General features: G+C 69.9%; 51 protein-coding genes and 1 tRNA gene (1 of these 52 only partly in view). 19 read left to right on the forward strand and 33 right to left on the reverse strand.

Features of this window, described 5'->3' with window-relative positions; all coding sequences use genetic code 11:
* Positions 1-459 precede the first annotated feature (459 nt).
* Positions 460-4,047: a transcription-repair coupling factor gene (gene mfd / locus DEU35_RS05880; RefSeq protein WP_181904585.1), complete on the reverse strand. Its 3,588-nt coding sequence runs from the start codon at positions 4,045-4,047 to the stop codon at positions 460-462.
* Positions 4,048-4,128: 81 nt separating this feature from the next.
* Between mfd and DEU35_RS05885 the strand changes: the two genes are divergently transcribed.
* Positions 4,129-4,614: a hypothetical protein gene (locus DEU35_RS05885; protein WP_103206399.1), complete on the forward strand. Its 486-nt coding sequence runs from the start codon at positions 4,129-4,131 to the stop codon at positions 4,612-4,614.
* 65 nt (positions 4,615-4,679) lie between these two features.
* Here DEU35_RS05885 and pth read toward each other — a convergent pair whose 3' ends face one another.
* Both pth and DEU35_RS05895 read right to left on the reverse strand, forming a co-directional pair.
* A complete protein-coding gene (pth, locus tag DEU35_RS05890) occupies positions 4,680-5,264 on the reverse strand; it encodes an aminoacyl-tRNA hydrolase (protein WP_103206398.1) in 585 nt (194 codons plus the stop codon).
* A gap of 129 nt (positions 5,265-5,393) precedes the next feature.
* Positions 5,394-6,032 (reverse strand): 50S ribosomal protein L25/general stress protein Ctc, encoded by a 639-nt coding sequence (locus DEU35_RS05895; protein ID WP_103206397.1) that lies wholly within the window; start codon positions 6,030-6,032, stop codon positions 5,394-5,396.
* 296 nt (positions 6,033-6,328) lie between these two features.
* Between DEU35_RS05895 and DEU35_RS17410 the strand changes: the two genes are divergently transcribed.
* Positions 6,329-6,454: a hypothetical protein gene (locus DEU35_RS17410; protein WP_258873361.1), complete on the forward strand. Its 126-nt coding sequence runs from the start codon at positions 6,329-6,331 to the stop codon at positions 6,452-6,454.
* A gap of 128 nt (positions 6,455-6,582) precedes the next feature.
* Here DEU35_RS17410 and DEU35_RS05900 read toward each other — a convergent pair whose 3' ends face one another.
* The 6 genes from DEU35_RS05900 to DEU35_RS05925 form a co-directional block, all read right to left on the reverse strand.
* A complete protein-coding gene (locus tag DEU35_RS05900) occupies positions 6,583-7,620 on the reverse strand; it encodes a zinc-binding dehydrogenase (RefSeq protein ID WP_116238925.1) in 1,038 nt (345 codons plus the stop codon).
* 8 nt (positions 7,621-7,628) lie between these two features.
* Positions 7,629-8,366 (reverse strand): fumarylacetoacetate hydrolase family protein, encoded by a 738-nt coding sequence (locus DEU35_RS05905; RefSeq protein ID WP_181904586.1) that lies wholly within the window; start codon positions 8,364-8,366, stop codon positions 7,629-7,631.
* A complete protein-coding gene (locus tag DEU35_RS05910) occupies positions 8,366-9,133 on the reverse strand; it encodes an SDR family oxidoreductase (RefSeq protein ID WP_116238927.1) in 768 nt (255 codons plus the stop codon). The genes DEU35_RS05905 and DEU35_RS05910 overlap by 1 nt, the downstream gene beginning before the upstream one ends.
* A complete protein-coding gene (locus DEU35_RS05915) occupies positions 9,130-10,545 on the reverse strand; it encodes an MFS transporter (protein ID WP_116238928.1) in 1,416 nt (471 codons plus the stop codon). Before DEU35_RS05915 ends, DEU35_RS05910 begins: the two co-directional genes overlap by 4 nt.
* Before the next feature lie 154 nt (positions 10,546-10,699).
* Positions 10,700-11,494: an IclR family transcriptional regulator gene (locus DEU35_RS05920; RefSeq protein WP_116238929.1), complete on the reverse strand. Its 795-nt coding sequence runs from the start codon at positions 11,492-11,494 to the stop codon at positions 10,700-10,702.
* Positions 11,495-11,518: 24 nt separating this feature from the next.
* Entirely contained in the window at positions 11,519-12,574 is a 1,056-nt protein-coding gene (locus DEU35_RS05925; RefSeq protein ID WP_116239336.1) for a D-2-hydroxyacid dehydrogenase, read from the reverse strand.
* 114 nt (positions 12,575-12,688) lie between these two features.
* Between DEU35_RS05925 and DEU35_RS05930 the strand changes: the two genes are divergently transcribed.
* A complete protein-coding gene (locus DEU35_RS05930) occupies positions 12,689-13,603 on the forward strand; it encodes an NAD(P)-dependent oxidoreductase (RefSeq protein WP_116238930.1) in 915 nt (304 codons plus the stop codon).
* Between the two features lie 81 nt (positions 13,604-13,684).
* Here the strand turns inward: DEU35_RS05930 and DEU35_RS05935 are convergent, their stop codons facing one another.
* Positions 13,685-14,395, reverse strand: coding sequence for a FadR/GntR family transcriptional regulator (locus DEU35_RS05935; RefSeq protein WP_116238931.1), 711 nt, complete (start codon positions 14,393-14,395; stop codon positions 13,685-13,687).
* A gap of 127 nt (positions 14,396-14,522) precedes the next feature.
* Here DEU35_RS05935 and DEU35_RS05940 point away from each other — a divergent pair, with 127 nt between their 5' ends.
* The 6 genes from DEU35_RS05940 (at position 14,523) to DEU35_RS05965 (ending at position 20,966) form a co-directional block, all read left to right on the forward strand.
* Positions 14,523-15,926: a GntP family permease gene (locus DEU35_RS05940; protein ID WP_116238932.1), complete on the forward strand. Its 1,404-nt coding sequence runs from the start codon at positions 14,523-14,525 to the stop codon at positions 15,924-15,926.
* 20 nt (positions 15,927-15,946) lie between these two features.
* On the forward strand, positions 15,947-16,462 hold the full coding sequence (locus tag DEU35_RS05945; protein WP_181904587.1) for a gluconokinase: 516 nt from the start codon (positions 15,947-15,949) through the stop codon (positions 16,460-16,462).
* 88 nt (positions 16,463-16,550) lie between these two features.
* Positions 16,551-18,146 carry an NADP-dependent phosphogluconate dehydrogenase gene (gene gndA, locus DEU35_RS05950; RefSeq protein ID WP_116238934.1) on the forward strand — a complete coding sequence of 532 codons (1,596 nt, stop codon included), beginning with the start codon at positions 16,551-16,553 and terminating at the stop codon, positions 18,144-18,146.
* Positions 18,147-18,154: 8 nt separating this feature from the next.
* Entirely contained in the window at positions 18,155-18,622 is a 468-nt protein-coding gene (locus tag DEU35_RS05955; RefSeq protein ID WP_103206386.1) for a VanZ family protein, read from the forward strand.
* A 5-nt stretch (positions 18,623-18,627) separates the two neighbouring features.
* The gene (locus DEU35_RS05960; RefSeq protein ID WP_103206474.1) at positions 18,628-19,362 is read left to right on the forward strand and encodes a response regulator transcription factor; all 735 of its coding nucleotides are present in this window, start codon (positions 18,628-18,630) and stop codon (positions 19,360-19,362) included.
* 158 nt (positions 19,363-19,520) lie between these two features.
* On the forward strand, positions 19,521-20,966 hold the full coding sequence (locus DEU35_RS05965; RefSeq protein WP_103206385.1) for a cell wall metabolism sensor histidine kinase WalK: 1,446 nt from the start codon (positions 19,521-19,523) through the stop codon (positions 20,964-20,966).
* Between the two features lie 18 nt (positions 20,967-20,984).
* Here the strand turns inward: DEU35_RS05965 and DEU35_RS05970 are convergent, their stop codons facing one another.
* The 8 genes from DEU35_RS05970 to DEU35_RS06005 all read right to left on the reverse strand — a co-directional run bounded on the left by DEU35_RS05970 (position 20,985) and on the right by DEU35_RS06005 (position 28,404).
* Complete coding sequence (locus DEU35_RS05970; protein WP_147301830.1) at positions 20,985-21,944, reverse strand: S41 family peptidase; 960 nt, start codon at positions 21,942-21,944, stop codon at positions 20,985-20,987.
* Entirely contained in the window at positions 21,941-22,561 is a 621-nt protein-coding gene (locus DEU35_RS05975) for a hypothetical protein (protein WP_116238936.1), read from the reverse strand. The genes DEU35_RS05970 and DEU35_RS05975 overlap by 4 nt, the downstream gene beginning before the upstream one ends.
* Positions 22,562-22,604: 43 nt before the next feature.
* Entirely contained in the window at positions 22,605-24,158 is a 1,554-nt protein-coding gene (locus tag DEU35_RS05980) for an FAD-dependent oxidoreductase (protein ID WP_116238937.1), read from the reverse strand.
* 39 nt (positions 24,159-24,197) lie between these two features.
* Positions 24,198-25,082, reverse strand: a complete 885-nt coding sequence (locus tag DEU35_RS05985; RefSeq protein ID WP_116238938.1) for an FAD:protein FMN transferase — start codon at positions 25,080-25,082, stop codon at positions 24,198-24,200.
* A 5-nt stretch (positions 25,083-25,087) separates the two neighbouring features.
* Complete coding sequence (locus DEU35_RS05990) at positions 25,088-25,573, reverse strand: hypothetical protein (RefSeq protein ID WP_103206380.1); 486 nt, start codon at positions 25,571-25,573, stop codon at positions 25,088-25,090.
* 285 nt (positions 25,574-25,858) lie between these two features.
* Positions 25,859-26,893 carry a ribose-phosphate diphosphokinase gene (locus DEU35_RS05995; protein WP_103206379.1) on the reverse strand — a complete coding sequence of 345 codons (1,035 nt, stop codon included), beginning with the start codon at positions 26,891-26,893 and terminating at the stop codon, positions 25,859-25,861.
* Positions 26,883-28,331 carry a bifunctional UDP-N-acetylglucosamine diphosphorylase/glucosamine-1-phosphate N-acetyltransferase GlmU gene (glmU, locus tag DEU35_RS06000; protein ID WP_116238939.1) on the reverse strand — a complete coding sequence of 483 codons (1,449 nt, stop codon included), beginning with the start codon at positions 28,329-28,331 and terminating at the stop codon, positions 26,883-26,885. The genes DEU35_RS05995 and glmU overlap by 11 nt, the downstream gene beginning before the upstream one ends.
* 1 nt (position 28,332) lies before the next feature.
* Positions 28,333-28,404: transfer RNA gene (locus DEU35_RS06005), tRNA-Gln, on the reverse strand.
* Between the two features lie 146 nt (positions 28,405-28,550).
* Here DEU35_RS06005 and DEU35_RS06010 point away from each other — a divergent pair.
* Together DEU35_RS06010 and DEU35_RS06015 are read left to right on the forward strand one after the other, a co-directional pair.
* Entirely contained in the window at positions 28,551-29,003 is a 453-nt protein-coding gene (locus DEU35_RS06010) for a MarR family winged helix-turn-helix transcriptional regulator (RefSeq protein ID WP_174799651.1), read from the forward strand.
* 8 nt (positions 29,004-29,011) lie between these two features.
* Positions 29,012-29,512, forward strand: coding sequence for a hypothetical protein (locus tag DEU35_RS06015; protein WP_116238940.1), 501 nt, complete (start codon positions 29,012-29,014; stop codon positions 29,510-29,512).
* Between the two features lie 76 nt (positions 29,513-29,588).
* Here DEU35_RS06015 and DEU35_RS06020 read toward each other — a convergent pair whose 3' ends face one another.
* Positions 29,589-30,323: a hypothetical protein gene (locus DEU35_RS06020; protein ID WP_116238941.1), complete on the reverse strand. Its 735-nt coding sequence runs from the start codon at positions 30,321-30,323 to the stop codon at positions 29,589-29,591.
* Positions 30,324-30,477: 154 nt separating this feature from the next.
* Here DEU35_RS06020 and DEU35_RS06025 point away from each other — a divergent pair, with 154 nt between their 5' ends.
* Positions 30,478-32,142 (forward strand): PHP domain-containing protein, encoded by a 1,665-nt coding sequence (locus DEU35_RS06025; protein ID WP_116238942.1) that lies wholly within the window; start codon positions 30,478-30,480, stop codon positions 32,140-32,142.
* A 145-nt stretch (positions 32,143-32,287) separates the two neighbouring features.
* Here the strand turns inward: DEU35_RS06025 and DEU35_RS06030 are convergent, their stop codons facing one another.
* From DEU35_RS06030 to DEU35_RS06060, 7 genes are all read right to left on the reverse strand, one after another.
* A complete protein-coding gene (locus DEU35_RS06030) occupies positions 32,288-34,081 on the reverse strand; it encodes an ABC-F family ATP-binding cassette domain-containing protein (protein WP_116238943.1) in 1,794 nt (597 codons plus the stop codon).
* A gap of 202 nt (positions 34,082-34,283) precedes the next feature.
* Positions 34,284-35,201, reverse strand: coding sequence for an ABC transporter substrate-binding protein (locus DEU35_RS06035; RefSeq protein ID WP_116238944.1), 918 nt, complete (start codon positions 35,199-35,201; stop codon positions 34,284-34,286).
* 40 nt (positions 35,202-35,241) lie between these two features.
* Positions 35,242-36,000, reverse strand: a complete 759-nt coding sequence (locus DEU35_RS06040) for an ABC transporter permease (RefSeq protein WP_103206370.1) — start codon at positions 35,998-36,000, stop codon at positions 35,242-35,244.
* Entirely contained in the window at positions 35,997-36,677 is a 681-nt protein-coding gene (locus DEU35_RS06045; protein ID WP_103206369.1) for an ABC transporter permease, read from the reverse strand. The genes DEU35_RS06040 and DEU35_RS06045 overlap by 4 nt, the downstream gene beginning before the upstream one ends.
* On the reverse strand, positions 36,674-37,498 hold the full coding sequence (locus tag DEU35_RS06050) for an ABC transporter ATP-binding protein (protein ID WP_103206368.1): 825 nt from the start codon (positions 37,496-37,498) through the stop codon (positions 36,674-36,676). The genes DEU35_RS06045 and DEU35_RS06050 overlap by 4 nt, the downstream gene beginning before the upstream one ends.
* A 14-nt stretch (positions 37,499-37,512) precedes the next feature.
* Entirely contained in the window at positions 37,513-37,815 is a 303-nt protein-coding gene (locus DEU35_RS06055; protein ID WP_103206367.1) for a DUF427 domain-containing protein, read from the reverse strand.
* Between the two features lie 134 nt (positions 37,816-37,949).
* Positions 37,950-38,876 (reverse strand): 4-(cytidine 5'-diphospho)-2-C-methyl-D-erythritol kinase, encoded by a 927-nt coding sequence (locus DEU35_RS06060; protein ID WP_116239337.1) that lies wholly within the window; start codon positions 38,874-38,876, stop codon positions 37,950-37,952.
* A gap of 247 nt (positions 38,877-39,123) precedes the next feature.
* On the opposite strand from DEU35_RS06060, the gene DEU35_RS06065 reads away from it, so the two are divergent.
* Positions 39,124-40,704, forward strand: coding sequence for a stealth family protein (locus DEU35_RS06065; RefSeq protein ID WP_116238945.1), 1,581 nt, complete (start codon positions 39,124-39,126; stop codon positions 40,702-40,704).
* Here DEU35_RS06065 and DEU35_RS06070 read toward each other — a convergent pair.
* Together DEU35_RS06070 and rsmA are read right to left on the reverse strand one after the other, a co-directional pair.
* On the reverse strand, positions 40,655-41,590 hold the full coding sequence (locus tag DEU35_RS06070) for a phosphodiesterase (protein ID WP_103206365.1): 936 nt from the start codon (positions 41,588-41,590) through the stop codon (positions 40,655-40,657). The two genes, DEU35_RS06065 and DEU35_RS06070, sit on opposite strands and share 50 nt — an antisense overlap.
* Before the next feature lie 167 nt (positions 41,591-41,757).
* Positions 41,758-42,597: a 16S rRNA (adenine(1518)-N(6)/adenine(1519)-N(6))-dimethyltransferase RsmA gene (gene rsmA / locus DEU35_RS06075; protein WP_103206364.1), complete on the reverse strand. Its 840-nt coding sequence runs from the start codon at positions 42,595-42,597 to the stop codon at positions 41,758-41,760.
* Between the two features lie 67 nt (positions 42,598-42,664).
* On the opposite strand from rsmA, the gene DEU35_RS06080 reads away from it, so the two are divergent.
* Positions 42,665-44,125 carry a sugar porter family MFS transporter gene (locus DEU35_RS06080; RefSeq protein ID WP_116238946.1) on the forward strand — a complete coding sequence of 487 codons (1,461 nt, stop codon included), beginning with the start codon at positions 42,665-42,667 and terminating at the stop codon, positions 44,123-44,125.
* A gap of 154 nt (positions 44,126-44,279) precedes the next feature.
* Here the strand turns inward: DEU35_RS06080 and DEU35_RS06085 are convergent, their stop codons facing one another.
* The 3 genes from DEU35_RS06085 to rsmI all read right to left on the reverse strand — a co-directional run bounded on the left by DEU35_RS06085 (position 44,280) and on the right by rsmI (position 47,717).
* Complete coding sequence (locus DEU35_RS06085; protein ID WP_116239338.1) at positions 44,280-45,170, reverse strand: TatD family hydrolase; 891 nt, start codon at positions 45,168-45,170, stop codon at positions 44,280-44,282.
* A 104-nt stretch (positions 45,171-45,274) separates the two neighbouring features.
* A complete protein-coding gene (gene metG, locus DEU35_RS06090) occupies positions 45,275-46,849 on the reverse strand; it encodes a methionine--tRNA ligase (protein ID WP_116238947.1) in 1,575 nt (524 codons plus the stop codon).
* Positions 46,850-46,898: 49 nt separating this feature from the next.
* Positions 46,899-47,717: a 16S rRNA (cytidine(1402)-2'-O)-methyltransferase gene (gene rsmI / locus DEU35_RS06095; RefSeq protein ID WP_116238948.1), complete on the reverse strand. Its 819-nt coding sequence runs from the start codon at positions 47,715-47,717 to the stop codon at positions 46,899-46,901.
* Between the two features lie 23 nt (positions 47,718-47,740).
* Here rsmI and DEU35_RS06100 point away from each other — a divergent pair, with 23 nt between their 5' ends.
* Both DEU35_RS06100 and DEU35_RS06105 read left to right on the forward strand, forming a co-directional pair.
* Entirely contained in the window at positions 47,741-49,315 is a 1,575-nt protein-coding gene (locus tag DEU35_RS06100; protein WP_116238949.1) for a dolichyl-phosphate-mannose--protein mannosyltransferase, read from the forward strand.
* Positions 49,316-49,589: 274 nt separating this feature from the next.
* Positions 49,590-50,351, forward strand: a complete 762-nt coding sequence (locus DEU35_RS06105; protein ID WP_116238950.1) for an AAA family ATPase — start codon at positions 49,590-49,592, stop codon at positions 50,349-50,351.
* Positions 50,352-50,357: 6 nt separating this feature from the next.
* On the opposite strand, the gene DEU35_RS06110 is transcribed toward DEU35_RS06105, so the two are convergent.
* Positions 50,358-52,175, reverse strand: a complete 1,818-nt coding sequence (locus DEU35_RS06110; RefSeq protein ID WP_116238951.1) for a thioredoxin domain-containing protein — start codon at positions 52,173-52,175, stop codon at positions 50,358-50,360.
* Positions 52,176-52,194: 19 nt separating this feature from the next.
* Entirely contained in the window at positions 52,195-53,031 is an 837-nt protein-coding gene (locus DEU35_RS06115) for an aldo/keto reductase (RefSeq protein WP_103206357.1), read from the reverse strand.
* 105 nt (positions 53,032-53,136) lie between these two features.
* Between DEU35_RS06115 and DEU35_RS06120 the strand changes: the two genes are divergently transcribed.
* The 3 genes from DEU35_RS06120 to DEU35_RS06130 all read left to right on the forward strand — a co-directional run.
* The gene (locus tag DEU35_RS06120; RefSeq protein WP_116238952.1) at positions 53,137-54,390 is read left to right on the forward strand and encodes an LCP family protein; all 1,254 of its coding nucleotides are present in this window, start codon (positions 53,137-53,139) and stop codon (positions 54,388-54,390) included.
* Between the two features lie 59 nt (positions 54,391-54,449).
* A complete protein-coding gene (locus tag DEU35_RS06125; RefSeq protein WP_181904588.1) occupies positions 54,450-55,607 on the forward strand; it encodes a glycoside hydrolase family 3 N-terminal domain-containing protein in 1,158 nt (385 codons plus the stop codon).
* A 140-nt stretch (positions 55,608-55,747) separates the two neighbouring features.
* Positions 55,748-56,589 carry the beginning of a DUF3418 domain-containing protein gene (locus tag DEU35_RS06130; RefSeq protein ID WP_116238953.1) on the forward strand. Its footprint extends 3,418 nt past the window's final position, so 842 of the gene's 4,260 nt are visible here — the first part of the coding sequence; its start codon is at positions 55,748-55,750; its stop codon lies off the right edge, out of view.

A 56,589-nucleotide genomic window follows, 5' to 3' on the forward strand; every position in this document is an offset into this window, starting at 1 on the left:
CCAACAAAAGTCAGACCGACGAGGAATAAATTGGCATTTGACAAGTGCACGCTGTTGAGTTCTCAAGGAACGGACGCACCCACAGAAACGATCTCTCGACCTACCCGTGAGGCAGTTCACTTCAATTGACAGCCGCCAGCAATCGGAACCTCATTGGGATCTCAGAAAGATCAACCTCGGGAACCGGCCGAACGACCGAACCAAAACCTTACACCATTCGGAGGAGGTTTTGGGTGGTCCGCCACTTGAGACGATGCGGGGCCTTCCGGCCTCTCCGCTCTCCCCTGTGGGGCGAACAGGTAAAACACTACGACTGGACACCGGATCGGTCGAATCGTCGCTTCACCCCGGGCGTGTCGCCACACCGTGAAGCCCGGAATCACGCGGATCTACCACGAAGGCCCGACCGACGAGTCGTCGGTCGGGCCTGATCGTCCGCGCTCCGGGAGGGAGCGGTCGTCACGCGTTCGCGGTCTCGGTGTTCTCTGAGACGGGCAACGGCCACAGCGCGTCGAGGAGCTGGCGAACCCACGCGATGAGATTCGCATCGTCCGCATCCTGAGGGAGCGGGACAACCATGGCATCCCCGTTGGCGACGAGCTTCGCCTTCGGGTACAGCCGCTGCAGGCGCACCCGCATAGAGTCCGGGAGGTTCGCCGGGGCGACGCGCAGGTTGGAACCCATCGCGACGACATCGGCCAGACCGGCCTGAGCGGCCCGGCGGCGCAGGCGCGCCACGGCGATGAGTCCCTCGACCTCGGCAGGTGGCTCCCCGTATCGATCACGAAGCTCCTCGACCACGAGGTCGATCGCATCGCTCTTCGCTGTCGCGGATGCCGCGGCCGACAGCTTCTGGTACGCCTCGAGACGCAGACGCTCGCTGTCGATGTAGAACTCCGACAAACGGGCATCGACGGGCAGTTCGAGGCGGAGTTCGGTGGGACCGTCGACGTCTTCGCCTCGGAAGGTGGAAACCGCTTCGCCGATCATGCGCAGATACAGGTCGAACCCGACACCCGCGATGTGTCCGGCCTGCTCGGCGCCGAGGAGGTTTCCGGCGCCGCGGAGTTCGAGGTCTTTCAGCGCCACCTGCATGCCCGAGCCGAGGTCGTTGTTCACGGCGATCGTCTCGAGCCGGTCGGCCGCGGTCTCGGACAGCGGCTTCATCTCGTCGTAGAGGAAGTACGCGTACGCACGGTCACGACCACGACCCACCCGTCCGCGGAGCTGATGCAGCTGCGACAGACCGTACTTGTCGGCACGGTCGATGATGATCGTGTTGGCGTTCGAGATGTCGAGGCCCGTCTCGATGATCGTGGTCGACACCAGCACGTCGGCACGACGTTCCCAGAAGTCGTCGACGACCTGCTCGAGCGCGTGCTCCCCCATCTGTCCGTGAGCGACGACGATGCGCGCCTCGGGCACCAGTTCGGCGAGGTGCGCCGCGACTCGCTGGATCGAGGACACGCGGTTGTGCACGTAGAAAATCTGGCCCTCTCGCAGCAGTTCGCGTCGAATCGCCGCCGCGATCTGCTTGTCGTTGCGGGGCCCGACATACGACAGGATCGGATGCCGGTCCTCCGGCGGGGTCGCGAGAGTCGACATCTCGCGGATCCCGGTGACCGCCATCTCGAGCGTGCGCGGAATGGGCGTGGCGCTCATCGCCAGGATGTCGACGTTGGTTTTGAGCTTCTTCAACTGGTCTTTGTGCTCGACGCCGAACCGCTGCTCCTCATCGATGATCATCAGCCCGAGGTCCTTGAAAAGGACCTTCTCGGTCAGGATGCGATGGGTTCCGATGACCATGTCGACCGTGCCGTCGGTGAGGCCGGCCAGGGTGGCCTTCGCCTCTTTGTCGGTCTGGAAGCGCGACAGCGGCCGGACCGTGACGGGGAAGCCCGCGAAACGTTCGGCGAAGGTCTCGAGGTGTTGCTTGACCAGCAGCGTGGTGGGAACGAGCATCGCGACCTGCTTGCCGTCCTGGATGGCCTTGAACGCCGCCCGCACCGCGACCTCGGTCTTGCCGAACCCGACGTCGCCCGAGAGCAGTCGGTCCATCGGGATCGGCTTCTCCATGTCGGCCTTGATCTCATCGATCGTCTGGAGCTGATCGAGGGTCTCGGCGAAGGGGAAGGCTTCCTCGAGTTCGCGCTGCCACGGGGTGTCGGGGCCGAAGGCGTGGCCCTTCGACGCCATGCGTGCCGAGTACAGCTTGACCAGTTCGACAGCGATGTCGCGAACGGCCTTGCGGGCGCGGCCCTTGGCCGCGGCCCAGTCGCTCCCGCCCATCTTCGACAGCGTGGGCGCCTCGCCGCCGACGTACTTCGACAGCAGGTCGAGCTGATCGGTCGGCACGAAGAGCTTGTCACCCGGATAGCCGCGCTTGGCCGGCGCGTACTCGAGAACGAGGTACTCCTTGGTCGTCTTCACCGCATTGCGGCCACCGCTCGACACCTCACGCTGGGTGAGCTCGAGAAATTTGCCGATGCCGTGGGTCGCGTGCACGACGACGTCGCCGGGCTTGAGCTGCAGCGGATCGACGACGTTGCGGCGACGCGAAGCGAGCTTCTTCACCCCGCGGTTGTCGCCACTGACCGACCGACCGTAGAACTCGGTCTCGGTGATGACGGCGAACTTCGCCTCGGTCAGCTGGAAGCCCCGCTCGAGGGGCGCGCAGACGACATGGGCGACTCCGGCCTCGGGGGCCGCCCTCACATCGTCGACGCGGCGGGCGGCGATCCCGCGCTCGGAAAGGACGTCTCGGGCACGATCCACCATGCCGGGGCCGGATGCCGTGACCACGACCGACCACCCGTCGCGCAGAAGCTCGCCGACGTGAGCAGTCGCACCCTCGACGTTCCCCTGGAACGACGGCACCGGATCGGCCTTGATGCGATGAGCGGAGTCATCGCCGACGACGAGCCCCTCGTCTTCGGCATCCGCCGCTCCGGAGTCGAAGGCGCTCAGCTGCCACCACACCCCGCCGCGACCGCTGGCCTTCTCGTGCAGGTCGTCGAGGGTGACGAAATCGCCGGAGCCGAGATCGACCGGAGTGTCCGCCCCCGCCGTGGCCGCAGACCACGCAGCCTCGAGGAACTCGCGGTTGGTATCGCCGAGCGTCGTGGCGCGCGCGAGCGAGCGCTCCGGATCGACGAGGGCGACGGCGCTTCCGCCGGGGAGGTAGTCCACGAGGGTGATCAAGTCGTCGACGAGCACGGGGATGAGCGACTCCATGCCCTCTGCGGGAATGCCCTCCGCCATCTTCTCGAGCAACTGGCGGAGTCCTGGATAGCCGTCGCGGAGCGCCGCGGCCCGGGCGCGCACCTCGGTCGTGAGGAGCAACTCGCGGCTGGGTACGAGTGTGACGGCGGAGACCTCGCCGGGAAGGGAACGCTGGTCGGCGACCGAGAAGGCTCTGATCTGATCGACCTCGTCGCCGAAGAACTCGACGCGGTATGGGTGGTCTGCCACGGGAGGGAACACATCGAGGATGCCGCCGCGCACCGCGAACTCGCCACGGCGCGACACCATGTCGACGCGGTGATAGGCGAGTTCGACGAGCCGCGAGATGACGGCCTCGAGCTCGAGTCCGCGCCGACCGACGGCGAGCTCGATCGGCACGACATCGCCGAGGCCGGGGGCGAGCGGCTGCAGAGCGCTGCGCACCGATGCGGTCACGACGAGGGGGGTGGTGCCATCCCACGCCGCGATTCGGCGGAGGACATCGAGGCGCCGGCCCACCGTCTCGGGACTCGGACTGAGTCGCTCGTGCGGCAACGTCTCCCACGCGGGGAAATGCAGGACCTGCGCTCCGGGGAGGACCGCGTCCAGCGCCGGGCCGAGAGACTCGGCTCGTCGACCAGTCGGGGCGATGACCAGCACGGCACCGGGATCCCCCGCCGAGCGGCGCCGCTCGATAAGGCCGGCGATGACGGGGGCGTCGAGACCATCGACGAGGGAGAGAGACAGGTCTGAGGAAACCGCCGAAGCGGCTTCACGGTACGACTCAGCCTGCTCGAGGGCGCGAACGATCCCGGGAACTGTCACTCTGACGAGTCTACGCGGGGGCACCGACATCGGGCCGGGGTGGACGACGCGGCGACGCACCGTGTCTCGTAGGCTGACCGCATGACGTCGCCGAGCGCTCCGAACGGTCCGGTCTTCGCCGCCCCCCACGCGGCTCCGCCGGTCGGGACGCTGCTCACTCCCCCGGAGCCGACACGGCGCGGCCGGCCTCTGGGAACGTGGGCGCTCGCGCTCTCGGTGATCGCGACGGTGCTGGCATCCGCTGTCGGAGGATTCGCGGCGTTCCGCTCGGCACGCGGAGCCGCCCCCGGTCTGGCCACCATGTCGTCGAACGGCTTCGACTGGCGCGTCCTGTCGCCCGTCCGCGATCTGGTGCTGCTGGGCGAGGTCGCGTTCTGGTCGGGGACGGTGATCGGTCTCACGGCGATCGTGCTCGGGCTCGTCGCTATCGTGCGACGGTCGGGGCGCGGTGCCGGAATCGCCGGCCTGGTGATCGCGGTGCTCGGACCGGTCATCTTCGGCGGGCTGACGCTTGTCGCCATCGTGGCGGGGCTGGCAGGCGTTTCGTCGGGCGGTTCACCGGTCTGACCCTCGAGCGCATTCCCACTCGTTGCTCCCAGATACCGCGCCGAATCGGCGCTCCGGCTCTCGACTCAGGCGCGTGGGGCGTGGAAGCGCTGTTGCGCGGCGACGAGGCCCTCGTCGATCAGGAGTTCCACGGCATCCGCGGCGTCGGAGACGAGGATCGGCAGCGTCTGCCGCTCCGTGGCGCTGAAGGGGTCGAGCACCCAGTCCGCGGGGTCCTGTCGACCGATCGGTCGGCCGATACCGACCCGCACACGGGGGAAGTCGGGCGTGCCGAGCGCCTTCGCGATGTCGCGGACACCGTTGTGGCCGCCGTGGCCGCCGCCGGTCTTGAGCTTGATGGTGTCGTAGGGGATGTCGAGCTCGTCGTGCACCACGACGATCCGGTCGGGGTCGGTGCCGTAGAACCTCGCGAGGCCGGCAGCGGGGCCGCCGGAGACGTTCATGAAGCTGTTGGGCTTGGCCAGCACGAGCTTCGCCGCTCCCGGCCGCAGCCAGGTCTCGACCACTCGCGCGTTGGCCTTGTGCGCGCGGAACGGCTCGCGGCGGCGAGAGGCGAGCTCGTCGACGACCATCTGGCCGATGTTGTGGCGCGTCGCCTCGTAGCGCGGGCCGGGGTTGCCGAGACCCACGATGAGCCAGGTGTCTGCCATGGCATCCATCCTTCCGGGTCCGGGTGCGGACCGTGCGCGACGACGCGGTACGCCGCGCCGGGAAACGAACGAGGGGACGCGAATCCGCGCCCCCTCGTTGCCATCGGACCGGTGAACGGCCCTCGGGAATTACTTGTCGTCGCCCGCGTCGGCCGTCTCGGCCTCTTCGGACTGCTCTTCGGCGACCTCGGCGTCGGCCTCGGCGATCTCTTCGTCGGCGGCGATCGTGTCGAGCGGGACGGAGACGCCCACGATGAGGGTCTCGGGCTCGGTGACGAGCGTCGCGCCCTGAGGCAGCTTCAGGTCGGCGGCGGTGATCTGGGTGCCGTCCTCGGCGCCCTCGACATCGACCTCGACGTTCTGCGGGATGTGAGTGGCCTCGACCTCGAGCGAGACCGACGTGGCGTCCAGCATGGCGATGGTGCCCGAGAAGGGCTCGCCGGTGATGACGACGGGAACGTCGACCTGGACCTTCTCGCCCTTGTTCACCACGATGAGGTCGATGTGCTCGATGATCTGGCGCACGGGGTCCTTCTGGACGTCCTTGACCAGGACGAGCTGGCTCTTGCCCGCGATGTCGAGGTCGAGCAGCGCGTTGGCGCGACGGATCAGCAGCGCGGTCTGGTGACCGGGCAGTGCGACGTGCTGGGGCTCGGTGCCGTGACCGTAGATGACCGCGGGGATCTTGCCCGCGGCGCGGAGGCGACGGGCGAAGCCCTTGCCGAAGTTCTCGCGCAGTTCTACGACGACCTTGTTGTCTTCCGACATGATGTTCTCCTCGCGGGCTCGTGTCCCGCAGCTTGTGAGCGGACAAGGTCCGCACCTGTGTGGTCTGGATTCGACTCGAACGCGAGCGCGTGAGGAAAGCCGGGAGCCTGCATCACTGCGTCGATCACGGATGCCCTGCGCGCCGTACGGCGGACGAGGCGGCATCCCTCGCCGAAGTTCCCCGGAAGTCTACCAGCGCAGACGGCCGCCGCACGACGTTGCGGTGGGGAGTGGGCAGGACCGCGCGCGCAGCGACGGTAGGATCGAAGGGCTGGACACTCACCCGGAGGATTTTCATGGATAGCGGCTTCTTCTCTCACGTCGTGCTCTGGGTCATCGGCGGCATCGCCGCGTTCGGCCTGCTCGGCACCGTCGGCGCCCTCTTCTCGCTGGGTCGGACGACGAACTACAAGAAGCACTGACGCCCGGAACCGCAGCTTGCTCAGAGCCGCTCCGCGGTCGCCGAGCTGTGCAGACCCTCATGCGGACCGGTTCGTGAGGACGGCCTCGATCGTCGTCACCCCCGCCTCCGGGGAGCGTGACGGGTCGTTCAGTTGCTTCCGCCGAACGAGAGCACGACCTTCGACGATCGCGACGCGTCCGCCGCGGTCGCGAAGGCGTCGAGGGCGTGAGCGACGGGCGCCACGTGCGTCACGATGCCTTCCACGGCGAGTGACCCGTCGGCAAGCGCCGCCAGCACCTCGCCGAACTCGCCGCCGAAGCGGAACGACCCCGTCAGCGTCAGCTCCCGTGTGATCGCCGTCGCGATCGGCGCCGCTACCGCGCCCGCCGCTTGAAGCCCGAGCAGAACGACCGTCCCGCCGCGCCGTGCGGCCGCGACCGCCGCTGCGAGTCCGGGGACGGTGCCGCTCGACTCGATCACGACGTCGGCGTGCAGGGCCTCGATCGCCGCCGCGTCGCGCGCGTCGAGGGTACGCGCCCCGCGAGCCGCTGCCAGACGGCGCGGAAGCTCGTGCAGATCAGTGGCGACGACCTCGCCGGCACCGTGGTGGCGAGCCGCTCCCACGGCGAGCAGGCCGATGGGACCCGACCCGATGACCGCGACGCGTCGGCCCGCGACCGTTCCGGCGCGTTCGACGGCGTGCCACGCGACCGCCGCGGGCTCCGCAAGCACGGCCGTGGCGAGATCGAGCCCCGCCGGCAGAGGGAAGAGCATGCGCGTGGGGAGCGCGACACGCTCGGCGAACCCGCCCTGCGTGTGCGGGAGGTGCATGGCCGAACCCAGGTAGGTCGAGGCCGGCGCGAGGTTCGGGCGCTCCCGCGGCCACGGCGTCGCGCCGTCGTCGCGCGGAGTCAGCGGGTGCACGGCCACCGGCGTGCCCTCGGCGGGCCCGCTTCCGTCGGCGGCGGCGCGCACCACCACCCCCGACAGCTCGTGGCCCAGGACGAGCGGCTCCCGCAGGATCGATGCTCCCGCAGCCCCGTGTCGCCAGTAGTGCAGGTCGGAGCCGCAGACGCCTCCGAATGAGACGGCGACGACGGCCTCATCGGCATCCGGGGTCGGCTCACCGATGTCGTCGATGCGGAGGTCATCGGCGGCGTGGGCCACCACGGCGAGATTGGTCACCGTTCTCCTCAAAAGGTTGCGGTGCGAAGGCGCACATCGGCGACGACGACGTCGACCCGCGCACCCGGGTGGATCGGTGCGGCGGAGAACGGTGCCCCCATCATGATGACGTCGCCCGGGCCGAGGACGTTCCACCCGGCGACGTAGGACAGACAGTCCCTCAGCGAGACCGGCAGACGCGCGGCGGAGGTCTGTCGGACCGGCTCGTCGTCGACGATGAGCGCCAGAGCCAGATCGGCATCGAGCGACAACCCGGTGTCGATCCACGGCCCGAGCGGTGTGTAGCCCGCGCCCGCCTTGGACTCGAAGTTGCGCGGATCGAGGACCGACCGGTCGGGGCTCGACAGGTCGTTGACGGCGGTCATGCCGAGCACGTACTCGTGGGCGTTCGCCGCCGTCAGCCCGGTGGTGTCGCGACCGATGACGACGGCGATCTCGGCTTCGGCGACCGTGGTGCCCGCGTCGCGCCGGAGCGCCACCGACGCGCCCGACCCGGTGACGGTGCGCGGACTCTTCAGCCACGCCTGCACGGGAGCGGCATGATCGGGGCCATTCTGCGCGATGCCGACGACCACGATCGGCTCGCACGGGGCCAACAGACGTCCCGCGACCGGGTCGCCCTCGTCGGCGGGGCGGCGGCCGTCCGCGAACGCCGCGTACGGATCAGTGATCGGGATCCACGACCCGTCGTCGGCGAGACGGACCGTGCGCACCCCGGCGGGGGTCTCGACGCGAGCGATGCGCATCAAACCACCGCCGTCATGCCGCCGTCGACGAAGATCGTCTGGCCGTTGACGAAGTCGCTCGCCGAGCTCGAGAGGAACACCAGCGCCCCCACCAGGTCGCCGGTGTTCCCCCACCGCCCCGCGGGCGTACGCGAGCGCACCCACGCGGAGAACTTCTCGTCGTCGACGAGTGCCCCGGTCAGCTCCGTGGCGAAGTACCCGGGTGCGATGGCGTTGGCCTGGATGCCGTGCGGCGCGAGATCGGCGCACAGGCCCTTCGTGAGCATCGCGATCGCTCCCTTCGTCGCGCCGTACGCCGCGATGGAAGGGCGAGCCAGCTGCGACTGGACGCTGCCGATCTGTACGAGCTTGCCCGATCCGCGCGAGATCATGCCGCCGGCCACACGTCTGGAGACGTAGAACGCGCTCGAGAGGTTCGTGCGCACCAGGTCGTCCCAGTCGGTGTCGGCGAACTCCGCGATCGGCGCGCGCCGCTGGATGCCGGCGTTGTTCACGACGATGTCGGGCACACCGTAGCGATGCTCGATGAGAGAGACGCCCTCGTCGACAGCGCCGGACTCCCCCACATCGAAGGTCACCGCGTGAGCGGCCACCCCGGTCGACGCGGAGATCTCCTCCGCCGCGCGTCCCGTGGTCTCGGCATCCCGTCCGTGCACGAGCGTCGTGGCCCCCGCCTCGGCGAGGCCCTGCGCGAGGGCCCGGCCGATGCCGCGGCTGGAACCGGTGACCAGGGCCAGCCGCCCGGTCAGGTCGAACGCGGCCGTCATCGGATCGTCCGCACGGTGACGGTCGTGGCGTCCACGCCCTCGCCGGCCTCTTCGCGAGACACCTTGATCGCGTCGTCGGTGCGCGTGAGGTCGCGGCGCAGCGTTTCGGGGACGAGGAAGGTGGATGCCGTGGTGATCAGAGCGAGCGTGGCCATGTAGATCGCCAGCAGCAGCCAGTTCGCGCCGCTGACGGCGATGATATAGGCGCCCAGCACACCCGCGAGGCCACCGGCGAGCACCGCCGAGATTTCTCGCGCCATCGCGACGCCGAGGTAACGGTGGCGGTTGCCGAACAGCTCGGGAAGCATCGCGCACTGGGGTCCGAGCATGGAGTTGACGGCGACGCCGATACCGATCGCGATGACGGCGATCGTGACCGGGTAGTTCCCGAGCGACATCAGCCACCAGGCGGGGAACGTGAAGACGAGCATGAACAGCGCCCCGGCGCGATAGACCGTGCGGCGGCCCATCCGGTCGGACAGGGCACCGGTCAGCGGCACCGAGAAGATGCCGATGAGCGAGCCGAGCGTGACTCCCCAGGTGAGCAGACTGCGGTCGGCGTGACCGCCCACCGTGGCGACGAAGAACGTGAGCGCGAGCGTGTTGAACATGTAGGAGCCGCCGTTCTCGGCCATCCGCAGCCCGATGCCGACGATGACGCCCGGGAGGCCGCGGGTGAAGATGTCGCGGATGGGCCGCTCGGCGATCTGCTCGCTCTTCTCGAGCTCGATGAACGTCGGGGTCTCGCGCAGGCGCATGCGGATGAACAGAGCGAGCATGATCAGCACGAACGAGGCGAGGAACGGCACGCGCCAGCCCCAGCTGAGCAGCTGGTCTTCGGGCAGCAGCGAGATGAGGCTGAACACGACGGCCGCGAGCAGCGTTCCGGCCTGGATGCCGATGAAGGGCAGGGCCGAGAAGAATCCGCGGCGCTTGACGGGGGCGTATTCGGCCATGAGGACCGTGGCCCCCGCCTGCTCGGCGCCGGCGCCGAAGCCCTGCAGAAGTCGCATGGCCACGAGCAGGATCGGAGCGAGGATGCCGACGGCCTCGTATGTGGGCAGGAGGCCGATGGCGGTGGACGCCCCGCCCATCAGCACGATCGTGATGACGAGGACCCACTTACGGCCGAGCTTGTCGCCGAGCACGCCGAAGAAGAGTCCGCCGAAGGGACGTGCCAGGAAGCCGACGCCGTAGGTCGCGAAAGCGGCGACCGTCGCCAGGGCCGGGTTGTCTTGCGAGAAGAACAGGACGTTGAAGATCAGCGCCGTCGACAGCCCGTAGAGCGCGAAATCGAAGTACTCGAGCGCGCTGCCGATGCTGGAGGCGAGCGTCGCCCTCCGCAGATTGGCGGCGTACTCGGAGTCGTCCTGCGGCACGGGCGGTGCGGTGGGTGCAGTGGTCACGGCCATCTCCTTTGATCGGCTGGGGTCTCCCGACACCGGGACTGTATCAACCCTCTGAACCGAGTTCAACATGTTGAACACAATTCGTCGAGCCCGTTCTCTCTCCCTCGATCGGGAGGCGCGACGAATACCCCTCCACAGAGGGGCGAGATGAGCGCATTCAGGGGCGCGGTGCCGCGCTGAACGGATTCGTCAGCGCCGACGCGGCCCCGCGCAACGCCTCTCCGACGCGCGTGATGCGTTCGGGTGTGGCATCCAGAACGGGGATGCCGACACCCAGGGCCAGCTGCGGATCGCCCGGCGCCCACCCCTCGAGGGGCACGGCCACCCCGACGATTCCGCGGAACGACTCCTCTTCGTCGATGGCCCATCCGCGCTCGCGAGCGACCGCCAGCTTCACGAGGATGCCCTCGACATCGACCGTGCTGTGCGCCGTCAGCGCGGGCAGCGGGCCTCGACGCGCGAGCAGGTCCCGCACGGTAGCGTCGTCGCGCGTCATGAGCAGCGCGCGCCCCGTCGCCGACAGGGCGGCGGGAAGTCGAGACCCCAAGGGCGTGCCCAGACGCACCGAGCGCGAGCCCTCGTACCGGGCGAGGTAGAGCGAGTCGGCGTCATCGAGCACCGCCACCTGCACGAGCTCGCGCGCCAGCACGGGCGACGACTCGCAGACGGCATAGAACTCGCGCACCTGGTTGAACTGCGCAGCGAAAGCTCCGCCGAGCTCGGCGGTGCGGATGCCGAGGCGATAGCCGAGCGGGACACGTTCGATCATGCGCTCCGCCTCGAGCGAGAGGCACAGGTTGGCGGTCGACGACTTCGCCAGCCCCAGCCCCGATGCCAGCTCGGTCAGGGTGAGCGCACGCTCGGCCTCGGCCAGAAGCCCGAGCAGGCGAATACTGCGCCCCACCGCCGGGGCGGGATCCCGTGCGAGCCGGCCGTCGTCATCGTCGGTCATGCCGGCTCCCCTCGATGGTCTCGATCAGTAGAACTCGACCGTATCGACAATCGCGCGCAACGGTTGTCCATCGATCAGGCGCGTGGCGTTCTCGGCGAAGCGACGGGCGATCCGCTCCTCTTCCCTGCTGCTCAACGCGGCCGTGTGCGGGCTCACGAGAACGCGCGGGTGCCCCCACAGCGGCGAGTCGACGGGCAGCGGCTCGACCTCGAACACGTCGAGCGCCGCGAAACCGACCCGGCCATCGTCGAGGGCCGCGAGCAGAGCGTTCTCGTCGATGACGCTGCCGCGCCCGACGCTGGCGAGGACGACCCCCGGACGGACGGCGGCGAACATGTCCGCGCCGATGAGGTGGTGCGTCTGATCGGTCCCGGGGAGCGTCACGACGATGGCATCCACCTGCCCGACGGCCTCGGCGAGATCTTCGAGCGGCACGAGGCGGTCGACTCCCTCGACGGGCGCGCCCGAGCGGGTCGTGCCCCACACCTCGGCGCCCAGAGCCTGGAAGCGGCGAGCGCATTCGGCACCGATGCCGCCGAGCCCCACGACGAGCACGGTCATCTCGTCGATCTGGCGCATCTCCCAGCGATCGGACCAGACGCGCGCATCCTGGTCTGCCCGCAGGCGCGCGAGGCCCTTGGCCCCCGCGAGCACTCCGAACACCGCGAACTCCGCGAGCGGTCCGCCGTGCACGCCCGCACTCGTGGTGAACACGATGCGCTCGAGGGCCGTGTCGTCGAGCGCCGCGGCCTTCACCTGCCCGCCGCCACCGGCGGCCGTCGTCATGACCCACCGCAGCCCCGGGTTGGCCGTGACCGTGCGCGAGAGCGCGGCCGGCTCGACGTCGGGAATGCCGAAGAGCGCCTCGGCCGAGTCGATCATCGCCTCGAAGGCGCGCTGCTCGGCGTCGGTGCGCACGTGGGCCGGGTCACCCGACCAGTCGGCGGGGCCGCGCATGGGGCGCGTGAGAGCAGCATCGCGCACCAGCTCGAGCCGCGGCTCCAGGCGCTCGATGAGTCGACAGTGCTCCTCCGCCAAAGGAACGGCGACCACCGCGCGTAGGCTCTTGTGCGCCGACATCTTCGTCCATCCCTTCGCCGCGGTCGCGGGCACCGCGAGCCGCTCGATACCTCGGTATACGTTCACCATAGTGAACCCTGTTCAACCTGTTGTCCAGTCGTTAGGATGCCGTCCATGACACCTCTCGACGACGAGACCGCACCCGCCCCCGCTCGACTCGGGGTATGGGGCCTCGGGGCCATGGGAGCACCGATGGCGCACCGTCTGCTCGCCGCCCGCGGTTCCCTGACCGTCCACGCGCGTCGGCGACGCCCGGCGCTCGTCGAGGCCGGCGCGCACTGGGCCGAGAGGGCCCGCGACCTCGCCGCGCACACCGACGCCGTGCTCGTCATGCTTCCCGACCTGCCTCAGCTCGAGGAGCACCTCGACGGGCCCGACGGACTGCTGGCGGGCATCGGCGACCGCGAATTTCTCCTCCTGATCGGCTCGACATCGTCGCCCGTCGGCGTGCGGGAGCTCGCCGAGCGCCTCCCCGACGGCATCCGGGTCGTCGACTGCCCCGTCTCTGGCGGCGAGGACGGCGCGAAAGCCGGGCGACTGTCCATCATGCTCGGCGGCTCCCCCGCCGACACCGACCGGGCAGCCGCGCTGCTCGCCCCGTGCGGAACACCCGTACGACTCGGCCCCCTCGGTGCCGGTCAGGTGGCGAAGGCCTGCAATCAGCTCGTCGTCGCCTCGACGATCCTCGCGCTCGGGGAGGCGACCGAGCTCGCGGCCCGTTCCGGCGTCGACCCCGCGACCCTGTGGGACCTCCTGGGCGGCGGGTACGCCGGTTCGCGCCTGCTCGAGAGCCGCCGCGAGCGCCTCGTCACCGGCGACGACTCCCCCAGCGGCATCGCGGAGTACATGGTGAAAGACCTGCGCTTCGCGGCCGACATCGCGGCATTCACCGACACGCGCCCCGCGCTGCTGCCGGCCTTGCGGGCCGCCTTCGACGAGATCGTCGAGCGGGGCCTGGGAGGCCGCGACATCGCCGTCACCCGGCGCTTCACGGCCGAGCGCAGCGACACTCCCGTCCAAACGGACTGACCCCGGCGAGTGCACGCCCGCCGCGGGTAACGAATCGCCCGCGAGCGACGGGCCCCGGTGGGCTACCGACCCACCGCGACCTCACTCCGCCATGAACGTGGAGGCCATCGCATCCCCCGCCTCGCGGACGATGAGGTGCATCGCCTGCCCGGCTTCGTCGGCACGGCCGGCCGTGACGGCGAACGCCACGTCCTGGTGCCAGCGCACGGCGTGCGGGTTGGCGTCGTGCGGCATGAGCTCGTGCAGGGTGCGCCCCACCAGCACCGACTCGACGACGGCGCCCAGGGCCGCGAACATCGTGTTGCCGGATGCCGCGAGCACGGTGCGGTGGAACCGAACGTCGGCCGCGAGGTACTCGGCGCCGTCGGCGTCGCGTTCGGTGCGCGCCATCTCCATCACCGACGCCACCAACGCCTGACGCTGCGCATCGGTCGCGTGAGTCGCCGCAGCGCGCGCGGCAAGGGGTTCGATCGCACCGCGGAGCTCGCTGAGCTCGCGCAACTGCGCGCGACGGCCGGGACCGGCGAGGCGCCACGCGATGATCTCGGGGGCGTAGACGTTCCACTCCGTCGAGGGGAGCACCTCGACACCCGTCTTGCGACGCACCCGCACGAGCCCGAGCGACTGCAGTACCCGCACGGCCTCGCGGCTCGCTCCGCGCGACGACCCGGGCGAGAGCTCCGCCGTGATCAGGCGTGAGCCGGCGGCCAGCTCGCCGTCGACGATTGCCGACCCCAGGCGGTCGACGAGGGCGTCGTGCAGCGTCGCCACGGTGGGACGGTCCAACGTCATTTCTCGATGATGACAGACGCAATGCGGCCAGACGAACGCTTTCGTCGTGCAGAAATCGGCATCCTGTGGTTTTATGTACGACAAATAACCCACGGCATCGCTGCCGCTCGCCGGATCAAGGACGCTCATGGCCCTCTCCCCCCACCCCTCCACGCTGGCGCTCGCCGCCGCGGAGTCCGCGACCACCGCCCCCGCCGGGCAGTTGATCACCGCCGCCCTCATCGGCATCGCCCTCATCGTGGTGCTCATCACGTGGGGCAAGCTGCACCCCTTCCTCGCCCTGACCATCGGCGGGTTCACGACGGGCGTCATCGCCGGCATGCCCATCGCCACCTCGGTGACGAGCTTCACCGGCGGCTTCGGCTCGACCATGGGCGGCGTCGGCATCCTCATCGCCCTCGGTGCGATCTTCGGCAAGCTGCTCGCCGACTCGGGCGGCGCCGACCGCATCGTCGACACCCTCGTCGCCCGCGCGACCCCGCGCTCACTCCCCTGGGTCATGGGGTTGATCGGAGCGATCATCGGCCTGCCGATGTTCTTCGAGGTCGGTCTCGTACTGCTGGTCCCCGTCATCATCCTCGTGGCCCGCCGCTCGGGCGTCTCGCTGATGAAGATCGCCATCCCGACCCTCGCGGGCCTCTCCGCGATGCACGGCCTCGTACCCCCGCACCCGGGGCCGCTCGCCGCCATCGACGCACTGGATGCCAACCTCGGCCTGACCCTCGCGTTCGGCGTGATCGTCGCGATCCCCGCGGTCATCGTCGCCGGCCCGTTGTTCGCCCCGATCGCCGCCCGCTGGGCCCCTGTCCCCGTGCCCGAGCTGTTCGTCTCGGCCGAGGAGAAGGGCGAGGAGCCCGCTCGCCGCCCGTCGTTCGCGGCGACGCTCGCGAGCATCCTCCTGCCCGTGTTCCTCATGCTGCTGAAGGCCGTTGCCGACATCGTCGCGCCCGGCTCGACCGCCGCGTGGAAGGTGGTCATCGACTTCCTCGGCCTGCCGATCATCGCGCTGCTGCTGGCCGTGCTCGTCGGCTTCGTCGTGCTCGGCCGGGGCGCCGGCTTCGACCGCGCCAAGCTGACGAGCGTCGTCGGCTCCTCGCTCGGTCCCATCGCCGGCATCCTCCTCATCGTCGGCGCGGGCGGCGGGTTCAAGCAGGTGCTGGTCGACACCGGCATCGGCAAAGTGATCGCCGATCTCGTCGCGGGCTCCAGTGTCTCCGTGCTGCTGCTGGCCTGGCTGGTCGCCGTGGTCATCCGCGTCGCGACCGGATCGGCCACCGTCGCCACGATCACCGCCGCCGGCATCCTGCAGCCGCTCACCGAGACCCTCGACGCCCCTATGACAGCGTTGCTGGTGCTCGCGATCGGCGCGGGCTCGGTGTTCCTGAGCCACGTGAACGATGCCGGCTTCTGGCTCATCAAGGAGTACTTCGGCTTGAACATCCCACAGACACTGAAAACATGGAGCGTGCTGGAGTGCGTGATCTCGATCATGGGCCTGGCCGGCGTTCTCGCGATCAGCGTGTTCGTCTGATGGGAGAGGAAGAGAGAATCATGACGCCCCACCCCGTTCTCGTCTTCATGGGCCCCGCGGGCACCGGCAAGTCCACCGTCGCCGGCATGCTCGCCGGTCGCCTCGGCTGGGACTTCCAGGAGGGCGACGACCTGCACCCCGCTGAGAACGTCGCCAAGATGGCATCCGGACATGCCCTGAACGACGACGACCGGTGGCCCTGGCTCGATCGGGTCGCCGGCTGGATCGACGGGCAGATCGCCGCCGGTCGCCCCGGCGTCATCACGTGCTCGGCACTGAAACGCAGCTACCGCGACGTGCTGCGTCGCGACGACGTGACCTTCGTGCTGCTCATGGGCGACCCGAAGCTCGTGCTCGAACGCCTGCTGCGTCGACAGGGCCACTACATGCCGCCGTCGCTGCTGACCTCGCAGTTCGAGACCCTGGAGATCCCGGATGCCGACGAACGCGCGATCCGCGTCGACCTCGACCTCACGCCTCAAGAGCAGGTGCGCGAGGTCATCGACCGCCTCCAGCTCACGCAGATCTCGTCCTGAAACACGTCCGGGCCGAGCCGATACAGTGGCAACGGCGGCCCGCGCGAGTCCGCCCACCCCTTCCTCGCACCTGAACACGGAGCAACGAATGACGTCGACCCCCTCCCCGACCGGACCCTCGAGCGACCAGGATCAGGCCCCGCATCGGGCTGCACAGGTGCACGAGGGTGCGCCCGGCATCGAAGAGGTGGACCGCCCCACCGCCGACGCCGACTCACGCCCCGAGGGCGACGGCGACGGCCGAGCGAACATCGGCGTCGTGGGCCTGGCCGTGATGGGCTCGAACCTCGCCCGCAACCTCGCCAGCCGCGAGGGCAACACGGTCGCGATCTTCAACCGCAGCAAGGACAAGACGGAGCACGTTCTCGAGCAGCACCCCGAGGCGAACTTCGTCGCCTCGTTCTCGTACGAGGACTTCGCCGCGTCGCTGTCGAAGCCGCGCACCGCGATCATCATGGTCAAGGCCGGCCGCCCCACCGACTTCGTCATCGACGAGCTCGTGAAGGTCTTCGAACCGGGCGACATCATCGTCGACGGCGGCAACGCGCTGTTCACCGACACCATCCGCCGCGAGAAGGCCGTGCGCGACACGGGTATCAACTTCGTCGGCATGGGCGTCTCGGGAGGGGAGGAGGGCGCCCTGCGCGGGCCCTCGATCATGCCCGGCGGCTCCGACGAGGCCTGGGCCACGCTCGGCCCGATCCTGAAGTCCATCGCCGCGGTCGCCGAGGGCGAGCCCTGCGTGACGCACGTCGGGCACGACGGTGCCGGTCACTTCGTGAAGATGGTGCACAACGGCATCGAGTACGCCGACATGCAGCTGATCGCCGAGGCCTACGACCTCATCCGCCGCGCCACGGGCAAGAGCCCGGCCGAGATCGCCGACGTGTTCGCCGAGTGGAACCGCGGCGAACTCGAGTCGTACCTCATCGAGATCACCGCCGAAGTGCTGCGCCAGACCGACGCCGACACGGGCAAGCCCCTCGTCGACGTCATTCTCGACCAGGCCGGCGCCAAGGGTACCGGCGCGTGGACCGTGCAGACGGCCCTCGACCTGGGCGTCCCCGTCTCGGGCATCGCCGAGGCCACCTTCGCGCGGTCGCTGTCCAGCCACCCCGAGCAGCGCGAGGTCTCGCGCGAGCTCCCCGGCCCCTCCGGCACCGACGTGCTGTCGGGCGAGGACGCCGACGCGTTCATCGAGCAGGTGCGCCTGGCCCTCTACGCCTCGAAGATCGTCGCGTATTCGCAGGGCTTCGACGAGATCCGCGCCGGCGCCGCCCAGTACGACTGGAGCATCGACCTGGGCGCGGTGTCGAAGATCTGGCGCGGCGGGTGCATCATCCGCGCGCAGTTCCTCAACCGCATCGCCGAGGCCTACGACGCCGAAGCCACCCTCCCCGTGCTGCTGACCGCCCCGTACTTCGTCGAGGCGCTCGGCCGGGCGCAGGACGCATGGCGCCACATCGTCTCGCTGTCGGCGGCGAGCGGCATCCCCGCTCCCGCGTTCAGCTCGTCGCTGGCCTACTACGACGGCCTTCGTGCCGAGCATCTGCCCGCGGCCCTCATCCAGGGCCAGCGCGACTTCTTCGGTGCGCACACCTACCGACGCATCGACAAGGAGGGCACGTTCCACACCCTCTGGTCGGGCGACCGCACCGAGATCGAAGCAGAAGACACCCACTGAGAGTCATCGTGACGAAGCGGCGACGGGCCTGGCTCGTCGCCGCTTCGTGCGTCTACGCATTCGGGGTGTGGTGGATGACGCTGCGTCCCTCGATCTACGACGCCGAGGTCGGCGGCATCCTGAGCCGCCTGCTCGACGTCTTGCATTCCTCGCCCGCGACGGCGTGGATCACCTTCGACGTGATCGAATCGGTCTCCAACGTCGCGATGTTCGTGCCGCTCGGCCTGCTCGTGATCCTCTGGCGCGGGCGGTGGTGGCACGGCATCCTGCTCGGAATCGTCGCGAGCTCGGCGATCGAGCTGACCCAGCTGTTCTTCCTGCCCACGCGCGTCGCGGACGTCCGCGACGTCGTCGCGAACACCGTGGGAGCCGCGATCGGAGTCGGTATAGGGCTCGTTCTCAGCCGTCGGATCTCCGGTTCCCAGGATTCCCATAAGGCTCGCCATAGAAAGCTCATAGATACGAGAGCACAATGAGTTCCATGACCGCGACCGCCGCCGCCCCCACCTTCACCCGCCCCGACGGGAGCGCCCTCCGCGTCCTCGTCGTCGACGACGAGCAGATGCTCACCGATCTGCTGTCCATGGCCCTGCGCATGGAGGGCTGGGACGTCAAGACCGCCGGATCGGGCTTCGACGCCCTGCAGTCCGCGCGCGACTTCGAGCCGGATGCCATGGTGCTCGACATCATGATGCCCGACCTCGACGGCATGGCGGTGCTGCAGCGCCTGCGCCACTCGGGCAACGAGGTGCCGGTGCTCTTCCTCACGGCGAAGGACGCCGTGGCCGATCGCGTCGCAGGCCTCACCGCGGGCGGCGACGACTACGTCACGAAGCCCTTCAGCCTCGAGGAGGTCGTGGCGCGCCTGCGCGGACTGATGCGTCGCGCCGGCACCGCCCTGACGCGCGACTCGGAACCCATCCTGCGCGTCGGCGACCTCTCGCTGAACGAGGACAGCCACGAGGTCATCCGCGGCGGCAAGGAGATCGAGCTGACCGCGACCGAGTTCGAGCTGCTGCGTTTCCTCATGCGCAACCAGCGTCGTGTGGTGTCGAAGGCGCAGATCCTCGACCGCGTCTGGAACTACGACTTCGGGGGCCGCTCGAGCGTCGTCGAGCTGTACATCTCGTACCTGCGCAAGAAGATCGACGCTGGAAACGACCCGCTCATCCACACCGTGCGCGGTGTGGGATACATGATCAAAGCCCCTCAGTGAGTATCCCGCCGAGACCTGCACCCCCCGTTCCTCCCCCATCCGAGGTAGGGCAAACCGACGCCTCCGCCGACGACGACCCCGGCACACCGGAGCCGAAACCGAAGCGGGAGCCCCTGTCGAAGAGGCTCCGTCGACCTTGGACACTGCAAGCACGCCTGATGACGGCCGTCATCGGCATGGTGGCGTTCATCCTGGTGATGATCGGCATCTCGACCAGCGCGATCCTCAGCCAGGTGCTCTACGTGAACCTCGGCGCTCAGGTCGACGAAGCGGCCGCCTCGATCCAGCCGCGGGCGGCGTTCCAGAATTCGGCGGAGCAGGTCTTGGAGTCGGGGTTCTTCGATTCCGGCACGCTCCTCGTCATGAACTCGCGGGGTACCGGGATCACCGGGGCCGTCGTCGGCGACAACGGGGCGCGCGCTCTCACCACCGACGACCTCGGCCGGATCGCCGACAGCCTGCAGGCCGCAGCCGACTCGAACGCTCAGACGGTCGACCTGCCGAACCTCGGCGAGTACCTCGTCCGGACGTTCCAGACGCCCGGGAGCGACAGCATCTTCCTGGTCGGGCTCCCCCTGTCGAGCGTCACCAGCACGATCGGTGCCATCCTCACCACCGTTGCGCTGGTGACCACGGGCGGGCTTCTACTGCTCGCGGTGATCATCGCGATCGTCATCCGTCTCGGGCTCCGTCCCCTGCGAGCCGTCGCCGAGACCGCGACCCGCGTGGCCTCCCTGCGCATGGACCAGGGTGACGTCTCGATCACCGAGCGCGTCCCCTCCGACCAGGTCGACGATCACACCGAGATCGGACAGGTGGGCACCGCGCTCAACACCCTGCTCGACCGCGTCGACGCCTCGCTCAGCGCGCGCCAGCGCAACGAAGAGCTCATGCGCCGGTTCGTGGCCGACGCCAGCCATGAACTGCGAACCCCCTTGGCATCCATTCGCGGGTTCTCGGAACTGTCGCTGCGCGCCATGCGCCAGGCACAGGACGACGAGAGCCGTCAGCGCATCGCCTTGGCCGTCGAGACCACCGAACAGTCGCTCGAACGCATTCAGGCGCAGTCGCTGCGCATGACCACGCTCGTCGAGGACCTGCTGCTCCTCGCTCGCCTCGACGAGGGACAGGAGCTCGTCTACGGCTCGGTCGACCTCACGCGCCTCGCCGTCGAAGCGGTGGGCGATGCACGCCCCGCCGGCCCCGACCATTCGTGGACGATCGACGTCCCCGACACCCCCGTCGAACTCGCCGGAGACGCCTCGCGCCTGCACCAAGTGGTGGCGAACCTGCTCGCCAACGCCCGCACGCACACGCCAGCGGGCAGCGAAGTGAACGTGTCGGTGGCGCACGAGGGCGCCGAGGCCGTGTTGCGCGTGCACGACAACGGCCCCGGCATCGACCCGTCGGTCGCCTCCCAGCTGTTCGAGCGATTCGCCCGCGCCGACCGTTCCCGCGACCGCAAGACCGGCGGCACGGGCCTCGGCCTCTCGATCGCGCGCGCCATCGTCGACGCCCACCGCGGCACGATCACCGTGAAGAGCACCCCCGGCGATACGACGTTCGAGGTGCGGCTCCCCGCGAAGCCCGCCGATCCGGTGTGACGTCCCAAATGCCGGAGGTCAGGAGCAGCGTTCCCTGACCGCCGCGCGCGCAGCCTCGGTGTCGGGGCCGGGGGCGACCTCGACGTCGGGAACGAGGGGGCCGTCGTAGACCCGGCCGGTGCGGTCGACGTCGTAGGTCGTGGTGAGGATGAGGCGCGCGCCGTCACGGAGTTCCCTCGCCTCGTTGCCGGTCGTCAACCCCGCCGTCGGTTTTCCGACTCGGACGGCGTCGGCCTGTCCGGCGAACGCGATCGCCACGATCTCGGCGGCGCTCGCGGTCACCCCCGACGTCAGCAGCGCCACCGGAGCGTCGATGGCGAACCCTCCGGCAGAAGCAGTGTCGTCTCCCCCGGGCGTCGAGACGACGCCACCGTCGTCGACGTGCGCCCACTGCACGACCTCGCCGCGCTTCAGCCCGACGACATCTCCGTCATCGAGCAGCGGCGCCGCCACGGCGAGCATGGGCCAGGCGTTTCCTCCGCCGTTCGCGCGAAGGTCGACGATCCACCCGCAGTCCGTCGAAGCCGCGGCAGCGCGCATTGCCTCACGACCCGAGGATGCGTACCGTTCCACCGCCTCGGGCTCCTCACCCTGGAACCCGGGCAGCGTGAGGACGCTGATTCCGTCGCGCGTCGACACGGTCGGCACGGGGAAGGATGCTCCCGGCGCGTTCTGTTCGGCGATGGAGGAGACGTCCGCGGGCGTCATCAGCCACGAGTGCACCCCGCCCGCCACCGCGGCCAGTTCACTCAGCCCGTGGTAAGTCGCTGCGATCGTCGCCTTCGCCTTCAGCTCGGGCTCGGCCCGAGCCACGGCATCCCGGAATTCGTCCGTGTCGGCGTGGATCCCATCTCTCATCTCGGCGATGGCCGCATCGACATAGGTCGCGACCCCGTCTCCGCCGCCGTCGGCGGAGCATCCGCTGAGGGCGAGCGTCGCGGCGAGGAGGAGGACGCGAGCGGCCCGCCCCCGGTTCAAGGCCACAGGGGACGGACGGATGCCGCGAGGGCGCGAATCCGCCCCGCGTCGAGAACGACCCGGGATTCGGCGACCCCGAACGCCGGCCACTGCACCACGATCTCGAGCGGTCCCTCGGGCGGCAGGCGATGAAGCCAGAGCCCGTCGTGCATCACGTACTCGTCAGCGCCGCCGTTGCCTCCGCCACCGGTCGGACGGACGGTATGGGGCGCCGGTCCTTCGTCTGACGGGTCCTGATCCATCCGCATTCCGAAGGCCTCGTCGACAAGCAGATGCTGACCATCGCCGAGAGCGAGTCCCCACCGCAATCGATCGGGTGACCGCTCCCCCATGTGGAAATGCCCGTTGAAGTCCATCTGGGCGAGCTGCCACTCTCGAGCATCCCGCCCGCCCCGGCGCAGATGCCGGTCGAGGAGGATCTCGATCCCGTCGGAGTACACCCGGGCGCCCATGAGGGCGATCACCACGTCGTCTCCTCGCCCCACGACCTCGGAGGCAGGAAAGAGTACCGGCACCTCGTCGCGAGGAGGCTCGAACGAGGGCTGCCGCTCATGACGCTGATCGAACGGGTTCTCGTGATCGCCGGACGGCTCGACGGGAAAGAAGGAGAACGACATCCCCCCACCCTTCCGGGTCGAACTCCGTCCCGCCACCCTTGATTCAGTACCCGGCGAATGCGTCCGTGGTCAGTGACTTCGCCTTCGCGAGCGCGGGAGCGAGCGCCGCGATGAGCCGCGGCGGACCGGAGACGTACGCGGAGCGCTGGGCGATGTCGGGGACCGTGCGGAAGAGGCCCTCGGCATCCACGCGATCGGGTCCGGCCCATACCCAGCCCGTCGGGAGATCGAGCGGCTCATCGCGCGAGAAGACCACGACGGGGATGCCGCTGGCGGCGATCTCGTCACGGAAGGCCAGCTCCGCGGCCTCTGACACCACGTAGACGAGAACCACGTCGCGGTCCTGCCCTGTCGCGACCAGGTGGCGCAGCTGCGACACGAAGGGCGTCACCCCGATGCCGGCCGCGACCAGGAGCACGGGCGAGGTCGGCCGCGACGGGAGGACGAAGTCGCCCCAGACGCCCGTGACCGCAAGCGTCGAGCCGGGTTCGACCGCGGCCAGCGCCCGCTTATAGGAGGACTGAGAGCCGTCCTTGAAGGCGATACGCACCTCGGGCAGGTCCTCAGGAGCCGAGACGATCGAGAACTCGCGGCGCGTGCCGCGAGCATCGGGGCGGCGGTGCGGCACGTCGAGCTCGAGGTACTGCCCGGGATGGAACGAGAAAGGGCGGGCGGCGTGGAACGAGAGCTCGCGCACCGTGGGCGTCACATCGCGGCGTCGCGCGACCCGCAGACGGACGGCCGCGCGCAGGCAGAACAGGAACGCGAGCAGGTTGCCCACGAGCAGAGCCCGCTCCTGGCCGAGGGTGATCTCGCCCAGCGGCAGCGGCCATCCCGCGAGGACGCCGACGAGGATCGCGACGACGTACTGCTGCACACGGCGCGGAGGCAGGGTCAGCGGCTCCGACAGCATGAAGGCGCCGAGGAAAAGGAACGGCGACGAGAACGCCACCTGCAGCAGCACGCTCGGCACGTCGACCGGAAAGCCCGCGGCCTGGAACTGCACGCTCGTGCGGAAGAACGCGACGGCCATCGCGACCACCCAGAAAACCAGGACGATCGGCAGCTTGTCGGTGCGCAACAACAGCAGAATGCCGAGCACCAGCACCGGACCCGCGAGCCACGGCGAGCCGACCCACCAGGCCGAGGAGCCGAGATCCGGCGCCCAGATGCTCACGATCGTCAGCACCGCCGCCCCCGTGGCCGCGGGGTTGAAGATGTGCCGACCCCGCCACGCGAGCAGATACTTCGACGCGGATGCCACGACCCCGGCGAGAGCGAGACCGGCCAGGCCCACCGGTTCCACCGTGGGACGCAGGACGAACAGCAGGATCCCGGCGGTGATCAGCGAGGACTCCAGGCGGCGCGGCGTCCGGAGCAGGCTCTGCGCCACCAGATCGGTGAGCGCGCACGCGGCGGCGAGCACCACCGCGCTCGAGACGATCGCGAGGGGCTGCGGCACCACCAGTCCCGCGAACGACAGGACGAGCGAGATGACGGCGAGGAGACCGAGCGACGCCATGACGAGCCGGTACATCGAGACGCGTCCGATGAGGCCGAGGACCCGGGTCGAACCGGCGGTGAGCGTGGTGCTCATGAGGGGAACCCTTCAGAGGAGTCGAGGCGGGGGGATGAATCAGGGTGAAGAGAAGATCTCGCCCGAGAAGCCGGGCGACCACTCGACGCGGCCGTCGGTGCGCATGCGCACCCAGTGAGCGTTCCAGGATGCCGCAAGCTCCGGGCCGCCGTCGAAGAACAGCGCCGTAGCGAGAGCGTCGGCGCGCATCGCGGTCTCGGCGAGAGCCCAGGTCGCCGCGTAGGCCCGCACGGGGGCGCCCGTGCGCGCATCGAGCACGTGGTGGAGGCCGTCTCCCCACGCGCGGCGGTTGATCGCCGAGGCGCAGAGCGCTCCGTCGGTCACGGTGACGACGCCGATGGCGAGCGTCGGATCGAAGGGGTGCTCGAGGCCGACGCGAACCGGGGTTCCGCGCGCGGCGAGATCGCCCGACGCGTCGACGACCACGTCGCCGTCGACGAACCGGCGCACGACGTCGAGCACGAGGTCGACCAGTCGCCCCTTGCCGAGGGCCCCGACGTCGATGGTCACGCGCGTCGCGACGCTCACGCGTTCGGCGTCCCAGGTGAGGACGTCGTGCCACGACGGGGCCGGTTGCGGGTCTCCCCCGGGCGCGAGGGTCAACCGCGCGTCGTAGCCGAGACGCGCGAGCGCGTCACCGACCAGAGGGTTCACCGCGCCGGAGGTCGCCGCGTCGAGTTCGCGATACAGCGAAAACATGGCATCCGCGTCGACCGGGACCGGGACGGATGCCGCGCGCCCCTCGGAGAGCGCCGACACGAGCGAATCGTCGCGAAATCGCGACCACTCCCGGTCGAAGCGTTCGACGACGGACGAGACCGCGTCGCGGGCGACCGAGGACAGCGGGTGCGCCGTCTCGATCGCCCACGACGTGCCGATCGCATCGAAGGCCCAGGTCGAGCCCGTCGCGATCGGAGTGCTCATGGCCGTCAGGCCTTGGCCTCGGACTTGATGGTGTCGACAGCCTTGTTGAAGCCGCCGCTCGTGAGCGAGGAGCCTGCGACCTTGCTGACCGAGATCTCGTCGAGCTTCTTGCCCACGACCTCGCTCTGGATGCCGCCGATGAACTCGCCCTGATAGCGCTTGGACTCCGCGGCCTGCGGATCGCCGGTCACCTGGACCGCGGTGACGGTGTCGCCGGCGATCGTGAGGGTGACGTCGATGGTCTCGACGCTCTCGGGGGTGGCGTACTGGCCCGTGGCCTCGTACTCGCCGTCCTTGTAGGAACCCGAGCCGGCGGCGGCACCCGAGGTACTGGTGGGCGCCGAGCTCGCGGCCGGGGCGGCGGTGTCGGCGGGGGCGGCGTCGCTGCTCGTCGCGCCGCCCGCGCACCCGGCGAGGGTGGCGATGCCGGCAACGCCCAGCAGGGCGGTGCCGATGCGGACGGGACGGGGTACGGCTGTGGTGCGGATCATGAGGGTCCTCCTTCGGTCGTGCCTCGCGGCGCGTACGTGCTCACGGTAGGGACACGACCTTGGCCGTCCCCCGGTTCATTCTTTTGTGCCGGCTATGTGTGGCCGGCGATCCGAGGGGGACGACGGTCGGCATCGCCCCGGACCGCCAGGCGGCCTTCGCGGACGATGCGCCCTGCCCGCGGCATCCGGAACCGGCGTGTCCACCCCCGCTGCACGACGGTGCGGACCGAGAACGACTCAGCCACCTCCCGAGAGGAGATGGCTGGGTGTCGAGGAAGGGACCGGTTACGCGTCGCCGCCGAACATGCTCGTGACCGAGCCGTCCTCGAAGACCTCACGGATCGCGCGGGCCAGGAGCGGCGCGATCGGCAGCACGGTGAGACGCTCAAACCGGCGGTCGGCCCCGATCGGGATGGTGTCGGTGACCACGACCTCGTCGATCGCGGGGTCCTGCAGGCGCTCGGTCGCGGGGTCGCTGAAGATCGGGTGCGTCGCGGCGACGATGACCTTGCGGGCACCGCTGGCCTTGAGGGCCTGCGCGGCCTTCTGGATCGTGCCGCCCGTGTCGATCATGTCGTCGACGAGGAGGCAGGTGCGCCCCTGCACGTCACCGACGATCTCGTGCACCGAGACCTGGTTGGCGACCTTGGGGTCACGACGCTTGTGGATGATCGCCAGCGGGGCACCGAGGCTGTCGGACCAGGTGTCGGCGACGCGCACGCGCCCCATGTCGGGAGAGACCACGGTGAGAGTCTCGCGGTCTTCGCCGGTCAGCCCCTGCTCGAAGTGCTCGAGAAGGACGGGCTTGGCGAAGAGGTGGTCGACGGGGCCGTCGAAGAAGCCCTGGATCTGCGCGGCGTGGAGGTCGACGCTCATGATGCGGTCGGCGCCGGCGGTCTTGAGCAGATCGGCGACGAGGCGGGCGCTGATGGGCTCGCGCCCGCGGCCCTTCTTGTCTTGACGCGAGTACGGGAAGTACGGCGCGACGACCGTGATGCGCTTGGCCGAGGCCCTCTTGAGGGCGTCGAGCATGATGAGCAGCTCCATCAGCCACTCGTTGACCGGGGGGCCGAACGACTGCACCACGAACACGTCGCAGCCGCGGATCGAGACCTCGAAGCGGGTGTAGATCTCGCCCGAGGCGAAGGTGCGGTGCTCAGTGGGGGCGAGCTCGGTGCCGAGGTGCTCGGCGACCTGCTTCGCGAGTTCGGGGTGCGAGCGACCGGAGGCGACGACGAGCCGCTTCTTGGTCTTGGCGACGAGCCCGGGGGCGATGCCGTTGTCGCGGTCGAGGTCTACACGATTCTTCTTACGAGCCATCGGCCGCTTCCTGTTCAGCCCGAGCCCGCGCGGCCACGTCGGCCGCCCTGGTGCCCGGTCGGTTCTTCTCGACCCACCCCTCGACGTTGCGCTGGGGTGCCACGCTGAGCGCCAGTGCACCGGCCGGGACGTCCTTGCGGATCACCGCTCCGGCGCCCGTCTTGGCGCCCGCTCCAATCGTAACCGGCGCGACGAAGACGTTGTGCGATCCGCTGTGCACCTCGTCGCCGATCACCGTGCGGTGCTTGGCGATGTCGTCGTAGTTGGCGGTGATCGCGCCGGCGCCGAGGTTGACGCCGCGGCCGATCTCGGTGTCGCCGATGTACGAGAGATGCGGCACCTTGCTGCCCTCTCCGATCGAGGAGTTCTTCACCTCGACGAAGGTGCCGACCTTGCCGTTCACGCCCACCCGCGCATTGGCGCGGAGGTAGGCGAACGGACCGACCGTGGCGCCCGCCTCGACGACGGCCAGGGTGCCGTCGGTGCGGGTGACCGTGGCGTTCTCGCCCACCTCGCAGTCGACGAGGCTCGTGTCGGGGCCGATCGTGGCACCCGAGGCGATGACGGTCGCTCCGCGCACGTGCGTGTTGGGGAGGATTGTGACATCGGGGGCGAGGGTCGCGGTGACGTCGATCCAGGTCGTGGCGGGATCGACGACGGTGACGCCCTCGAGCTGCCAGCGACGCACCGTGCGGGCGTTGAGCGTGCGCCCGGCCTCGGACAGCTGGACGCGATCGTTGACGCCGAGAGCGGCCGAGGCGTCGGAGGTGACGGATGCCGCAACCCCCAGCCGCGCGTCACGGAGCAGACCGACCACGTCGGTGAGGTACTTCTCGCCCTGGGCGTTCGAGGTGCCCACCTGTGCGAGCTGGGCGCGCAGGGGCGCCGCCTGGAACACGTAGACCCCGACGTTGATCTCGGTCACCGCGGCCTCGTCGGCCGTGGCGTCTTTCTGTTCGACGATGCGGCGTACGCCGTCGGTCTCGTCGCGGAGGATGCGGCCGTACCCGAAAGGTTGATCGACGCGGGCGCTCAGCAGGGTGACCGCGGTACCGCCCGTGCGGTGCGTCGCGAGGAGCTCGGTGAGCGTGCCGGTCTCGAGGAGCGGCACGTCGGCACTGAGCACGAGCACATCGCCCTCGAAGCCGTCGAGGGCGTCGAGGGCGACCTCGACCGCGCGGCCGGTGCCCGGCACCTCGTCCTGATCGACGATCACGACGCCGGGCGCGAGTTCCGACACGGTCTCGGCGACGAGCTCGCGCTCGTGGCGCACGACGACGACGATGCGAGCCGGGTCGAGGGATGCCGCGGTGTCGAGCACATGACCGACCAGCGGACGACCGCCGACAGGGTGCAGCACCTTGGGGGTGCGGGAGCGCATGCGCGTTCCCTGACCCGCAGCGAGGACGACGACGGCCAACTCGGTCGGTGATGTCATGCTCCGCCGCCAGGATTCGAACCTAGACCTAACAGCTCCAAAGGCTGTCGTGCTGCCGTTACACCACGGCGGACCGTGCCCGCGGGCACCGGTCAAGTCTGCCAGACCCGAGCGCCGCGCGTTCCGCCCGCGGCGCGCGCCGACGGTGGGCCGGGTACTCGACATAATGAGTTCGTGGCCCGGGACAGCGACGAAGTCGACCGCATCGTCGATGCGTGGATGCGACAGCGCCCCGATCTGGACTTCTCGCCCCTCGAGGTGCTCTCGCGTGTCGCTCGCCTCTCGCGACACCTCGACATCGCCCGCAAAGAGGCGTTCCGCCGCAGCGACATCGAGTCGTGGGAGTGGGACGTGCTCTCGGCCCTTCGGCGCGCGGGCGAGCCCTACCAGCTGAGCCCGAAGCAGCTTCTGCAGCAGACGCTGGTGTCCAGCGGCACCATGACGAACCGCATCGACCGGCTGGTCGCGCGCCGTTTCGTGCGCCGTGAGGCCGACCCCGGCGACGGACGGAGCATCCTGGTGACCCTGACCGACGACGGACGAGTACGGGTGGATGCCGCGATCACCCGTCTCGTCGACGCTGAGGCCCTCCTGCTCGAGGGCCTCTCGCGCGGCGACCGCGACCGCCTCGCGACGTTGCTGCGCAAGTTGAGTCTGGGATTCGACGCGTGAGCGCGCCGGTGGAATCTCGCTCTCGCTGGGCCCGCGTGCGGGCGTGGTTCGGCGTGCGCTTCCGCTCCCCCGCGGCGATCTACGGCCTGATCGTCTTCGCGGCCTTCGTCTCGATCGCCGACGATCACGCCGAGGATGTGTGGGAGGTGCTCTGGAGCGCCTCGGTGTCTCTCGTGGTGTTCTTCATCGCGCACGTGTTCGCCCACACCCTCACCGAGCACGCCGACCACGGCCTGCGTCGCGCGACCCGCGAGGGAATGCGCCATGGCGCCGGCATGCTCTACGCCTCGGTGCCGTCGATCCTGGTCCTCGTGTGGGCCGGCCTCACCGGCGTGTCGGTGGACGATGCTTTCGAGGCCTGCATGTGGGCGACCTTCGCGGTGCTCGCGCTGCTGGGCTACGGCGCGTACGCCCGGCGGAAGGCGGCGATCGCCGTTCGCCTGCTCGGCGCGTTCGCCACCGCCTGCCTCGGCATCTTCATCGTCGCGCTCGAATACGGCATCCACTGACGGCATCCCTCGACGACGTCCCATGACCGGGCGCGAGCGCCCCGGCACCCTCGGCACGACGCGGCAGGAACGGCGATCAGTCCCGAGCGACCGCCCGGCGACGGGCGCGGCTGCGCAGGACGAAGCCGGCGACGACAGCCAGGAGGGCCCCGAGTCCCGCAACGCCCGCGACCTGCGCCCCCGTGACGGCGAGGTCCGACCCGCCCGCGGCGACGGGGACCGGGGTCGTCGAGGCCGAGGCGCGCGGAGTGGCCGTGACGGTGGCCGCCGGGTCGGGGCCGACCGACGCCGAGGCGCTCGGCGACGGCGCGGCGATGGTCGGGGCCGTCGTCGGAGTCGGACGGGGCTGACCCGGAACAGACCAGCCCGCTGCGGTGAGGGTCACGGGAACACTGACCACCGAGACGACCGACGAGGGGATCCCGGACGAGAGCGCGAGGCACTCGAGGCTGAGGGTCGCCGCGGTCGTTCCCGAGGGGACCGCGGCACTGAACGACGACCCCATGGGGACGCTGACGGCCGCTCCCCCGTTCACGGGCACGGTCGCCGACACCACGACGGTGCTGCCCCCGGCCGCCACCGTCAGGCGCGCGCCGTCGCGCGTACCGGCGGGGCAGCCGTCGGCGAAGTCCGCGGTGGCGAACGACGGGTAGGCGGCGGCGTCACCCGAAAAGACGGCCGCGCCGCCGGCATCCCGCAGCACGAGGGGGCTCGCCGCGGAGGCGGCCAGGGTACCGAGCGGAACGAGACCCGCGACGAGCACCGCGGCGGCGACGGGAAGGAGACGGGTGGGCACGGGCGTGGACGACATGGCTGCTCTCGATCGGGTGGTGAGGACGAACGGACTGTGCCCCACGGTTCGGTCTACCGGGTGAACGGGTGACGACGTGAACATCACCCGGCGGCCACCCGCCATTCACCCGCAATCCCTACGTTCCCGGCGACCCCTCTCACGAAAGTGCCCGATGCCCACTCACATCCCTTCCGGCTTCTCCCGCCGTACCTTCCTCGCCGCGGCGGCCGCCGCCGTCACCACGGCATCCGCGGCGTCGTCGTTCGGCCCCGCCGCCTCTTCGATCGCGACCGCCGCGACCCCCGCCGCCGTCACTGACCCGAAGGCCCTGCGCTGGCTGGTCTTCGACCACCACGTGCACTCGGTCTACTCGCACGACGCGAAGTATGCGATGACGACGATCCTCGACCAGGCCCAGCGTTTCGGAGTGGATGCCATCGCTTTCACGGAACACAGCAACGTCGGTCACGCGAACGTCGGCGGTGTCTTCAACGCGGCCCGAGAGATCGAGGCGGCGCGGACGGCGCGCCCCGACCTGCTCGTGTTCCAGGGACTGGAGTGGTACATCCCCGCCGCCGAGCACGGGACGGTCCTCGTCGCACCCGGCCCCCGGGTCACCGAGGTGCTGCGCCGGTTCGAACTCGACTACGACGGCAAGCTGAACAAGTGGGAGAAGCCCCGGCCCAACACCAGCGACGCCGCGGACTGGCTGAAACACGCCGTCGACGGCATCTCATGGCTCGGCCAGCAGCGGAGGGCGGGAACGGTCGCCGACGTGCTGGTGCTCGCCAATCACCCCAGCCGCCTCGGCATCGACTCCCCCGGCGAACTCCGCGCGTGGCAGGACGCCGACCCCGACGTCTTCGTCGGCTTCGAGGGCGCACCGGGCGCGCAGGCCTCGGGTCTCGCCGCGAACACCACCGACCGCTCTCAGCGCGGCGAGTACGAGAACGCGCGCAGCGACTACTCCTACCCCGGGTTCCCCAGCGAGGCCTACCGGGCGCACGGCGGGTTCGACTGGATGACGGCCGTCGTCGGCGGCATGTGGGACGCCCTGCTCAGTGAGGGCCGGCGCTGGTGGATCACCACGAACAGCGACCTGCACCTGAAGAACTTCGACACCACCCGCGTGGGCGACTTCCCCACCGGCTCCGGATGGGACAGCGGAGCGACGCTCGCGAACTTCAACCGCGCGGGCCGCCGCCCCGACCCCGTGTCGACCGCGGCGCCGCAGGGCGGCAGCGACCTCTGGCCGGGCGAGTTCAGCCGGACGCACGTCGGCGCCGTCGACAAGACGCACACGGCGGTCCTCGACGCCGTGCGCGCGGGGCGCATGTGGGTCGACCACGGCCACCTCGTCGCCGGCCTGTCGGTGACCCTGCGGGCGGTCGACGACACCGCCAACAGCGCCACCCTCGGCGGAACGCTTCGCGTGCCGGTGGGGACGAAGATCGAGATCGTCATCGACGTCGAACCGACCGCGCAGCGCAACTCCGCCGGCATCCTGCCCCGTCTGGCCCACCTCGATGTGATCCGCGGCGAGATCACCGGCGCAGTGAGCGACCGCGACGCAATGGTCGCCCCGCGCACCCGCGTCATCGAGTTGCGTGACGTGAGCGATCGCAGTGGCTCGCCCTTCCAAATCGTGATCCCGGTGGGAACGGCCGACCTCGACGGCTACGTGCGCGTGCGCGGCTCCGACGGCAAGGTGCACGGCACCGGCCCCCGCGGCGCCGAGGTCGACCCGCGGGCACCTCAGCCCCACGCGGCCGGGCAGGGGAACCCCTGGCTCGACACGTGGCTCTACACGAACCCGATCTTCGTGGCGGTGCGCTGATCTCACGTCGAACGGCCCGTCCTCAGCCGGGGGCGGGCCGTTCGGCGTGAGAGGAGGAGATCCGGGCAGCGGAGGACGCTCGAGGTGCGAAACGTCCTCCGCTCCGTGATCCTCCTCCGCTCCTCGGCGCTCGCCCGGGGAGAGCTCAGCCGATGCTCTCGATGAGCTCGAACCAGGTCATCTCGAGCTCGTCGCGCTCGGCCTCGAGCGCGGAGATGCGCTGCATCTCTGTTCCGAGCCCCGCGTAGTCGGCCTGATCGTGATCGGCGAGCGCCGCCTTGGCCTTGTCGATCTGCTGCTGCAGCTTCTCGATGCGCCGCTCGGTGGCCGAGGCCTCCTTCTGCGCGGCGCGCAGCTCGGCCCCCTGCAGGCCCGGCGTCGCAGCGGCGCCGCTCGTCGCCGCGGGCCGCGAGGGCTCGGCATCGTGAATCGCCCGTAGACGCAGGTACTCGTCGACGCCCCCGGGGAGGTGCCGGAGCTTCGCGTCGAGGATCGCGTACTGCTGGTCGGTGACGCGCTCGAGGAAGTACCGGTCGTGCGAGACCACGATGAGGGTGCCCGACCACGAGTCGAGCAGGTCTTCCATGGCCGCGAGCATGTCGGTGTCGAGATCGTTGGTGGGCTCGTCGAGGATCAACACGTTGGGCTGGTCCAGCAGCACCAGCAGCAGCTGCAGGCGTCGCTTCTGACCGCCGGAAAGGTCTTTCACCGGGGTCGAGAGCTGCGCGCTCGAGAACCCGAGGCGCTCGAGGAGCTCGCCGGGAGTGAGCTCTTTCGCCTTCGACCCCGTGCCGAACGAGTACGTCGTGCGCAGTCCCGAGATCACCACGCGCACGGGGTCGTTCAGGTGCTGCTCGAGCTCGTCGAGACGCTGGGTGAGGGTGGCGACCTTCACCGTCTTGCCGCGCTTGACGCGGCCGCTGGTGGGCTCGAGCGAGCCGGTCACCAGGTTCAGCAGGGTCGACTTGCCCGCGCCGTTCACGCCCAGGATGCCGGTGCGCTCCCCCGGCGCGATGCGCCACTCGACGTCCTTCAGCACCGTCTTGTCGCCGTAGGCCACACCCGCGTCGAGCAGATCGACGACGTCCTTACCGAGACGTGCCACTGCCAGGGATTGCAGGGCGACCTTGTCGCGGATCTCGGGAACGTCGGCGATGAGTTCGTTGGCCGCATCGATGCGGAACTTCGGCTTCGACGTGCGCGCCGGGGCCCCGCGGCGCAGCCACGCGAGCTCTTTGCGGGCCAGGTTCTGACGACGTTGTTCGATGGATGCCGCCTGACGGTCACGCTCCACGCGCTGCAGGATGTACGCCGCATAGCCGCCCTCGAAGGGCTCGACGAGACGGTCGTGCACCTCCCACGTGGCGGTGCAGATCTCGTCGAGGAACCACCGGTCGTGCGTGACGACGAGAAGGCCGCCCGCGGAAGGCGCCCACCGCTTCTTGAGGTGCCCCGCGAGCCAGGTGATGGCCTCGACGTCGAGGTGGTTGGTGGGCTCGTCGAGGAACAGCACGTCCCAATCGCCCGAGAGCAGCTTCGCCAGCGCCACACGACGGCGCTGACCGCCCGACAGGTCGCCGAGACGCGCGTCCCACGACAGGTCGCCCAGGAGCCCCGCGATCACATCGCGCGTACGTGCGTCACCGGCCCACTCGTGCTCGGGGCGGTCGCCGACGACCGCGTGGCCGATCGTGTCGTCATCGTCGAGGGTGTCCTGCTGGTCGAGCACTCCCACGGTGACACCGCCGCGGACCGTCACGCGCCCCCCGTCGGGTTCGCGGATGCCGGCGAGCATGCCGAGCAGACTCGATTTGCCGTCGCCGTTGCGGCCGACGATGCCGATCCGGTCGCCTTCGTTCACCCCGAGAGAGACGGAGTCAAAGACGACCTTGGTCGGGTATTCCAGGTGCAGGGCTTCGCCCCCGAGCAGGTGTGCCATATCCGTCCCAGGCTACGCGCTGCCCGGGGTGTGCCCGCGCGCCGGGGTGCCGGCATCCGGGATCTCCTGCTTCCCGTCGCCCATCTGGCGCGCTACGGACGAGACGATCGCAGACGCACCCCGGATGCCGGCACCCGGGGCCGCGGTCGGAACGACGACGGGGCCGCCCGGCGAACCGGACGACCCCGCGTGACGTGACGGCTCAGAAGCCGTTGGCCGAGAGCCACTCCTTGGCGATGTCGGCGGACGACTTCTGGTCGACGGTCGACTCGACGTTCATCGCGACGAGAGCGTCCTCCGTGAGGGCGGCGCTGACCTTGTTCAGCACGTCCGAGACCTCGGAAGCGACCTTCGAGTTGACCACCGGCACGACGTTCGACGCCAGGAACAGGCCCTTGGGATCGGTCAGCGTGACCAGGTTGTCGGTCTTGATGCGGGGGTCGGCCGTGTAGACGTTGGCGACCTGGACGGTGCCGGCGACGAGGTCGTCGACCGTGGTCTCACCGGTGGGCGAGAACTGGACGGTGACGCCGTAGGTCGACTGCAGACCGGTGGGTCCGTAGGGACGCTCGGCGAGTTCGGCGTTGCCGCCGAGGGTCACACCCGACGTCACCTTCGCGAGGTCGGCGATCGAGGTGAGGCCGTTCGCGTCGGCGAAGGCCTTCGTCACGGTGTACGAGTCCTGGTCGGTGGCCTGCGACTGGTCGAGGACCTCGAGGCCCTCGGGCAGGGCGGCCGGCAGAGCCGCGTACACGTCGTCGGAGGTGCGCGCGGTGGTGTCCTTCTCGAAGAACTGCAGCAGATTACCGGTGTACTCGGGGAAGACCGAGACGGTGCCGTCCTCGAGCAGCGGGATGTACGCGTCGCGCTGACCGATCTGGAACTGGCGCTTCACGGTCTTGCCGGCACCCTCGAGCGCCTGCGCGTAGATCTCGGCGATGATCTCGTTCGAGTAGTAGGCCTGCGAGCCGACCACGATGGTGTCGCTCGAGGCGCTGGCGTCGCCACCGCCGTTGCTGAGGGGATCGCTGGAGCCGCCGCCGCAACCGGCGAGGGCGAGCGAGGCGACCGCGAGGCCGGCGAACAGGCCGAGGCCCTTCTTGGTTCGTGCTGTGAACATGGGTGCTCTCTTTTCTGGTGATTCGGGAATCGAGTGTGGGTCAGGGGGTCGCCGGAGGCGCGGTCGGTGCTCCCACGGCGAGGGCTTCGGCGCGACGCTGACGGGAGGAGCGCCGCTGCGGCTGCGCTGAGCCGGCGGCACGGATGCCACGGGGCACGACGAGATGCTGGAGCAGGGCGAAGAGCCCGTCGATGACGAGCGCGAGAACGGCGACGAGGATCGCCCCGCCGATCAGGATGTCGAACCGGCGGAGCGGGATCGCGGCGATGATGTACTGTCCGAGCCCGCCGAGGCCGATGTACGCGGCGATCGTGACGGTGGCGAGCACCTGCAGGGTGGCGGCGCGGATGCCGCCGACCAGCAGCGGCAGGCCGAGCGGCACTTCGATGCGCCACAGGATCTGCGACTCGGTCATGCCCATCGACCGGCCCGCGTCGATCACGCGGCGGTCGATGGCCTCGAAGCCGGTGTACGCACCGGCGAGCAGGGAGGGAATCGCCAGGACCACGAACGAGATGATCGCAGCCTCGGGCTTGTGCAGGACACCGAGAAGCAGCGTCAGAAGGATCAAGAGGCCGAAGGACGGGATCGCGCGAGCGGCGCCCGAGATCGCGACAGCCGTCTCGCGCCCCTTGCCGGTGTGGCCGATGTACCAGCCCAGCGGGATGGCGATCGCCCCCGCGATGACCACGGCGATCAGCGTGTACAGCATCTGCACGCCGATGGCCACGGGGATGGAATCGAACTGGCCCGGGTCGCCCGAGAAGATCCAGGCGATCGCGTCGCCAACGAGGTTCATGCCTTCACCAGCGTTCGGTTGGCCTGACGCGAGACGGTCTTCGTGCCGCGCGTCCAGGGCATGAGTAGACGGCCCGCGATCACGAGCAGCAGGTCGATGACCAGCGCGAGCACCACGACGGCGACCACGCCCGCGAAGACCTCGGGGATGATGCGCCGCTGGAGCCCGTTGGTGAACAGGTAGCCGATGTTCTGGATGCCGACGAGGATGCCGACCGTGGCCAGCGCGATCGTGCTGGCCGAGGCGACGCGCAGGCCCGCGAGCACGACGGGGCCGGCCAGCGGGAACTCCACCGCCCAGAAGCGACGGAAGGAGCCGTAGCCGATGGCCGTGGAGGCCTGGCGCACGCCGGCATCCACCGAATCGAGACCGTCGGCCACCGCGCGCACGAGGATTGCGACCGCGTAGATCGCGAGGGCGACGATCAGATTCGTCTCGCTGACGATGCTGTACCAGCCGGTGACGACGGGCACGAGGATCAGCAGGGCGAGGGAGGGGATCGTGTAGAGCAGCCCGGTGATGGTGATGACACCGCTGCGCACGAGTCGGTATCGCCACGCGACCCAGCCCAGCGGGACGCTCAAGACGAAGCCCGCGATCAGCGCGATGATGCTCTGGCGCAGGTGCACCAGGGTGAGTTCCCCGATCAGGTCGAGGTTGTTGCCGACCCAGTTCACGGGTGGGAATCCTCCACGAGCGCACCCTGTGTGCGGCCCTCGGCATCCACGACGACCGTTCCGGTCGCCGTCTGCTTCAGGTGCAGGGCACGCTTGCCCTTGACCGCGCCGATGAAGCTCGCGACGAAGTCGCTCGCGGGGTTCTCGACGATCTCGCTGGGGGTTCCGACCTGCGCGATCTTCGCGCCCTTCTCGAGGATGACGACCTGGTCTCCGAGCAGGAACGCCTCGTCGATGTCGTGCGTGACGAAGACGATGGTCTTGCCGATCTCGCTCTGCAGACGAAGGAGCTCCTGCTGCAGTTCATCGCGGACGATCGGGTCGACGGCACCGAAGGGCTCGTCCATGAGAAGGATGTTGGGGTCGGCGGCGAGACCGCGCGCGACGCCCACGCGCTGCTGCTGCCCGCCGGAGAGCTGGCTGGGGTATCTGTCGGCCATCGCCGCGTCGAGACCCACCGTCTTCATCAGCTCGAGCGCCCGGGCGCGGGCCGTCTTGCGGTTCTGCCCCTGCAGCACCGGCACGGTGGCGATGTTGTCGGCCACCGTGAAATGCGGCAGCAGCCCCGAATTCTGCATCACGTAGCCGATGCTCCGGCGAAGCTGCACCGCGGGCTTGCCGCCGATGTCGGCACCGTCGATGCTGATGGTGCCGGACGACGGCTCGACCATGCGGTTGATCATGCGCAGCAGCGTCGTCTTGCCGCAGCCGGACGAGCCCACGAAGACGGTCGTCTTGCGCGAGGGGATGACGAGATGGAAGTCGTCGACAGCACGTGTGCCGTCGGGGAAGACCTTGGAGACGGCCGAGAACTCGATCATGCGCTCACCCGACCTCAGTCGGAGACCACGACCTTCCGGTCGAAGGCGACGTAGCCCGCGAAATCCTTGCCCACGCGCTCGACGGCTCCGGGGTACAGGTCGGGGTACGACCACGCGCCGTCGGTCAGTTCGGCGCCGTCCAGGGCGACGTTCCAGTACTGAGCTGCGCCCTTCCAGGGGCAGGTGTACGGGGTGGGGCTCTTGTGCAGGGCACCCTCGCGAACGGACTGCGGCGGGAAGTACCAGTTCCCCTCGATCGAGGCAAGGTCGTCGCGGTCGGCTTCGGCGATCACGACGCCGTCGAGCACTGCCTTCATGGGAACCCCCTTCGTGGCGTCCCGCGGGCACGGCGCCGAGCGGTGACGGATCACTTTCCCCGAGGCTAACGAGGCCGTCGGCGCCGAAAGCGCAGATTGCCCCGTGTGTCGACCTGGGCTATGGTGCGGCGCGGTCAGACCACGCGGGCGCCGGGGACGGGCCCGTGCACGTGCAGAGCGACGAGACCGGCGGCGCTGAGGGTGACCTGCAGGTCGATCGCCGAGGCTTCGTCCGCCGCGAGGAACGCCAGCGTCGGACCCGATCCCGAGACGATCCCCGCCAGGGCACCCGAGCTCTCGCCGCGCTCGAGAACGCGCGCGAGGTCGGGGCGCAGGTGCAGGGCCGGAGCCTGGAGATCGTTGCGAAGAGTGGCCGCCAGCATTTCCGCGTCGCCCTGGCGGAGAGCATGCAGCACGTCGCGATCGACCGCGGGAACGCGAGGCGCCGGGCCGATGTCGATCGCATGGCGCCGGCGATGCGCGTCGAGCTCGCCGTACACGACGGGGGTCGACATGCCGATGTCGTTGGGGACGAGCACCCAGTCGAATCGTCCGCGCGCGAGCGCCGGGCTCAGCTGGTCGCCGCGACCGGTACCGACGGCGGTCCCCCCGAGCAGCGCGAAAGGCACATCGGCACCGAGCCGAGCCGCGAGACGCACGAGCTCGCTCGTCGGCATGCCGAGGCCCCAGAGGGCATCGCATGCCACGAGCGCCGCAGCCGCATCGGCGGATCCGCCGCCCATGCCACCGGCGACGGGGACGGCCTTGCGTACAGCGAGGTGAGCGCCGCGGTCGACACCGGCGGTCTGCGCGAGCAGACGAGCGGCACGGACGGCGAGATTGCGGTCGTCGGTGGGCACGCCCTCGACGTCGACCGGGCCGCGTGCGGCGACCTCGATCGTGATGTCGTCAGCGGGGGTTGCGACCATCTCCTCGTACAGCGAGACCGCCTGGAACGCGGTCGCGAGCTCGTGATAGCCGTCGTCCTGCACATCGCCGACCTCGAGGAAGACGTTGATCTTGCCGGGTGCACGAACGCGGACGGATGCCGGTATGTGCATGCTCATCGCGTCTCCCGTCGTCCCGCGCGCCGGTCGCGCTCACCGTGTGCGAGACTGGAACGTCGGCCCGCTTCCCGCCGTCGCTCGCAAGGCGGTACGGGGAGGTCCGGGCCGGAGCGAGCGATCTGAGTCACTCTTCGACAGTAGTGCTCCGCTCCCCGTCGATCGGCGCCGTCGCCGAAACGTCCGCGAAACCCCGGAACCTTACGGTGTCCGGAACCCGTCCCCGACCCCCTGAGGAGGCAGCATGCGCCCGATGGTCCCCCTGTCGATCGACACCGACCCCTGGCGCGCCCTGCTGTCCCGGTCCGATATCCGCATGCACGACGGCATCCTGCACGTCGTGGACGACTCCTCGACGCCCGCGATGGCCGAGCGCGACGACCTGCTCACGGCGGCGTCCGCGATCGAAGCTGCGGGTGTGCGGGTTCTGCTGGTGCGCGATGCGAATCGCCGCCCCAAGCTGGTGGTCGACACCGCCGATGCCGCGACCGCCCTCGCGGCGCTGCGCGATCCCGACCTCGGCCCGATGTACCTCAAGGCCCGTGGCGAAGACCCCGTGCCCGCGCACAGCGTCGAGCCCGCCCCCGGGTCGGTGCAGGCCTACGCGGTCTTCCGCCCGCGCACCTCGACCGAAGGCTCGTACCGGTACGGCTCCGCGTTGGCTCCGCGGATGGAGCTCTGGCGCTTCGGCGACAAGACCATCGAGGCACCCCGCCCGAGCGCCCTCACCCGCCGCAAGTTCGCCGCCGCCGACCTCGATCTGGTCGAGGTCGAGCGCTACGGCCGCCGCTGGATGACGGTCTCGGGCATGTTCGACCCCCACCCGAACGAGTTCACCGCCGACGTCGACATGGTCTTCTCGTGGGTCGACGGGTCGTCGAGTGAGTTCCAGCGCCAGCGGGCCGCGCGCATGAAGGGCTACGTCGTGGGTGACGGCGACGACAACGCCGCCCGATACCGCCAGGTCGACGAGCTGCGCTACGCGCTGCGGAGCGTGCACATGTACGCGCCGTGGGTGCGCCGCATCTTCATCGCGACCGACTCCCCCACCCCCGAGTGGCTCGCCGACCACCCCAAGGTGACGATCGTACGCAGCGAGGAGTTCTTCGCCGATCCCTCGGTGCTGCCCACCCACAACTCCCACGCCGTCGAGGCGCAGCTGCACCGCATCCCGGGTCTGGCCGAGCACTTTCTCTATAGCAACGACGACATGTTCTTCGGTCGCCCCGTCACTCCGGAGCTGTTCTTCAGCGGCGGCGGGGTGAGCCGCTTCGTCGAGAGCGGCGTGCGCATCGGCAGCGGACCGGCGCATGTCGATCGCTCGGGGCACGACAACGGCCTGCGCATGAACCGCGCCCTGCTGAAGGAGCGATTCGGTCGCGTCATCACACTCGATCTCGAGCACTGTGCGACCCCGCTGCGACGCTCGGTGGCCTTCGAGCTCGAGCAGGAGTTCGCCGACGACTACGCCCGCACCGCCGCGAGCCGGTTCCGTTCGGCCACCGACATCTCGGTGACGAACAGCCTGTACCACTACTACGCACTGGCGACCGGGCGCGCAATCATCACGACCGAGCCCCGCACCCGCTACGTGCAGACCACGCAGCTCGACTCGCTGCGCACCATGGAGCGCCTCGTCTCGCGCCGCGATACCGACATGTTCTGCCTCAACGACGGCAGCGTGCCCGAGATCCCCGAAGAGGTGCGCGTCCCCGCGCTCCGGGCGTGCCTCGAGCGCTACTTCCCCGTCGCCGCCCCGTGGGAGAAGAGCTCGGTCAGCGAAGGATCGGCAACGGCGTCGTCGGCGGCGACACCGGTCCGCTGAACGCCCGCGACGTCGGGACGACGATCCCGGCGTCGCGGAGGCGCCGCTGGGATTCGTCAGCGTCGACGTATTGCAACGCCGCACTGGTGGCGAGCGGTACGACCGAGTGGACCACCGTCTCGTCGTAGACGTGCACGATGTTGAAGCCCTGCGCGGCGTCCTGCGGGCGCGTCCCGCCCACCGGGACCATGAGGTCCTGGGTGTAGCAGGTGGCCGAAGCGACCGAGACCGGGATGCCGGCGAAGGTCGCGAACGTGGAGTAGTGCAGGTGTCCGGCGAGGATCGCTCGGACATCGCTGCCGCGCAGCACCGCGGCCAGGCTCCGTTGGTCGCGCAGCTCGACGGAGGCGGCGAGGTCGAGCACGCTGGGCACGGGCGGGTGGTGCATCGCGAGAATCGTGCCGAGCGGGGCCGGCGTCGCTAGGACCTCGGTGAGCCACTGCAGCTGGGCGGCGGTGACCTCGCCGTGGTGCGCGCCGGGGACCGAGGTGTCGAGGGTCACGATGCGCAGCCCGTCGAACTCGTCGACGCGATCGACCGGGGCGGTCGCCTCGGCGTCGTCGCCGGGGAGGAGTTGCGAGCGGAAGGCGGCGCGGTCGTCGTGGTTGCCCATGACCCAGACCACGCGCGTCTGCAGACGCTCGGCGAGCGGTTCGACCAATGCGCGGACGCGATCGTAGGCGTCGGTCTCACCGAAATCAGCGAGGTCGCCCGTGAAGACCAGGGCGTTCGGACGGATACCCGAGGCGTCGATGGCCTCGACCGCGCGAGCGAGGTACGCCTCGGAGTCGACGTCGTCATAGAGCGGTGCACCGCCAGCGCGAAGGTGAGTGTCGCTCAGGTGGAGCAGCACACGTTCGGCTCGGGGGTACTCGGCGTAGCGCATCTCGATCCTCTCGGGTCGTCGGGTACGACCTCGTCACCGGCGTGATGCTCCCGGTTGGCTCGAAATGTTACAGACATGTTTCCGGAACGCGTGATGAACACGTCGAGAATTCACCCGACGGATGACGCCCGGTCGGGCAGGGTCGCCGGTCCGACCCGGCGCGCCGGTCAGAGCGCGGCGATGCGAGCGTAATCCTCGACCGTGAGCTGTTCCCCGCGCAGCGTGGGGTCGACGCCCGCCGCTTCGAGCGCCTCCGCCGCCTGGGCGGCCGTGCCGCCCAGCACTCCCGACAGCGCCTGCCGGAGCATCTTGCGGCGCTGCTGGAACGCGGCATCCACGATCTGGAAGGTACGGCGGCGGTGCTCTTCGGTACCGCGGGGTTCGGCATCCCGATCGAAGCCGACCAGCACGCTGTCGACATTGGGCACGGGCCAGAACACCTGACGCGACACGGTGCCCGCCAATCGCCACGACCCGTACCAGGCGGCCTTAACGCTCGGGGCGCCGTAGACCTTCGACCCGGGAGGCGCGGCGAGGCGCTCCCCCACCTCGGCCTGCACCATGACGACGCCGCGCTGCAAGTAGGGAAATGTCTCGAGGAAGTGCAGGAGGACCGGCACCGACACGTTGTAGGGCAGGTTCGCGACCAGCACGCTCGGTTCGCCCGGCAGCGCGTCGACGCGAAGCGCGTCCGCATCGATCACCGTGAGCCGGTCGGCGGGGACATCGTGAGCGGCAGCGGTGGCGGGAAGCTGCTCGGCGAGACGGTGGTCGATCTCGACGGCGACGACCGAGGCGCCCGTCTCGAGGATGGCCAGAGTGAGGGATCCCAGACCGGGGCCGATCTCGACGACACGATCGGATGCCGTGACCCGCGCCGCCTGCACGATTTTGCGCACCGTGTTGGCATCGACGACGAAGTTCTGCCCGAGCTTCTTGGTGGGAGTGACGTCGAGGTCGGCGGCGAGCCGACGGATCTCGGCGGCACCGAGCAGGGAAACGGGCATTGTTCCACTGTAGTCAGCGATCCCGCCAGTGCCCGACGCGCCGAACGGGCAGGAGTAGCGTGATCAGGTGAGTCAAACGCAGTCCATCCCCTCGAACGCCTTCACCCTCAGAAGCCCGTACGGGCGACGAGCCATCGGTCTCTCGCTCGCGGCCGCGGTGGGCGGTTTCCTCTTCGGTTTCGACTCCTCGGTCATCAACGGCGCGGTCGACGCCGTCCAGGGCAACTTCGAGCTCTCGCAGGTGCTGACCGGCTTCGTCGTCGCCGTCGCCCTTCTCGGGTGCGCCGTCGGCGCTGTCGTCGCCGGCGCCCTGTCGGACCGCTGGGGACGACTGAAGGTCATGCTGCTCGGCGCCGTGCTGTTCTTCGTCTCGTCCATCGGCGCGGCCCTCACGTTCAGCGTTCCGGATCTCATCCTGTGGCGCGTGATGAGCGGCCTGGGCATCGGCATCGCCTCGGTCGTCGCGCCCGCCTACATCGCAGAGGTCGCCCCGCGCCAGATCCGCGGTTCGCTCGCCTCGCTGCAGCAGCTCGCGATCACGCTCGGCATCTTCGGCGCCCTGCTCTCCGACGCTCTGCTCGCCAACACCGCCGGTGGCGCGGCCAACCAGCTGTGGCTGGGCATGGAGGCCTGGCGCTGGATGTTCCTCGTCGGTGTGGTCCCGGCCGCCGTCTACGGCATCCTGTCGTTCACGGTCCCCGAATCGCCCCGCTACCTGCTCTCGAAGGGCAAGCGCGACGAAGCAAAGGCGATCTTCTCGCGCCTCGTGCCGCCCGCCGACCTCGACAAGACGATGAACGAGCTGTCGAGCGCGATCGAGGCCGACCGCAAGAACAAGAACGTCTCTCTGCGCGGTCCCGTACTGGGGCTTCAGGGAATCGTTTGGACCGGCATCCTCCTGTCGATGTTCCAGCAGTTCGTCGGCATCAACGTGATCTTCTACTACTCCACGACCCTGTGGAAGGCGGTCGGTTTCGACGAGAGCAACTCGCTGCTGATCTCTGTCATCACCTCGGTCACCAACGTCGTCGTCACGTTCGTCGCGATCTTCCTGGTCGACAGGGTGGGGCGCAAGCCCATCCTCCTGACCGGCTCTGTGCTGATGACCGTCTCGCTCGGCGCGATGGCTCTCTCGTTCGCCTTCGCCACCGGCTCGGGCGAGAACGTCTCGCTCCCCGCCCCGTGGGGCGGAGTGGCCCTCGTCGCCGCGAACGTCTTCGTCGTGGGCTTCGGCGCCTCCTGGGGCCCGCTGGTCTGGGTGCTGCTCGGCGAGATCTTCCCGAGCCGCATCCGCGGCAAGGCTCTCGGCGTCGCCGCCGGAGCGCAGTGGATCGCCAACTTCGCGATCACCGTCTCGTTCCCGGCGATGTCGGGGTGGTCGCTCCCCCTCACCTACGGCATGTACGCCCTGTTCGCGGCCCTGTCGTTCGTCTACGTCGCCCTGCGCATCCCCGAGACGAAGGGGATGGAGCTCGAGCAGACCGAGACGCTCTTCGTTCGCAAACCGAAGGCGAACTCCCGGGCCTGATCCCGGATGCCAGAAGGCCGGCGCCCCGCGGGGTGCCGGCCTTCGTCGTTCCGGCGTCGTCTGCGTCCGCCTGGTCTCCGTGATCCGTACAAGCTCCGCCGAGTCCGCGCGAGACGCACCCAGACGGCGCGAATCGCGGACGATCCGCGTGTGTTCACTCCTCGAATGCGCCGTAGACCCGCAGGGTGTTGTCCGCGACCTGGGCGGCGAGCTCGTCGGCATCCATCGCCCTCTCCGCCGCGAGGAAGCGCAGCGTCACCGGGATCAGGTACGGCGCGTTCGGGCGACCGCGGTAGGGCACCGGGGTGAGGAACGGGGCGTCGGTCTCGACGAGGATGCGCTCGAGCGGCGTCACCGCCAGGGCGTCGCGCAGATTCTGCGCATTCTTGAACGTGACGTTGCCCGCGAACGAGAGGTAATACCCGCGGTCGGCGGCCAGGCGTGCCATGTCGGCGTCGCCCGAGAAGCAGTGGAACACCGTCTTGTCGGGGGCGCCGACACGTTCGAGCGTCTCGAGCACGGCCTCGTGCGCATCGCGATCGTGGATCTGCATCGCGAGATCGTGCTTCTTGGCCAGCGCGATGTGCGCCTCGAAGGAGCGCATCTGAGCCGGGATGCCGTCGGCCTCGGTGCGGAAGAAGTCGAGCCCCGTCTCGCCGATGGCCCGCACCCGCGGTTCGGCGGCGAGCTCGTCGATGACGGCGATCGCCGCATCCAACTCCCCCGCCTGCTCGTACGCGGGCGCCTCGTTGGGGTGGATCGCCACCGCCGCGAGGACGCGCGGGTGCGACCGCGCCGCCCACGCCGACCACCGCGAGGAGTCGATGTCGCCGCCCGCCTGCACGACCCCGTGCACACCGACCGCGAGCGCGCGCTCGAGCTGGTCGTCCAAGGAGAGGCCGGTCTCGCCGTCTTCGATCTCGAGGTGGGTGTGGTTGTCGTAGACCGGGATGCCGAGGGGCTCGGGCGCCGGCGGATAGCTGACGTCGCGACGCCCGTCGATCGAGCGCTCGCGGACGTATTGGCTCGGGTCGCCGTCGCCGATGGTGTCGCGGGGGCGCTCGACCGGGGTCGAGCCGGGGGCGGAGGCTCGAGCCGCGGACCCTTCGACAGGCTCGGGGACCGCCGCCGACTCGGAAGGCACCTGCGTCACGCCTGCTCGACGCGCGGGAACAGCGGCGTGAGCGGCGTGACCGTGGCCCCCGCGGGCAGCTGCCCCCAGGTGCCCGCCGCGCGGATCGGCTGCTCGACGAGAGCGCCGAGGCCCTCGGCCGCGCCGAGCGCGACCCACAGCTTCGACGTCGACTCCGGCATGACCGGCGACAGCAGCACCGCGAGCGCGCGCAACCCCTCAGCCGCGGTGTACAGCACCGTGCCCAGGCGTTCGCGCGTCGACTCGTCTTTGGCGAGTGCCCACGGCTCGTTCTCGGTGATGTAGCCGTTGAGCGCATCGACGATCGTCCAGATCGCAGCGATCGCCTCGTCGATGCGGAAGCGCTCGATGGCGGCGTCGGCGGTGGTCGCGGCATCCGCCACGATCTTCTGAATCGTCAGATCGCCCTCGGTGTACGCGGCCGGGGCCGGCACGATGCCCTCGAAGTACTTCGAGATCATCGCGACGGTGCGCGACGCCAGGTTGCCGAAGCCGTTGGCGAGTTCGGCCTGGTAGCGCGCCGACAGGTCTTCCCACGAGAACGAGCCGTCCTGGCCGAACGCGATCGCCGAGAGGAAGTAGAACCGGTACGCGTCGGAGCCGAAGACGTCGGTGATCTCGGTGGGCGCGATGCCGGTGAGCTTGGACTTCGACATCTTCTCGCCGCCGACGAGCAGCCACCCGTGCGCGAAGACGCCGCGCGGCACGTCGAGGCCCGCGGCCATCAGCATGGCCGGCCAGATCACGGCGTGGAAGCGCAGGATGTCTTTACCGACCACGTGGAATGCCGGCCAGCGACGCTCGAACTCGGCGGGGTCGGTGCCGTAGCCCACGGCGGTGGCGTAGTTGAGCAGCGCGTCGACCCACACGTAGATGACGTGCGAGGGGTCCCACGGAACCGTGATGCCCCAGTCGAAGGCCGAACGCGAGATCGAGAGGTCTTTCAGACCGCTGCGCACGAACGAGACGACTTCGTTGCGCGCCGACTCGGGGCGCACGAAGTCGGGCTCGGTCTTGTAGAGCTCGAGCAGGCGGTCCTGGAACTCGCTGAGCTTGAAGAAGTAGTTCTTCTCCTGCAGCAGCTCGAGGGGCTTGGAGTGGATCGCGCAGACCTTGAGCCCCTCGAAGGGCCCTGTGCCGTCGACGATCTCGGCCTCGGGCTTGAACTCCTCGCAGCCCACGCAGTACAGCGCCTCGTACTCGCCCGCGTAGATGTACCCGCGGTCGAACAGGGCCTTCACGAACTGCTGCACACGCTCCTCGTGGCGCGCCTGCGTCGTGCGGATGAAGTCGTCGTTGGCGACGTCGAGCGTTTCGAGCAGCGGGAACCACGACTCGGTGACGAGCTTGTCGACCCACTCCTGCGGGGTGACGCCGTTGGCGGCGGCGGCGCGGAGCATCTTCTGGCCGTGCTCGTCGGTACCCGTGAGCATCCAGGTGTCATCCCCCGCCTGGCGATGCCAGCGGGCGAGCGTGTCGACGGCGACGGTCGTGTACCCGTGCCCGATGTGGGGCAGATCGCTGGGGTAGTAGATCGGCGTCGTGATGTAGAAGGATCGGCCGGAAGTCACCTGGAGATTCTACGGGGAGGCACCGACACGGCCGACCGTGTGACAGGTGTCAGCGTTTGACGGCCAACGCCGCCTGGTACAGCTCGCGCGAGGAGTGGCCGGTCTGCGACGCCACCTCGGCGGCGGCCTCTTTGAGCCGGGTGCCGCCCCGGACGATCTCGAGCACCTGGGTCACGGCATCCGGGAACGCCACCTCCCGGGCGGTGGCCCCGCCGACGACGATCGCGATCTCGCCGCGGACGCCCTCGGCCGCCCACGCGGCGAGCTCGGCGAGGGTTCCGCGCGTGACCTCTTCGTAGAGCTTGGTGAGCTCGCGGCAGACGGCGGCAGGACGATCGGCGCCGAACGCGGTCGCGAGATCGTCGAGGGTGGATGCCACGCGCGACGGCGACTCGAAGAAGACGAGGGTCCGCTCCTCCGACGCGAGCTGCGCGAAGGCCTTGCGGCGCTCCCCCGGCTTGCGGCGCGGGAAGCCCTCGAAGGCGAAGCGGTCGGTGGGAAGGCCCGCGACGGCCAGGGCCGTGACGACCGCGCTCGGACCGGGAATCGCGGTGACCGTGACCCCCGCGGCAGCAGCGGCGGCGACCAGGCCGAAACCGGGGTCGCTGACGGTGGGCATTCCCGCGTCGCTCAGAACCAGCAGATCGTCTTCGCGGGCGAGCTCGACCAGTTCGGCGGCCCGCTCCTTCTCGTTGTGATCGTGCAGGGCGATCAGGCGCGGACGGTTCTCGACCCCGAGGCCCGCGAGCAGACGCTGCGTGGTGCGGGTGTCTTCTGCCGCGACGACGCTGGCGTTCTCGAGCGCCTCGATCAGACGCTTCGAGGCGTCGCCCAGATTGCCGATGGGGGTCGCCGCGAGGATGATCACCGTTCCACCTTAGGCTGGGGGCCGTGACCACCGCCGTCCCTCCGCTGCTCCCCGTCGTCGAGCAGACGCGCATCGATCGGTGGCGCGACGCCCTGCTCGCCAGCCCCCGCGGATTCCGCCTGTGGCGCTGGCTCGCGCCCACCCTCGTCACCCTTCTCGCGGCCGTGCTGCGCCTGATCGACATCGGCAACCCGCACCAGCTCGTGTTCGACGAGACCTATTACGTGAAGGACTCGTGGAGCCAGTGGGTGCTCGGTTACCCCTCGGCCTGGCCCGACGGCGCCGACGCCAGCTTCGTGGCGGGTGATACCGACGTCTTCACCGGCATCGGCAGCTACGTGGTGCATCCGCCGCTGGGTCGCATCCTGATCGGTGCGGGCATGGCCCTGCTCGGACCCGACTCCGCCACCGGCTGGCGCATCTCCGCCGCCGTCTTCGGCACCGCCACCGTGCTGCTCGTCTACCTGCTCGCGCGCACGCTCACCCGGTCGATCCCCTTCGCGACGGTGGCATCCGGTCTTATCGCGATCGACGGACTCGGCATCGTGCTGAGCCGCATCTCACTGCTCGACATCTTCTTGACCTTCTTCATCGTGCTGACGTTCTGGTTCGTCGCTCTCGACGCGCGGCGGAGCACCGATCGCTTGCGCGCCGCCCTCACGGCCCTCCCGGAGGGAAGACACACGTGGGGCCCGGTGCTGTGGGCGCGGCCGTGGCTCGTCGCCGCAGGAGCGGCCGCGGGCGCGGCCACCGCCGTGAAGTGGTCGGGACTGTACGTGCTCGCGGCGGTCGGCCTGTACGCGGTCGTCACCGACGCCGTCGCCCGTCGTCGCGCCGGGATCGAGCAGTGGCCGATGGATGCCGCGCGCCAGGGGCTCGTGTCGTTCGTGCTGCTCGTGCCGGTCGCGGTCGTCGTGTACCTGGCGAGCTGGTCGGGCTGGCTGTTCACGAACGGCGGGTGGATGCGCGGCACCCCGGTCGCCGCGACGGGGATCTGGGGGTGGGTCCCCGAGCCGCTCCGGCAGCTGTGGGCGTACCACCAGGAGATGTACAACTTCCACGTCGGGCTCGTCACCCCGCACAGCTACGCCAGCCCCGCCTGGCAGTGGCCGCTGCTCATCCGTCCCACCTCGATGTACTGGCACCAGGACCAGGCCGGGGTCAACGGCTGCGCCCTGCCGACGGGGTGCACCGAGGCGATCTCGAGCATCGCGAACCCGATCATCTGGTGGGCCGGGGTCGCGGCATCCCTGTATCTGCTCGTGCGCTTCGTCATGGTGCGCGACTGGCGGCGCCACGCCCTCGTGCTGACCGGACTCGCCGCCACCTACGTGCCGTGGCTGCTCTACCCCGAGCGCACGATCTTCCAGTTCTACACGGTGGCGATGCTGCCCTTCCTGGTGCTCGCGCTCACCTTCGCCCTGCGCGACGTCGCCCGCGGGGTGAAGGGCGCGTCGAGAGCGAGCGGGCAGGCGGTCGTGCTGGCCTTCCTCGGGCTCTGCCTCGTGATCTCGGCGTTCTGGTACCCCGTGTGGGTCGGACTCCCCGTGCCGTACGAGTTCTGGCGCCTGCACAATTGGCTGCCGACCTGGATCTGATCGGGGCGCGCGCCGTGGGCGTGCGGAGCGGGGCGTGGGGTCGACGCGAGGTGGCGTGCGGGTGGACGCGCATCAGAATCGGATGGATGCAACAGAATCGGTCCCGTGAGGGGCTCGGCATCCGAATCCACTGCACGGATCCGAATCTGTGGAAGGTCGAAGACGCGAGGGGACGGCGCATGGAATCGGATACGCGCAGGGGAATCGGATCCTGCGCCGGTCGGCATCCGAATCTGTTCCACCGATCCGCATCTGCGAAAGACCGGGATTGACGATGGCCGGCGGAGACGAGTGGCTGCACGACCCGCGGCCCGTGCAGCGAGTGAAGCTCTTCCGCGATGCGCCGGTCGATCGGTCGGCGTGGCCGGCGAACGTCCCCGCCGTCGCGCAGTTTCTCGAGGTGGCCGGGCGCGATGGCTGGGAGTTCGGCCCGGGCGTCACTTTTCTGGTGGGTGAGAACGGCTCGGGCAAGTCCACCCTCATCGAGGGAATCGCCGAGGCCGCGGGGCTCCCTGCCGAGGGAGGCTCGACCAACGGCGGCGGTGAAACGAGACGAACCGAGAGTTCCCTCGGCGAGTGGCTGCGCATCGAGCGGAGCCCGCGCGCACCGCGATGGGGGTTCTTCCTGCGGGCCGAGACGATGCACAGCTACTACAGCTGGAGGGAGGACCTCGGCGGCCCTGCCCCGAGCCTGCACACCATGAGCCACGGCGAGTCGTTCAACGCCCTGCTCGACGAGACGCTCGATCATCCCCGCTACGTCGCAGGACTCGCCTGCCTCGACGAGCCCGAAGCCGCGCTGTCGTTCTCATCGACGCTGCGCTGGTTGGCCTCGCTCGACCGCATGCGCTCCCGCGGCACGCAGGTGATCTGCGCGACGCACTCCCCCGTGCTCGCGGCGCTGCCGGGGGCGACGATCCTCGAGCTCGGCGACTGGGGCATCCGCGAGAGTTCGTGGGAAGACCTGGAGCTGGTGCGGTTGCAGCGCGGGTTCCTGGAGTCGCCGGGGAGGTACCTGCGGCATCTGTTGGAGTGACCGGTCTCAGCCCAGCCGCGCCGCATCCGTCGTCGGCAACGCGCAGGTGAACGCCCGACAGTCGTACGCCGTCGCCTCGCCGTCCATCGCGACCTTGCCCTCGAACAGCTCGAACCCCGCCTCGGCGAAAGCGGCGGCCTGCGCGGGCGACACCACGGCCACCACGTCGGCGGCGACCCGACGCGCCGCGTCGGCGATCTCGGCATCCGTCTCGCCCACCACGACCACCTGGCGCGGAGCGGAGACCAGACCGAGCGCGACCTCGAGGATCGCGCCGTGCGCCAGGGGCGACGACAGCGCGACGTCGGCCGCGGCCTGCACGAGGGACTCCGCCGTGCTGCGGTAGCGCTCCCCCGCGCCGAGGCGCCACAGATCGAGGGCGGCGGCGGCCAAGACGGACGGGCCCGAGGGCGAGGCGCCGTCGGTGGGGACGGCGTGCGAGTGCATCCCCTGGCTGACGAGCACGGGGTCGCCTCCCCCGGGCGGATGGATGCCGTCGTCGCCGAGGCACAGGTCGACGAGCGCCCGTGCGCGGGCGGCGTAGGCGACCTCGCCGGTCGCGCGCGCGAGGGCGAGCAGGCCCCGCGCGAGTCCCCCGTAGTCCTCGAGCGTCGCGGGGGCTGCGGAGCGGACCTCGTCGAGCGAGGCGCGGCGGAGCGTCCCGTCGTCGGCGACGTTGCTCTCGAGCACGGCGCCGGCGGCCCAGCGCGACGCTTCGAGGAAGCGCGGGTCGGTGCGGGTTCCGGCGGCAGCGAGGGCGGCGATCGCGTGACCGTTCCAGCCGGTGACGACCTTGGCGTCGAGAGCGGGGGGCTGCAGTGCCGAACGGTCCGCGACACGGTAGTACCCGCCCTCGTTGCGGACCCCGTCGATGATCGACTCCGAGTCCTGGGCGGCCGCAATTCCACCGGTGGGCAGCTGCAACACGTCGACGAGGAAGCGGGCGGCGTCGGTCGCCGTGGCGTCGTCACCCGCGGCGAGCGCCACCTCGACGAGACCGGCGTTGTCGGTGAGCATGCGCTCGTAGTGCGGCACGCTCCAGTCGCGACGCGTGGCGTAGCGGAAGAAGCCGCCCTCGACCGTGTCGTGCAGGTCGGAGCGGGCCATGGCGGAGAGTGCTCGGGATGCCACGTCCGCGGCATCCGGAGCATCCGCGGTCAGAGCGGGGTGCTGCAGGAAGCGCAGCACCGGGGTGTTCGGGAACTTCGGGGTCTCGAACGCGGGGCCCGCGGCGAAGCCGAAGTACTCGCGGTCCTCGCGTGCAACGACCGTGCGCGCAGCGGCGGCGAGCTGGTCGAGGGACGGCGGAGCGTCGGCCGGGGCGGTGGCCGCGGCGGCCAGGGCGTCGCGGAGCGAGGAGCCCGTGGCATCCACTTCGCTCCGACGCTCGGTCCAGGCCTCGCGCACCGCGGAGAGCACCTGACGGAACGAGGGCTGCGGAGGGCGGGGCGAGGGCGGAAAGTACGTGCCGGCGTAGAAGACGCGCCCCTCGGGGGACGCGAAGACGGTGAGGGGCCACCCCAGGTGAGGGGTGAAGGCACTGGCCGCGTCGAGGTAGGCGGCATCCACGTCGGGATGCTCTTCGCGGTCGACCTTGATCGAGACGAAACCCTCGTTCAGGATGCCGGCGGTCTCGGCATCCTGGAACGACTCGCGCGCCATGACGTGACACCAGTGGCAGGTGCTGTAGCCGATCGAGATCATCACGGGGACGTCTCTCTCGGCCGCGAGCGCGAACGCCTCGGCCCCCCAGGGGAACCAGGCGACGGGGTTGTCGGCGTGGGCCCGCAGGTAGGGGCTCGAGGCGTTCGCGAGGCGGTTCATGCGCGCGGTTGCGCGGGACTCAGTTGAGGTCGTCGGGGTGGGTGCCGACGCGGCCCGACCCGTCGCCCGGGTCGACCGCGTCGATCGCGGCCATCTCGTCGGCGGTGAGCTCGAAGTCGAACAGATCGAAGTTCTCCTCGAGGCGCTCGCGCCGCACCGACTTGGGGAACACGATGAAGCCGTGCTGGATGTGCCAGCGCAGCACCGCCTGGGCGGGCGACTTGCCGTGGGCCTCGGCGGCATCCTTCACCGCGGGGAGCTCGAACAGGTCGTACTTGCCCTGGCCGAGCGGACCCCACGACTCGATGTGCATGTCGTGCTCCTGGCCCCAGGCGGCGATCTCGCGCTGGCTGAGGGCGGGGTGCAGCTCGATCTGGTTCACCACGGGGGTGACGCCGGTCTCGGCGACGATGCGGTCGAGGTGCGGCACCAGGAAGTTCGAGACGCCGATCGAACGGGCCTTGCCGCTCTCGCGGATCTCGATCATCTTCTGCCACGCGTGCACGTAGTTGTCGTTCTTCGGCGTCGGCCAGTGGATCAGGTAGAGGTCGACGGCGTCGAGCTGGAGCTTCTGAAGACTCTCATCGATCGCGGCGAGCGGTTCGTCGCCCTCGTGGCGGTCGTTCCAGAGCTTGGTGGTGACGAAGAGCTCGTCACGTGGGATGCCGCTGGCGGCGATCGCACGCCCGACACCCTCTTCGTTCTTGTAGATGGCCGCGGTGTCGATGTGGCGGTAGCCGACCTCGAGGGCCTCGGACACGGCACGCTCGGCGTCGTCGGCGGGCACGAGGAAGACGCCGTAGCCGAGCTGGGGGATGGAGTTTCCGTCGTTGAGCTGAACTGAAGGAACGGTCATGTGTCGAGCCTAAGGAGCCGAGGTTCGAAGCGTTCTTGGGGTTGACGCGCGGGTCACGATGACTCAGCCCCGCGGTCTCGCGCCCGGGCGTGGTTGACTACCGTGATGACGCCGCAGCCCCCCACCCGGCACGCTCGACGTGATCCCTCCTCGACCTGGCGCCGCGGAGCGAAGCTCGTCGCGATCGCGGTCACCGTCGTGCTCGTCGCGGCGGTCGCTGTGGGCGGCTTCTACGCCTTCTCGCTGTCGCAGCGGCTTCAGGAGGCCGCCGTCCCCCTCAAGGACGCCCCGGCCGAGCCGCCCGCACTGAGTGCCTACAACGAGCCGTTCTCGGTGCTCGTCGTCGGCACCGATGAGTGCGACGAGCAGGTCAAGGCCGCATTCGGCGCCCGCTGCTCGGACCCCGGCAACGAGGGGACGCGCAACGACGTCAACATGCTCGTGCACGTGTCTGCCAATCCCCGACGCGTCACGGTCGTGTCCTTCCCGCGCGACCTGCAGATCGGCATCCCGGAATGCACGAACCCCGACGGGACGGTCTCGGAGGCCTCGTACAAGGCGCCGATCAACTCCGCGTACGAGGCGGGCGGGCTCACGTGCGTGGCCGACACCGTCTCGGAACTGAGCGGACAGAGCATCCCGTTCGCCGCGAAGGTCAGCTTCGGCAACGTCGTCAACATCACGGACGCCATCGGCGGCGTGGAGGTCTGCATCGGTGGCGACGGCATCGACGATCCCGACGCCGGCATCGACTGGGAGCCCGGCCCCCGCGTGGTCAAGGGCTATGACGCCCTGGCGTTCCTGCGCACGCGCAAGGGCATCGGTGACGGCAGCGACCTCGCCCGCATCGGCAACCAGCAGCAGTACCTGTCTCGCCTCATCAACAAGCTCCGCAGCGACGAGGTGCTCTCCAACCCGGGCACGCTCATCGGCCTGGCCAACACCGCGGTAAACAACATCGAACCGAGCGAGAGCCTCGCCGACCCGATCCGCATCGCCCAGCTCGCGTACACGCTGAAAGACGTGCCGTTCAGCGACATCACGTTCGTTCAGTTCCCCGTGGTCGACGACCCCGCCGACAACAACCGTGTCATCCCTGACCAGGCGTCGGCGGCAACGCTGTGGGAGGCGCTGAACACCAACGCTCCCCTGCAGCTGACCGGACAGGAGGGGGCCAACGGCGGCGTCATCGCCGATCCCTCCGCACCCACCGCAGCGCCGGGCGAGCCCGCCCCCGAGGCGAGCACCCCCGCCCCGGATGCCACGGACGCCAGTGCCGCGCCCGGCGTGGTGGAACTGCCCAGCAACGTCAGCGGGACGAAGGCGAACCAGGCCACCTGCTCCGCCGGCAACGGCTGATCGCCCCGGGTTCCGTCAAGACCCGGGAACCGTCCAGCGTCGTCGGGGAGCATGGACGAGTGAGAACCGCCACGCGCTCGACGACCGTTCTTCTGCTCGCGGCCCTGACCCTCACCGCCTGCGCCCCGGCCGCGGCCCCGGCGCCCTCGGCATCCGCTTCGCCCACCGCGACGCCCACGCCCACGCCGACGGCCACTCCCGATCCGCTCGCGGGGATGAGCCTGGCCGACAGGGTGGGGCAGATGTTCATGGTCGGCACCTCGGTCGAGGGTGCCAACCCCACGACCCTCGCGGCGGTGCGCGACGACCACGTCGGCGGGATCTTCCTGCACGGAAGATCGGATGCCGGAGCCGAGGCCACCGCGGGACTCATCGGGCAGTTCACCTCGACCGTCGCCGCGGGCGCCCCGGAACTCTGGGTGGCCACCGACCAAGAGGGCGGGACCGTCCAGGTGCTGAAGGGCCCCGGATTCGACCGCATTCCCTCGGCGGTCGAGCAGGCGACCCAGACCGACGCGGCTCTGCGGTCGGCGGCCGCGGCCTGGGGCGCGCAGCTCGCGCAGGCCGGGGTGAACATGAACCTCGCGCCCGTCGCCGACATCGTCACGAGCCCGGAGTTCGCGGCATCCAATCCTCCGATCGGCGCGCTCGCGCGCGAGTACGGCTACGACGAGGGCACGGTCGCGGCGAAGGTCGGGGCGTTCGCCGCGGGCATGCGCGACGGAGGCGTGATGCCCACCCTCAAGCACTTCCCGGGCCTCGGTCACGTCGACGAGAACACCGACACGCGCACGGGCGTGACAGACGACACGGTCACCGCGGACGGCGCCGATGTGGGCGTCTACGACAACGTCCTGCCGCAGGGCGACGCCATCGTCATGATGTCGACCGCCATTTACGCGCAGATCGACCCGGGCGCACCCGCCGCGTTCTCGCCCGCGGTGGTGAACGTGCTGCGCGACCGCGTCGGCTTCGACGGGGTGATCACGGTCGACGACCTCTCGGCCGCCCGGCAGGTGCAGCCGTGGTCGCCCGCAGACCGCGCGACGCTCGCGGTGGACGCCGGTGTCGACCTGCTTCTCGTATCGGCTGACCCCTCGGTGTACCCCGAGATGCGTCAGGCGGTGCTGGCGCGCGCGCAGAGCGACCCCGCCTTCGCCGCGAAGGTGGATGCCGCAGCCCGGCGGATCGTGGAGCAGAAAGCCGCGATGCCGTAAGCCGTTGCGCGGCCCCGCCGACGAGCGCCGAGCCGAAACCAGGCTCGAGGAGTCTCGCGCGAGGCGGCGTGCGACGCGGGCGGGCGGACCGAGCAGCATGAGGCGACCGAGGGGGCGGGGCCGCGATAAGCTGAAAGGCTGTGTCTGTCGAACCCGTCATCGTCTACCCGCCCGAGCTGCCCGTCAGCGCCGCGCGGGACGAGATCGCGCGCGCCATCCGCGACCACCAGGTCGTGATCGTCGCCGGCGCGACCGGGTCGGGAAAGACGACGCAGCTGCCGAAGATCTGCCTCGAGCTGGGCCGCACCTCGATCGCTCACACGCAGCCCCGCCGCATCGCGGCCCGCACGATCGCGGAGCGCATCGCCGAAGAGATGCAGGTGCCGCTCGGCTCGACCGTCGGCTACAAGGTGCGCTTCACCGACAAAGTGTCCGCCGACACGCGCGTCGCCCTGGTGACCGACGGCATCCTGCTCAACGAGATCCACCGCGACCGGCTGCTCCGCCGATACGACACGATCATCGTCGACGAGGCGCACGAGCGCTCGCTCAACATCGATTTCCTGCTCGGGTACCTCCGCCGCATCCTGCCGAAGCGCCCCGACCTCAAGGTCATCGTCACCTCGGCGACCATCGACCCCGAGAGTTTCGCGCGCCACTTCGCCGCTCCCCCGGCTCAGCCCGGTGGCGAGCCGGTGCCGGCGCCGGTGATCGAGGTGTCGGGACGGACGTACCCGGTCGAGATCCGGTATCGGCCGGTCGACGGCGACGGCGACGCGGGCGAAACTCCGGAGATTGCGGATGCCGACGACTCCGACGCCCCGTCATCGCGCGGGCGAGGGGCAACCGGCTCGCAGAAAGTCAGGAGTTCTGCACGCCCGGCCGCCAAGCCGGGGCGCTCCGACGACGACGCCGATGAGGTGGGAGCCGTCGTCGACGCTCTGCGCGAGCTCGACCGCGAGGCCCCGGGCGACGTGCTCGT

This window comes from Microbacterium sp. AG157 (assembly GCF_003385695.1).
Taxonomy (GTDB): Bacteria; Actinomycetota; Actinomycetes; order Actinomycetales; family Microbacteriaceae; genus Microbacterium; species Microbacterium testaceum.

Excerpts from the sequence above, each read along its gene's own strand:
- DEU35_RS05980 (WP_116238937.1), bottom strand. The coding sequence starts at position 24,158 with ATGAGCACCACGCTCACCGCCGGTTCGACCCGGGTCCTCGGCCTCATC.
- DEU35_RS06060 (WP_116239337.1), bottom strand. The coding sequence starts at position 38,876 with ATGCACATACCGGCATCCGTCCGCGTTCGTGCACCCGGCAAGATCAAC.
- DEU35_RS06010 (WP_174799651.1), top strand. The coding sequence starts at position 28,551 with ATGCGACAGCGCCCCGATCTGGACTTCTCGCCCCTCGAGGTGCTCTCG.
- DEU35_RS05910 (WP_116238927.1), bottom strand. The coding sequence starts at position 9,133 with ATGACGGCCGCGTTCGACCTGACCGGGCGGCTGGCCCTGGTCACCGGT.
- DEU35_RS05940 (WP_116238932.1), top strand. The coding sequence starts at position 14,523 with ATGGCCCTCTCCCCCCACCCCTCCACGCTGGCGCTCGCCGCCGCGGAG.
- DEU35_RS05965 (WP_103206385.1), top strand. The coding sequence starts at position 19,521 with ATGACGGCCGTCATCGGCATGGTGGCGTTCATCCTGGTGATGATCGGC.
- DEU35_RS17410 (WP_258873361.1), top strand. The coding sequence starts at position 6,329 with ATGGATAGCGGCTTCTTCTCTCACGTCGTGCTCTGGGTCATCGGCGGC.
- DEU35_RS06050 (WP_103206368.1), bottom strand. The coding sequence starts at position 37,498 with ATGATCGAGTTCTCGGCCGTCTCCAAGGTCTTCCCCGACGGCACACGT.
- DEU35_RS05930 (WP_116238930.1), top strand. The coding sequence starts at position 12,689 with ATGACACCTCTCGACGACGAGACCGCACCCGCCCCCGCTCGACTCGGG.
- DEU35_RS05895 (WP_103206397.1), bottom strand. The coding sequence starts at position 6,032 with ATGTCGGAAGACAACAAGGTCGTCGTAGAACTGCGCGAGAACTTCGGC.
- glmU (WP_116238939.1), bottom strand. The coding sequence starts at position 28,331 with ATGACATCACCGACCGAGTTGGCCGTCGTCGTCCTCGCTGCGGGTCAG.
- DEU35_RS06115 (WP_103206357.1), bottom strand. The coding sequence starts at position 53,031 with ATGACCGTTCCTTCAGTTCAGCTCAACGACGGAAACTCCATCCCCCAG.
- DEU35_RS05995 (WP_103206379.1), bottom strand. The coding sequence starts at position 26,893 with ATGGCTCGTAAGAAGAATCGTGTAGACCTCGACCGCGACAACGGCATC.
- DEU35_RS06055 (WP_103206367.1), bottom strand. The coding sequence starts at position 37,815 with ATGAAGGCAGTGCTCGACGGCGTCGTGATCGCCGAAGCCGACCGCGAC.
- DEU35_RS05935 (WP_116238931.1), bottom strand. The coding sequence starts at position 14,395 with ATGACGTTGGACCGTCCCACCGTGGCGACGCTGCACGACGCCCTCGTC.
- DEU35_RS06025 (WP_116238942.1), top strand. The coding sequence starts at position 30,478 with ATGCCCACTCACATCCCTTCCGGCTTCTCCCGCCGTACCTTCCTCGCC.
- DEU35_RS05985 (WP_116238938.1), bottom strand. The coding sequence starts at position 25,082 with ATGAGCACTCCGATCGCGACGGGCTCGACCTGGGCCTTCGATGCGATC.
- DEU35_RS05885 (WP_103206399.1), top strand. The coding sequence starts at position 4,129 with ATGACGTCGCCGAGCGCTCCGAACGGTCCGGTCTTCGCCGCCCCCCAC.
- DEU35_RS06030 (WP_116238943.1), bottom strand. The coding sequence starts at position 34,081 with ATGGCACACCTGCTCGGGGGCGAAGCCCTGCACCTGGAATACCCGACC.
- DEU35_RS05945 (WP_181904587.1), top strand. The coding sequence starts at position 15,947 with ATGACGCCCCACCCCGTTCTCGTCTTCATGGGCCCCGCGGGCACCGGC.
- DEU35_RS06065 (WP_116238945.1), top strand. The coding sequence starts at position 39,124 with ATGCGCCCGATGGTCCCCCTGTCGATCGACACCGACCCCTGGCGCGCC.
- pth (WP_103206398.1), bottom strand. The coding sequence starts at position 5,264 with ATGGCAGACACCTGGCTCATCGTGGGTCTCGGCAACCCCGGCCCGCGC.
- DEU35_RS06020 (WP_116238941.1), bottom strand. The coding sequence starts at position 30,323 with ATGTCGTCCACGCCCGTGCCCACCCGTCTCCTTCCCGTCGCCGCCGCG.
- DEU35_RS06110 (WP_116238951.1), bottom strand. The coding sequence starts at position 52,175 with ATGAACCGCCTCGCGAACGCCTCGAGCCCCTACCTGCGGGCCCACGCC.
- DEU35_RS06040 (WP_103206370.1), bottom strand. The coding sequence starts at position 36,000 with ATGAACCTCGTTGGCGACGCGATCGCCTGGATCTTCTCGGGCGACCCG.
- DEU35_RS06120 (WP_116238952.1), top strand. The coding sequence starts at position 53,137 with ATGACGCCGCAGCCCCCCACCCGGCACGCTCGACGTGATCCCTCCTCG.
- rsmA (WP_103206364.1), bottom strand. The coding sequence starts at position 42,597 with ATGCCCGTTTCCCTGCTCGGTGCCGCCGAGATCCGTCGGCTCGCCGCC.
- DEU35_RS05920 (WP_116238929.1), bottom strand. The coding sequence starts at position 11,494 with ATGACCGACGATGACGACGGCCGGCTCGCACGGGATCCCGCCCCGGCG.
- DEU35_RS05915 (WP_116238928.1), bottom strand. The coding sequence starts at position 10,545 with ATGGCCGTGACCACTGCACCCACCGCACCGCCCGTGCCGCAGGACGAC.
- DEU35_RS05990 (WP_103206380.1), bottom strand. The coding sequence starts at position 25,573 with ATGATCCGCACCACAGCCGTACCCCGTCCCGTCCGCATCGGCACCGCC.
- DEU35_RS05975 (WP_116238936.1), bottom strand. The coding sequence starts at position 22,561 with ATGTCGTTCTCCTTCTTTCCCGTCGAGCCGTCCGGCGATCACGAGAAC.
- DEU35_RS06035 (WP_116238944.1), bottom strand. The coding sequence starts at position 35,201 with ATGTTCACAGCACGAACCAAGAAGGGCCTCGGCCTGTTCGCCGGCCTC.
- DEU35_RS05905 (WP_181904586.1), bottom strand. The coding sequence starts at position 8,366 with ATGCGCATCGCTCGCGTCGAGACCCCCGCCGGGGTGCGCACGGTCCGT.
- DEU35_RS06070 (WP_103206365.1), bottom strand. The coding sequence starts at position 41,590 with ATGCGCTACGCCGAGTACCCCCGAGCCGAACGTGTGCTGCTCCACCTG.
- gndA (WP_116238934.1), top strand. The coding sequence starts at position 16,551 with ATGACGTCGACCCCCTCCCCGACCGGACCCTCGAGCGACCAGGATCAG.
- DEU35_RS05925 (WP_116239336.1), bottom strand. The coding sequence starts at position 12,574 with ATGTCGGCGCACAAGAGCCTACGCGCGGTGGTCGCCGTTCCTTTGGCG.
- DEU35_RS06105 (WP_116238950.1), top strand. The coding sequence starts at position 49,590 with ATGGCCGGCGGAGACGAGTGGCTGCACGACCCGCGGCCCGTGCAGCGA.
- DEU35_RS05960 (WP_103206474.1), top strand. The coding sequence starts at position 18,628 with ATGACCGCGACCGCCGCCGCCCCCACCTTCACCCGCCCCGACGGGAGC.